Origin of the sequence: Bacillus sp. FMQ74, assembly GCF_001875785.1 — a bacterium.
Lineage (GTDB): Bacteria > Bacillota > Bacilli > Bacillales > Bacillaceae > Bacillus > Bacillus stercoris.
The window spans coordinates 57,672-115,342 of sequence record NZ_MOEO01000009.1; the positions used below are offsets into that span (position 1 = coordinate 57,672).

The window sequence follows — 57,671 nt, forward strand, 5'->3', positions numbered from 1 at the left end:
GTTTCAGATAGGACTGTACTTGTGTATTTTGTGTATTCCAGTCATACAGCCCGAGCAATGAATTCTGCGTGACATCCCATCGATCCGACCAGTTTTTAATTTGTGTGTTTCCGTGTGTCCAGTTTGGAATACTCTTAATCTCATTGGAAATGGCGGCATAGTCACTGGTGGTATGATTGATGACCGCGTCAACAATGACTTTTATGCCATATTCTTCAGCGGCTGCACACATTTCTTTAAATTCTTGTTCAGTGCCTAAGTAACGGTTGCCAATTTGGTACGATGTCGGCTGATAGAGCCAGTACCAGTTCGACATGCTTTTATTTCCTTGGTTCCCTTCCTTTACTTGGTTAATCGGAGACGTCTGAATGGCTGTATATCCTGCATCATGAATGTCCTTCATATTGTGTTTTAACGTATTGAACGACCAATTCCAAGCATGAAGAATGGTACCGCTTTTAATCGATGGCGCTGCCAGTTCATTTGATGTGTTCTGTGATTCAGCATTTGCTGCCGCCGGTCCTGCCAGAACCATATGAAACAGCAACAAAAATCCAGCGAATAACGGCAGTAAAGAGGTTTTGAAACGTTTTACAAACATTCTTGACACTCCTTATTTGATTTTTGAGAAGACTTACTTCGGAGTCAAAAATCCCTCTTACTTTATTCTTCCTCCTTTCAAACTGGTGTGAAGACTGGAGAATTTTGTTAATGCTTACATTTTAAATTATCACAATCACTCTATCAAAACAACTTGGCAGAGTGAATACAAATCAATGTTCCTATAGAAAAAGCTGCGCGAAACTGTGAGCGTTTCACCGCTTTTTAAACAAAAAAAGAAACCATCTATGATCTAAGATGATTTCTTCTTTACCTCTTCTTTTATCGCTCTTCTGTAAGCCAGCTTCACAATCACATATCGAAGCAGAAACAGAACGCCGCCGCAGACGATAAAAAGAAGGATCATTTTCAGCCAAGCGAAGAATGTATGGGGAATCCCCCTGTCGTACATCGTAAGCACCACTACCGCAAAGGCGACCGCAATTGATTCTATTCGCTGCTGCTTCACCCGTTTTTGCAGTTCTTCTTTGGTGTCTATTCTCGGCATGAGCATTCCAGATGCTGCAGCCCTGATGCAGTAATATAAGATAATGATGAACAAAAACACAAGGCTTGCAGCCCATTCTTTAAACGGAAATTCAAACATAATGCCGCGGATAATCACATCAAGCAACGCAAACGCTCCCGCTATCATCCCAATCTCCGACCAGATTTTCTGTTCTTTTTCTTTTACTCTCTTATTTTTCCCATTCACGCCTGAAAGTCTATTACGCAGATTATTCATGACCTTCCTCCCGCACTTTTACGAATGGCTTATGGCTTACATGTTACAATAACAGCCTGCGCTTCTGCAATGAATAACTTAAAAGCCCGCCATACAAGCCGGCGGGCAGCAATTGTTAAAACGGCCCCCAATTGATCATGACGCCGATCACAATAAAAATAAGCCCGATCAAGAACCAAATCAGAGCAAGCGGCACCATAAACCGCAGCCACTTGACGTACGGAATGCCGCTGGCGGCAAGTACCGCCATAAGAACGCCGGATGTCGGGTTGACACAGTTGACGACCCCTTCTCCAAGCATAACCGCCTCCACCGCAACCTGTCTCGTGATTCCCATCAAATCAGCGAGCGGCGCCAGGATTGGAATAAATACAACGGCTTCCCCAGACCCAGAAGAGATGAGAAAATGAAGCAGCGCACTGGCGATATACATGCCGATTGCCCCGGCAATCGGGCTGAATCCGTCCAACAGTGAAGCCAAAGCATTGACGACTGTATCGAGTAACTTTCCATTTTCAAGGATGACGGAAATGCTTCGTGCCATCCCGACAATCAGCGCCCCGTATACAAGACTTTGGCAGCCCGTAATGAAGGTTTTGGCAATATCGTTCGCCGCAAGTCCTCCTATTAAGCCGGCAAGGACAGAAATAAAAATAAATGTCGCAGCCATTTGGGAATCCGACCAGCCAAGCTTCAAAGCGCCGTATAAAAATCCGACCAGTGAGAGTCCCGCCACAGTCAAAATCAGCTTATGGCGAACAGTAAATGACACTGACTGATCCTCTTCTTTACCTGCTTCGCCCATTCCTGCTCCAGGGAACCAATCTGTTCCTAACACACTGGCATCTTTTGATTTTTTTAATTTTCTCGTATACAAATAGATATAAATAATAGAAGACAGCAAAAAGCAAATGTATATCACAACTCGCAGGCCGATTCCTGAAAAAAGAGGGAGCTCCGCAATTGATTGTGATAAACCGAGCGGGGACGGTGATAGTATGGTGGAGTTAAATCCAGCGTAACAGCCGATGTAAATGACAGCGGCTCCCGCGACTGCGTCCCATTTTAAGGATCGTGCCACAATGAGGCCGATGGGGATAAAACCGATAACTGAATTCACGACAATCCCGGTTGTTCCGAGAATGGAGAACAACGCGCCGACAATACAAATGAATAATAATTGCTTGGTGCGGAATTTGCTGATGACATTGTAAATCAGGCCATTGATGGCACCCGTTTTTTCTAAGATGGCAATGGTGCCGCCTGTGAATAAAATCAGAAAGATGATTGGTGCTGATCCGACCATTCCATCCTGAAGAGAAGTAAAAAAGCTGATCAGGCTGACTGGTGACTGTTCAATGGAATGATAGCTTCCCGGAACAGCAGTCGTGACATCCCCCTTTGTCACGCGGTCAAATTCACCTGCCGGCACAATATATGAAGCAATTGCGCAAATAAAAGCAATAATAAATAAGAGGACATAAGCGTCAGGCATTTTAAATGTCATTCGTTTTTTCTTAGGCTGTGTTTCGGCTGCTGGTATACTCATATTTCGATCCATCCCCTCTGTTTGAAAATATTAATTATTCTGAAAAGTAGAAATATGTGCTATATTATATACAGCTTATCTTCCTGTTTCAATATAAATAAAGGAAAGAAGATAAAATTCACTCTGATAGAAGGAGGCAATTCTCACCATGCAAAAGCTTTCAGAAGACATGAAACAAACCATTATGGACATCTTCGAGCATCTGCACGCGAACCCTGAGGTCAGCTGGAAGGAATATGAGACGACTGCATTTCTCAAACAAAAGCTTGAGGAGTTAGGGTGCCGGACTCGCACGTTTTCAGACTGCACCGGGGTTGTCGGTGAAGTTGGATCAGGCTCACCTGTTGTAGCTGTGCGCGCTGATATTGACGCGCTATGGCAGGAAGTTAACGGCACATTTCGCGCCAACCATTCCTGCGGACACGATTCACATATGACAATGGCATTAGGCACGTTAATGCTGCTGAGAAAACAACCTGAGCTTCCGAAGGGCACAATCCGTTTTATCTTTCAGCCGGCTGAGGAAAAAGGCGGCGGTGCCTTGAAAATGATAGAAGAAGGCGTGCTTGATGATGTCGACTATTTGTACGGTGTTCACGTCCGTCCGATTCAGGAAACACAAAACGGCCGCTGCGCCCCGTCTATTCTGCACGGATCAAGCCAGCACATCGAGGGAACGATTATCGGAGAGGAAGCTCATGGTGCCCGCCCGCACCTCGGGAAAAACAGCATTGAAATTGCGGCATTTCTCGTACATAAGCTCGGACTCATTCATATTGACCCGCAAATCCCGCATACTGTCAAAATGACAAAACTTCAAGCCGGCGGAGATAGCTCTAACATCATTCCAGGAAAAGCATCGTTCAGCCTTGATTTACGCGCACAGACGAATGAAGCCATGGAGTCGTTAATTGCCGAAACAGAAAGAGCCTGTGAAGCGGCCGCCGCCGCATTTGGCGCAAAGATCGAGCTGCAAAAAGAGCACAGCCTTCCTGCGGCAACACAAAACAAAGAAGCTGAAACGATCATGGCAGAAGCCATTACGGAAATCATCGGGGCTGAGCAGCTTGATGACCCGCTTGTCACCACCGGCGGCGAGGATTTCCATTTTTACGCCGTGAAGGTGCCGAACCTCAAAACAACGATGCTCGGTCTTGGGTGCGGACTCCAGCCGGGACTCCATCATCCGCACATGACCTTTGACCGAAACGCGATGTTTACCGGCATTCATATTTTAGCGAACGCCGTGCTCAAAACATTTCAGAAGGCAGAATCACTTGCTGCCGCTAACGCTTCTTAACGCAAAAAAAGCAGCCTGACTACAGGCTGCTTTCTTCATTATTTCTTCAAATCTTCAATTGAGTTGACGTTTTTCATATATTGAGGAACAACAAGACCCATTTTCACACCCGTCATACTGGTGCCAATATCGTCATATTTGCCTTTATATTTGGCGGCGTATGCTTTATGGGTATTCGGCAGCCATGCGGAAAGGGATGCATCCGCGCTTCCCGTCGCGATTGCAGTCCACATCGGACCGGCCTCTACCTGAGTAAGCGTCACCTCATAGCCTAAGTCTTCTAAGACTTTGCCGATCACGTTTGTACTTGCAATTTCACTGTCCCACGCCACATAGGCAAGGTTGATTTTGTCCCCCTTCACCTTTTGAACGCCTTTTGTCCATTCGGCAATCTGATCCTTGTGTTTCTTTACATACTCAGCAGCGACTTTGGCAGGTTTCTCGCCTTCTTCCACCTTGATCATGATTTCGCCCATTTCGTCTTGCGTCCATTTAAACTGGCTCAGAAGCTTTGCGGCATTCGGCTGTTCTTTGCTGAAGCCTTTGCGTGTGATCGTATGGATTTCCTCCGCGCTGCCATAAGATTGTTTCGGATCATCGAGATATTTCAGCTTATATCTGGAGAACATCCAGTGCGGTGTCCATCCTGTAATGATAATCGGTTTCTTACGGTCGTATGACTTTTTAAGCGTAGCGGTCATCGCAGCACTTGACGCTGAAATCAATGTCCAGTCATTCAGGTCATAATCCTTCATCGCTTTGTCAGTCAGGGACATAATCCCTGAACCGGGGTCGATCCCGATGATGGTCTTATTCACCTGTTCTGCTGCGGTTGCATTTTCATCGTGTTCTGAACCGCAAGCCGCAAGTGAGAGCGCCAGCATGGCGGAAACGCCGATGCCGATGATTTTCTTAAGCATCAGGCATTCCCCCTGCTTTTCTTCTTCACTTTAATATTTTGAGTAATACGGTCCAGGGTAATGGCAACGATAACGATGGCGATACCGGCCTCTACGCCGACCCCTGTTTTCAGCTGTGTAACGGCGCTGTATACTTCAGAACCAAGTCCTGGTGCACCGACCATTGCGGCGATAACAACCATTGATAACGCGAGCATGATGCTTTGGTTGATTCCAGCCAGAATAGTTTTTGTCGCAAGCGGAAGCTGAACTTTAAACAAACGCTGAGCTGTTGTAGAACCGAACGCCTCAGTCGCCTCAATCAGATCCGCCGGCACTTGTTTAATACCGAGAACAGTCATGCGGATTGTCGGCGGCATCGCGAAAATAACCGATGCAACAACACCCGGCACAACACCGATGTTGAAGAAGAAAATTGCCGGCAATAGATATACGAAAGCAGGCATTGTCTGCATTAAATCAAGAATAGGCGTTACAATACGGCGAACCATTTCTTTCTGGGACGCCCAAATTCCGATCGGAACCCCGACCACAATCGAAATAATCACGGATGTCAGAACAAGCGCCAATGTTTGCAGCATTGGGTCCCAATATCCTAAATAATCGATCACGAGGAAACCAATCAGCGTAAATAACGCAATTCCCCTTGTGCTGATCCACCACGCAAGTGCGGCGAAAATAATCGTTAACAAAATAGATGGGATAAATCCAAGTCCGCTGACAATTCCATTTACAAAAGCAGCCAAACCGTTAGCAATTCCGTCGAAGAATCCGCCAAACGTCATCGTAATCCAGTCAACAAAACGGTCAATGATATCTGCTAAAGGTATTCTAGGGAGTCTATCCATCTTATTTCACCTCCTGTGCAGAAGGATCTTGTGTTTGTTCGTCAGTGCCTTCAGCATTGATATACTCGTTATTGCCGGCAAGTGCGCCAATCAGCGCGCCTCTTACCACAATCCCTTTCATTCTTTGCTTCTCATCCACAACCGCAATTGGAATATTCGCATCGGACACAACGTCAAAAATCTCAGTCAGATACGTATTCTCTGGTACAGTCGTAAATTCTGTATTCAAGATGTCTTGAAGTGACAAATCAGACTCAGCCGCTTTTTTCGCATCAGACGCATAGATAACACCTAACAATTTCTTTTGTTTATCCACTGCATAAATTGAAGAAATTCCAAGGTTTTTCATCAGTGTCAATGCTACGCGAGGCCCTTTATCAATCCGCACTGTTTCAGCGCGTTTCATAATGTGGCCTGCTGTGAGGACTTTAGACAAATCAACATCTTCGACGAATTTCTCAACATATTCGTTAGATGGATTCATCAGGATTTCTTCAGGCGTGCCGATTTGAACGATGTTGCCGTCCTTCATTAGGACAATTCTGTCACCGATCCGCAACGCTTCGTCCAAGTCGTGCGTAATAAAGATAATTGTTTTTCCGACATTATCGTGAAGATCAAGAAGCTCATCCTGCATATCTTTACGAATCAGTGGATCGAGCGCACTGAACGCTTCGTCCATCAGAAGGATGTCCGGATCATTTGTCAACGCGCGGGCAAGGCCGACACGCTGCTGCATCCCGCCGGAAAGCTGGTCAGGATATTGGTGTTCAAATCCTTCAAGGCCGACGAGCTTTAATGACTCAAGCGCTTTTTGCTGCCGCTCTTGTTTGTCTACGCCTTGCAGCTCCAGTCCGTATTCTGTGTTTTCAAGTATCGTTCTGTGCGGAAACAGAGCGAACTTTTGAAAGACCATGCTGATTTTCTTCCGGCGGACTTCCCGGAGCTGGTCTTTTGACATATTTGTTATCATGTCACCATCAATGTAAATACTTCCGGCAGTCGGTTCAATAAGCCGGTTTAACATCCGTACTAAAGTTGATTTACCGCTCCCTGATAGACCCATGATGACAAATATCTCACCATCATATACTTCAAAATCTGCCTGATTAACCCCAACGGTTGATCCGGTCGCTTTTAAGATCTCTTTTTTGGACTTTCCGTTGGCAAGCAATTGAACTGCCTTCTTTGTTTGTTTCCCGAAAATTTTAGAGACTTTCTCGACTTTTATCTTAATTGGTTTCTCATCTACACTCATATTTTCCCTCCATATTAAGCAATCCTAATAACCGTAACATTTATGTAACTTCCCACACAAACAGCATATTCTCTTTTATTCTGTACCATTTCTTTATAAACATCCATGTGACCACATGATCTTATTTATGCTTCTAAATACTCTGTAATCCTCCTATATAATTGTATTTTACGGGTGATTTTTCTCCTATCTAAAGATGAAAACGCTTTTATTGGAATTGAATTCCTCCTGCCTATGATGACTTCCTGCTCCTTTACTGGAAAAATAAGTTGCTTTCCCAGCTTCAATTATGTATTATAGTTTCATGACTATGAAACAATCAGATGATCAAATCAGAGCGCAAATTTTTAAAGCACTGTCTGATGAATCAAGGCTTGCTATTATTCGTACGCTTTATGCCAGCGGAAAAGAACTCAGCTGCGGCGAAGTAGGTGAAAAGTGCAATATTGTCAAAACCACGGCATCTTATCATTTTAAAACGCTGCGTGAAGCGGGATTGACGGCAACCCGGAAAGATTCGCGGACAAAATATGTCAGTCTCCGTGAAGACACATTTCAAACATACCTGCCTGGCTTTTTGGAAACCCTCTAACAAAGGGTTTTCTCTATACATATTTGTTTCATGGTTTCAAAGTTATAAAACAATAGGAGTGACAAAATTTGAATCGTATTTGGCTTTTCTTCAGTGTCATGTTTGTCATTGGCACGGATACCTTTTTGCTTTCCCCGCTTCTCCCCCTTTTACAGGAGCAGTTTCATGTCTCTACTGATTTGTCAGGCTGGATGGTTAGTGCTTATGCACTCGGTTATGCGCTCTTCGCTTTCATTGCGGGCCCAATCTCAGACCGGCTAAACAGAAAAACAGTCATGCTGTGGGGACTTGCGGGCTTCAGCGTATCCACGTTTTTATGCGGCATCGCTCCCTCTTTTGCCGCCATGTGCCTGTTCCGTTTTGCCGCAGGCGTTAGCGCTGCGTTTGTGACGCCTCAAATTTGGGCGTCCATCCCAATCATTGTGAAGCCTTCTCAGATTATAAAAAGCATGGGGATTGCAACAGCAGGATTGGCCGCTTCACAAATGCTCGGACTGCCGATCGGAGGGTTTTTCGCTTCCTTTACATGGCATACGCCATTTTTTGTTTTGTCAGCGTGCTCGATTATTCTTCTATTGATTCTGGCGGTGGTTATGCCTGATATCCGGCCTTCTGAACCATTGGCGCGCCCATCATTAATCAACCCATATCGGGAGCTTTTTTCATTGCCTAAAACATCGGTCATTCTGCTTGCCTATTTTCTCTTTCAAACCGGAAACTTCGCTTCATTCAGCTTTCTAGGCACTTGGCTTGCTGCGGATTATCATTTAACCGTGTCACAAATTGGAGCCGCTATGCTTGTTCTCGGACTGGGAAATATGCTCGGAAGCCTTATCGGCAGCCGGATTTCAGCAAAGCTGGGCATGTTTAAGCCATTGATCGGCGGGATGCTGCTGATGGGCGCTCTCTATTTCGCTCTTCCGTTCTTTCCGAACTTATTTTTAGTCGAAACGAGCTTTTTTCTCACGTTCTTTACAGCTGGCATTATCTTTCCTTTAATGATGGGTATCTCTCAATCCATTTCACCAAACGCGCGAGGAACCATCGCTTCCCTTTCCAATGCCGCTATGTATGCAGGAACCACTGTCGGCACAGGCATTGCAGGTTTTTTATATCAAAGCACACAGCATTTCGGAGCTGTCACAGGATTTACTGCCATACTATTCATGCTGTCAATGGCGCTCTACCAGACAATCAGTAAAACCGGAAAACGCCAATCCGCAGCCCGGGTGCAAATGTAAAAATAGCACCTCTTTCAAGAGGTGCTTTTCCTATTCCAGCTCAGTTTGTTTCGTCTCTTTCCCCATAATCAAAATACAAGCAACCGCGAGTAAGATTGCAATGCAAAAGATTGAGAAGATGACCGAAAACGAAATATGACGGGCTGCGAGAGTTCCAACGAGCAAAGGCCCGAAGATGCCGCCGATCCTTCCAAACGCCGCCGTCGTTCCTGAACCTGTTGCGCGAATCGCAGTCGGATATTGTTCCGGGGTATACGCATACAGCACGCCCCACGCACCGAGATTGAAAAACGATAACAGCATTCCAGCTGTAAGCAGGAGGCCTAAAGAATCAGCCGTTCCAAAGAAATAGGCGCTTCCTGCTGTACCAATCAGGTAAATGACGAGTATCCACTTCCGGCCCGCTTTTTCAATCAGCCATGCGGCAGAGAAATAGCCCGGTAGCTGAGCAAGCGTCATCAGCAGGACATATTCAAAGCTTTGAATCATGCTGAAGCCTTTCAGCAGCATGACACTCGGGAGCCATAGGAACATGCCGTAATAAGAAAACACCACACAGAACCAAACGATCGACAGCATTACGGTCGGCCGTATATACTGTCTTGCCCAGACGCTTTTTACATTCTCCCACACAGATTTCTTTTTGGCAGAAAGCGATTCATATTTTGGTGAATCAGGCAGACTCGTCCGCAGGTATAGCGCATAAAAAGCAGTCAGTGCGGTTAACAGCAGGGCAGCCTGCCAGCCGAAGCTTGGTATCACAAAGTAAGAAATCAGTGCGGCTGCGAGCCAGCCCACGGCCCAAAAGCTCTCCAGAAGCACAATCACTCTGCCTCGCTTTTCAGGCACAACCGCTTCCGAAACGAGTGTCGAAGCGACTGGAAGCTCTCCGCCAAGTCCCATACCGATCACAAAACGAAGGATTAGAAATGCCGATAAGCTCGTCACAAAAGCGGAAATGCCGCTTCCGATGGAAAAGCATAGAAGGGTAATAATAAATACTTTTTTTCGGCCGATTCGATCAGCCAGCAGCCCAAACAAAAACGCACCCGCAGCCATGCCGATGGAATTGACGCTTCCGATCCATTTCATTTCCTCGGGCGACAGATTCCACTCTACATGAAGCGCGGCGATAATAAACGATAATATTCCGACATCCATTGCATCAAACAGCCACCCCAAACCGGCGACGCCCAGCAGTTTACGCTGGGATATAGGCTGTTGTTTTCCCATTGCCAACACCTCTGATATGCAAAATGATTACCGTTTAAGTTTACACCTGTCTTTACACATTGTCATTAACTAAATGATGTAAATGAAAAACCCCGCTTATGTTCCATAAGCGGGGTTCTTATTATTGCTGCAATGCTGCTTTTTTAATATTATCCTGAAGCTGGGCAATACGTCTCGCACCGTCTTCGCGGAGGCGTTTGTTTTCTTCTTCGATTTGTTTTGTTTCCTGCATGCCGCTGACAATGGTGTTCCAAGACGATTCGATCGTTTCGATATCTATGCTCGGTCTGCCGGCCATTCTCGCAATTTCAACACTTTGGCTCGAGATGTTTTCAGCATTTCGTTTCAGCATCTCGTTTGTCCGGCGGTCAAGCTCGCTCATTGAATCAGCCACAAGCTTTTGCCGTTTCACCGTAACAGCCTGAATAATGCCGTTTTTGAAAATCGGAATGGTAATAATAAACGCGGAGTTAATTTTCCCGATTAGCTTTGCATTTCCGCGCTGCAGGAGACGGATTTGTGGTGCGGTTTGAAGAGCCACCATCCGTGCCATATCCAGATCATACACCCGTTCCTCAAGCGCCTGAATGCCGTTGCGCAGTGTATCGAGCTGCATTTGCGCCAGCTGGTTTCCGCTTGCCGCTTTTTCCTCATATGAAGGAAGGATCGACTGCATCTCTTCCAGTTTCATCTGCCCGGCAACGACGTATTTTTCAAGCTCCATATAGTATTTGATATTGTTTTCATACATTTCATCGAGCGTGTAGTTTGTCTTCGTCATTTCATCTTTGTATTTCGAAATCTCAACATGGATTTTTTCAATCTCTCCGCCAAGTGTCTGATACTTTTTAAAGATTTTTTCAATCATGCTGCCGCCGCGTTTGAAAATTTTCGCCATTAATCCCTTAGGCTCATCAAAATCATTTTTGTCGAAGCGGTCCATGATTTTTCCAAGCTGGGTCAGCATTGTGCCAGAGTCTGTCACACTTGTTGTTTTCATCATCCCCAAGATGCGGTCAGAGAACTTGGATATTTCAACGGCCGGCTCCTTGCCGTACTCAAGCAGCTCCATTTGGTTTTTAACGTCAATTTGTTGAGCAAGCCGCTTTACCTCTGGTTCCTGACGGAGCTGAAGACGGATATCGTCAGCTTTTTGCTGGGAAATCTCTTCATTTTTATCGAGAACAAGCGGATTTTGATTTTCTGTTGTCATGCTTTTCTTCTCTCCTTATTTTTGGGTAATGGTTCTGAAGAGCCTTTTCACAAGCGAAGGCTCTTTGTAGTCCTGCTGAAACACCATGTCGTCCAGCCAGTGGATATCATACTGATCCTCTTCAATAAACTGCTCAATATCTTGGTGTCCGGGCGGATTATAAATGATGATATCGATTCCGATTTCATTCAGGAACAGCAGGGCGGCGGCATCCGAACGCGTGAGTCCGCCGCTCATTTCCGTATGATATAAAACGAGTTTCGGAACGGTTTGCGCATAGTCGAACATTTGAATCAATTTCAGCAGATTAGCAGGCAGATTTGTTGTTTGCTTAAACAAATAGATTTGAACATCCTTGACTTGTTCCTGATGCAAAGCCTTAAGCCGAGGGTGCCTGCACATTCTCGAAATCGTTTTGGCAATGGCGGCCTGAACGCCCGCCGGCAGCTGTTTGTACTGCCACACATTGCTTGCCATCAGCTTGTCCGGATCGATGTTTCCTTCGTGGTCAAGTGCATGGCTGTAATGAAATTGATAGTTCGATTTTATTTCCTCTGTAAACGGAAAGCTTCTGACCATTTCTGTTTCCTGATAATCCGCTAGAGTATGAAGCCTGTTCCAATATTCCTTATTGTCTTTCGACACGCCCATAATTTTGGCGAATACATTCGGAATCTCAATGGAGTGTTTATCTGCTTTGAAATTCGGCCGAATAAAGGCGCGCTCTTTCGTGATTAAAAACAGTTCATCATAGGTCGTTTTCAGCGTAATAGACACCGGCGTGTGATCTCTGAACTGCCATGGCTTGTAGAGCATGGACTCCTCGTGATTCAGCACATGTTCAATTTCTTTTGTTGAGCGGTAAGCCACTGTTGATTTACGGTCTGGTTTTTCTTTCGGAAACGGCTGAAGCTCCGAAACATCCGGGAGCTTTTCCGTAAAACTGAGTTCCTGCTTTGGATCGACAAGCGCCAGCTGATCGGTTCCCGCCGGATGGAACAGTAGAACATCACAGCCGACTAGCATCAGATAATATAAGAAATAGAGCTGGCTTTTCGTCGCATCTCCATACCAAACAACCTTTGGCATCTCACGCTCTATATCGGTTTTTTCCAGCCACGGATTCAGGTGATTTAAAGAAAACTTCGAGACATCAAGCAGCACTCTGCGAAAATCAGGATGATTGAGCCCCTTCTCATGACTGTCCGCAAAGGTATGTAAAAGCGTCATCAGCGCTTTTCTTAAATGGCGGTGCATCAAGGGATTTGAGTGCTTCGCAATCAGCTTTTCCCCGTCCAGAAAGGCAACAAAGCGGCTAACTGACAGCCCTTTTTCTTTCTGATTGATGGAATGAATATGCTGAAGCTTTTGAAATGTTTCCGGTTCGATTGTTTTATCAAGCGTTTCACTCAAAATAGTCATGCGGCCATTTACAGACAGCTCATACAGCTCGTTATAGTAGTCCGTCTCATCAATAGGCGTGCCTAATATCTGTCCGGCAAGGCGAGAAAACGAAAGGCCTTGTTCTGTTTCATAGTGATCCCGCTCCGGCAATGGCTGAAACAGCAGGCTTTTCCAATCCCCATCAGCCGGAAGTGCTTTATGAATGATTACTTCTTCTTGTCTCATCATATCCTCCTTTCCGGTTTGTCATTGAACGATATTTCGGTAACAAAAAAGGAAGGACATTGAACCTCCCTCCTTGTTTTGTTTTATTCTTCTTTTGAGGCAGCTGTTTGTTCGCGCACCTGCTTTTGTTTGTTGATGTAGTGAATGATCAATGTCACCGCAAATGCAGCGATAATGATCATGAAGAATACAGAGTGCGGCATTTCGTAATGGAAAGCACTCGCCGCCATTTTGAGCGCGATAATGCCGATTAACACGAATGCTGTGTTTTCCAGCTCAGGAATTTTATCAATCAGAACAAGGAACACTTTTGCAACTGTACGCATCATTAAAATACCAAGCATACCGCCGATCAGAAGCACCCATACTTTTTCAGATACCGCAAACGCGGCCAGGATGCTGTCCACAGAGAAGGCAAGATCCATTAGTTCTACTGAAACGACAGTCGCCCAGAAGATCCCGAACGTGCGGACCATCCAAGAGTTTTTCTTCATGCCGTCCGCTTCTTCTTCTTTTTCGCCTATCCAGAAGTGCTTAATGACGAGCCAAGCCAGGTAAAGTGCGCCAAGCACCTTGATCCACCAGAATTTAATGAGGAGCATACCGAGCCCGATGAAAATAAACCTGAAAATATAAGCTCCAAACAAACCATACGTTAACGCTTTTTTCCGCTGTTTTTCCGGCAGGTGTTTGACCATGACCGCAAGAACAAGCGCGTTATCGGCCGATAAAAGGCCTTCCAGAACAACAAGGGAACCGATCAGACCCCAGGAAACAGGATCAGTCAGAACTTCCCCCCACATTTTCCAATCGAAAAATGAAGCATACGTAGACATGATATGATGTAAAAAGTCCAAGTTTTTTCCTCCTATTAATTTGAAACGGCGACTTCTCTATTTGTCACTCGTTTACACTTGCAAACCGTAGTTTCGGCACAATGCAGCCAGCCCGCCGGAAAAACCGCTGCCGATCGCATTAAATTTCCATTCGCCGCCGTGTCTGTATAGCTCACAAACGACAACAGCTGTTTCTATGGAGAAGTCTTCTCCCAAATCGAAGCGAAGAAGCTCATTCTGCGTTTCTTCATCCACAACGCGGACAAATGCATTGGAAACTTGTCCAAAGTTTTGGCTGCGTGCTTCAGCGTCGTGAATGGTCACTGTGATGCCGATTTTCTCAATGTGAGCAGGGATTTTTGAGAAATCAACGATAATCTGCTCATCATCTCCATCGCCCTCACCCGTGCGGTTGTCACCCGTATGGATGACACCGCCGCTCGGATGTTCAAGGTTATTATAGAAGACGAAATCGAGATCATTCACGCAGTTATCATGCGCATCAACTAAAAAGGCTGAAGCATCCAGGTCAAAATCGTGTCCGCCGGAGTACTTGTTTGTATCCCAGCCTAAGCCGATCACCGCTTTTGTCAGTCCCGGATTTGTTTTCGTTAAATCAATGCGCTGTCCTTTTGATAATTGAATGGCCATACTGCCTCTCTCCTTTCTGCTCTTCGTATTTGTCTTAACCGACTTGCAAACCGTAGTCTGTTGCAATGCGGGCAAGGCCGCCTTGGTAGCCAGAGCCGATTGCGGAGAATTTCCACTCGCCGTTATGTCTGTAAAGCTCCCCTGCAATGATTGCCGTTTCAATAGAGAAATCTTCCGCAAGATCGTAACGGATGAGCTCTTCATTTGTTTCTTCATTTACGATGCGGACGAACGCGTTTGATACTTGTCCAAAGTTTTGGCTGCGCGCCTCTGCTTCGTGAATGGTAATAACAAATGAGATTTTATCAATATTTGCCGGTACAGCGCTGAGATTTACTTTTACATTCTCATCATCGCCTTCGCCAGCACCAGTCAGGTTATCGCCTGAATGAACGACTGAACCGTTGCCGCCTTCAAGCTGGTTGTAGAAAATAAAGTCGTTTGGAGATGCGCATTTGCCTGCAGCGTCTAACAGAAACACACTTGAGTCAAGATCAAAGTCGTGCCCGCCGTCATACTTGTTCGTATCCCATCCTAAACCGACAACAACCTTTGAAAGACCCGGATTTGTTTTTGTTAAATCTACTTTTTGTCCTTTTGCCAATGAAATTGTCATGTTTCATCCACTCCTTTTCTTTTATACGTATCTGCTGATAATATCTTCTAATCTCGTATCATTTGTGCCTTCACCGATCGCCGCAAACTTCCACTCACTGCCGCTGCGGTAGATTTCTGCTGTAATCAGGCTTGTTCTGCCGGCATAATTGTCCCTCAAATTGTACTTGAGCATTTCCTCATGATTAGATTGATCAACTACGCGGATAAACGCATTTTGAATCATGCCGAAATCTTGTTTTCTTCTGACACAATCGTAAATATTCACTACAAATACAAGCTTATCGATGTTTCCAGGCACTTTATCTAAATCTATCATAATTTGCTCGTCATCGCCCGCACCGTCACCCGTCAGGTTGTCGCCTGTATGCTGTACACCGCCGCAGCGGCTTTTCAGGTTTCCGAAATAAATCAGATTTTTCTTATCGGTGAATTTTCCGTTTTCCAACATCAGCACTGAAGCGTCACAGTCGATATTCGGACCGCCTCCGCCAAGCAGTTTGCTGAAGAATCCTCCGCCTGAGGACACTGGGTCCCAGCCGAGACCGACCATCAATTTTGACAGACCGGCTTTTCCTTTTGTTAAATCAATTCGTTGACCTTTTTCTAAAGAAATTGCCACACGATTCACTCCTACTCATCAAAACGTGAAGATAGTCACATTTATTTTTACGCTCACAAGGAAAATAAGCCGTAAATTACTAATATATACGTTTGTTATTATATCAAAGTTTCGTAAAAGTTAAGAATAATTGACGAAAAACCTCGAAAAAAAACTTCCATATTTGATATATGATTTGCAAATGCTATAAAGTGTACTTCTTAAACAAACCATTTGACGTGAGCGAGTCATTTTGCCTATTCTTGTGTCACATTGTAAAAACAGACAGAAAGGAAGCGGCCTTTTGATTCATTTAAGCATACTTGATCAGGCACCTGTTTCTAAAGGAGAAAGCCCTGTGACAACTCTTCAGCATTCGGTTGAGCTTGCTCAATTAAGCGAACAGTGGGGCTATAAGCGTTATTGGTTTGCCGAGCACCACAGCACGAAAGGACTGGCAAGCACAGCGCCAGAAATCATGATTGCCCGCATCGCAGCACAGACAAAAACGATTCGTGTCGGATCAGGCGGCGTGCTCCTGCCCCAATACAGCCCGTTTAAAGTGGCTGAAACCTTTCGCCAGCTTGAGGCCCTGTATCCAAACCGGATTGACCTCGGCGTCGGTCGTTCCCCCGGCGGCACGACAAAAACCCGGCTTGCGCTAACGGACGGGGTGAAAAGAAGCTTAACCGAATTTAACAGACAGCTGCAGGATGTCTCTTATTTTCTCACAGATTCCCTTCCTCCCGACCATCCGTATGCCGGAATCAAAGCGGCACCCCTTATTGACACTGCACCAGAGCTATGGGTGCTCGGCCTTGGTGAAAACAGTGCAAGACGCGCAGCGCACCAGGGGATTGGATATGTATTTGGGCATTTCATTAATCCAGAACGAGGAGAAAATGCGTTCCGTATCTACCAAGAAAGCTTTCGGCCCTCAGCCCATTTCTCAAATCCGGCCGCCCTTTTTACGATTTTTGTCATTTGCGCAAAATCAGATGAAGAGGCAGAAAAACTCGCATTAAGCCAGGATTTATGGCTTCTTCGCGTCGGAAAAGGCTTGGACAGCCGCGTGCCGAGCATCGAGGAAGCGAAAGCGCATCCCTACACTGAGTCCGATAAAAAACTCATAGCAGAAAACAGAAAGCGGATGGTGATCGGTTCTCCAAGCACTGTCAAACAGCAGCTGTTAGACCTCACAGACCGCTATGAAACAAATGAAATCATGGCTCTGTGCAATGTGTTTGATTTTGAAGCGAAAAAAGAATCATATGAGCGCCTTGCTGGATTGTTTCTATAAAAAAAGCAGTTTCCCCTGGGGAAACTGCTTTTTTTGTTATTGGCGCCCTTTTTTGCGCTGAGCTTCTTTTTTGATAAACATCCAAACTCCCTGAACTGCAAATCCGAGCAAAAGCAGAACGATCAATAGCAGGGTAATAGACGGTCCTGGCGGCGTCCCGAGCTGATAGGATGATGTCAGTCCCGCAAATACGCTGAATAACGAAATGAGTATAGCTGTGATGAAGACCATGTTAAAGCCTTTTGCAATTCTAATGGCGAATGCTGCCGGCAATACGAGCAGGGCTGATACAAGAAGGACCCCGATGATCGGAATAATGACTGAAATCGCAAGGCCTGTGACAATACTGAATGACAACGAGAGAACGTTTGTATTGATTCCCGATGTTTTGGCTGTTGCTTCATCAAACGTCAGCAGATAGAGCGGCCTTCTCAATACGATAAAGTAAAGCAGGATCAGCAGTGTGATAATACCGATAATATAGACCTGCTGCTGGTTGACTGTCACAAGCGATCCAAATAGGTATTGATCGATGCTCATATTGGCTGTGCCCTTGGAAAGGCTGATTAAAAACATCGCGAAGGACAAACCAGCTGCCATTAAGATGGCAATGGACACTTCTGAATAAGTCCGATACGCCCGCCGCATATATTCAATTCCGATCGCGCCGATGGTCACGACGACTATGCTCGCTGCGGTAATATTGGTGCTGAGAAAAAAGCCGATGGCAACACCTGACAACGAGATATGTGAAAGTGTGTCAGCCATTAAGGCCTGTCTTCTGAGAACGAGATACACTCCTAGTATCGGAGCCATGATGGCAATCATGCCGCCTGCTAGAAAAGCTCGTCGCATGAATTCCAAGTCAAACATTTCCATCCGCCTTTTTCTCCTCTCTCTAACCGAATCACTTTATCTAAAAATTGCTGTACTTCGTTTTGTTCGTGAGTAACCATCACAACTGTGCGGTTGTGATTTTTCACGAGGTGATGCATAAATTCGTAAAATCCTTTTCTGCTGTCGTAGTCAACAGCTGTTGTCGGTTCGTCCAGCATCAGGAGATCCGGGTTGCTGGCCAGCATTCTGGCGATACAGATTTTCTGCTTTTGTCCGCCTGATAAATCACCGATTTTGCGATGGCGGAGCTCCCACATTTCCACCATTTTCAGTGCTTTTTCTACTTCAAGATGATCTTCTTCATTTAAACGTTTAAACCATTTCCCTTTTGTGTAGCGGCCTGACTGAACAAGCTCCAGCACCGTACTCGGAAAGCCGGCGTTAAATGAAGAAATTTGCTGCGGGACGTACCCTATGGTCAGGCGTTTCCCTTCTGTATTTCTTTTACTGATCGTCACTGTGCCTTCCCACGGTTTCAGCATGCCGAGCATTACCTTTATGAGCGTCGATTTAGAGGCGCCGTTGGGTCCAGTGATGCCGACAAACTCACCGCTTTCAATATCAAGTGATACTTTATCTAAAACAGGCGTATGGGAATAGCCGAATACGATATCTTTCAATGAGACGAGATTCATGTTAATCTTCCTTTCTCACAAAGAAATAGTGTGCACCCCTCCGGCGCACACTATCTTATGATTTAACCAATAGTGAATCTTTCAGGGCATCGAGGTTTTGTTTCATAATGTCGATATACCCTAAACCTTTATCCTGTTCTTCTTTGCTTAAGCCTTCCAGTGTATTCAGCACTTCTGTCTTCGCGCCGATTTCACTGGCGAGCGTATCTGCGACCTTCGAGGATGCAATTTCTTCAAAGTAAATGACTTTTACATTATGTTCTTTGGCATAGGTTTTCAGCTTTGCCAAGCTGGCTGCGCTCGGTTCTTGATCAGGAGAAAGCCCTGCAATCGGAACCTGCGTCAGGCCATATTCTTTTGCCAGATAGCCAAAAGCAGTATGCTGCGTGATAAATTCTTTTTTCTCCGCCTTTTTTGCGGTTGTACGATATAGTTTATCAAGATCCTGCAGTTTTGCAATATATTCTTTACTATTTTTCTCATAGTATTCTTTGTTATCCGGGTCTTGCTTTACGATTTGCGCCGTAATATTTTTAACTTCCTTTTGCGCCAGAACAGGGCTTAGCCATACGTGAGGGTCCATTGCATGACTGTGCTCATGCTCCCCATGATCGTGGTCTTCGTGTTCATCTTCAGAGCCTTCCATTAAATCAATGCCTTTGCTTGCGTTAACGAAAACGGCGTGGCCTTGGCCCATGCTTTTTTCCGCTGACGGAACCCATGTCTCCATGTATTCACTATTATAAACGAACAGATCAGCATCCTGGATGTTGGCAATGTCTTTCGGTGTCGGTTCCCAATCATGCGGTTCAACGGAAGATGGGATTAACAGATCCACATCGCCTTTGTCTTTTACAATTTGTTTGGTGAATTCATACATCGGGTAAAACGTTGTGACAACGTGCAGTTTATCACCCTTTGAATCCGCCGACCCTTTTGTTGAAGAGTTGCCGCATGCTGCAACCAATAAAAAGCACGCTGCAATCACAAACAAACCGCTCCATTTTTTAAACATATCGTATATCCCCTCTTTTTCGGTAGCTTTAAATCAAAATGATAACGATTTTGTAATCCTATATCATAATAAACCGAAGTCATTACGTTTTGCAAGAATAAATTTCATTTTCATTTTATTCTTCCCGCCTGCAGAGCGAATATATGTACTAAAAAAACCCGGCTGAATTCCGGGCTGCTAAATCATTAGGTTGTTTTGTCCAGAAGGTACACCCTGCTTTCATAAGGCTGGAACACCATTTCGTCAGCAAGGTCGCCGTTGTTGTTATAATTGCTGAGAAGCAGAGATGCCTGAGCTTTGCAGCAGTTCTTAGGCCATGGGAAAACAGCCTGCTCTTTTGAAAAATTATTGACTGACAAAAGCTGCTGTTTACCGTTTTCTCTCATATATACAAACAACTGCGGATCATCCGGATGCAAAAGATTATAGCTTCCTTTTATAAGATCAGCGTACCGCTTTCTCAGTCTGATCAGCTTTTTGTAATAGAGTAAGACCGAATCAGGGTCCCTCTGCGCTTCCTCCACATTGATGGAGGTGAAGTTCGGATTGACCTTCAACCATGGCGTGCCGTCAGTAAATCCGGCATTTTTGCCGCTGTTCCACTGCATCGGGGTCCGGGCGTGATCCCGGCTTTTGGCTAAAATCGATCTCATCACATCATTTGGATCATAGCCTTTTTCAAACACCCGTTTATGATACATATTAATCGTTTGGATATCTTTGTAGTCTTCAATCCGGGTGAACGGCGCGTTTGTCATCCCGATTTCTTCTCCCTGATAAATATACGGCGTGCCCTTCATAAAATAAAGTACGGTAGCCAGCATTTTCGCAGATGCTTTGCGGTATTCCCCATCGTCCCCGAACCTGGATACAATCCGGGGCTGGTCGTGATTGCTCCAAAACAATGTATTCCAGCCTTGATGTTCAAGCTTTTTTTGCCATTTTGTCAAAACCGATTTTAAATCAGAAAGCTCAGGGGGCTTCAAATCCCAATGTTCTTTTCCAGGCTGCTGATCAAGCTCCATATGCTGAAAGTGAAAAATCATATTCAGCTCATGCTTATCTGTTCCCGTATATTTTAGGCCTTCTTCCGGTGTGACATTGCCGACCTCTCCGACAGACATGACATCATACTGAGAAAACACCTCATCTGTCATTTCTTTTAAATAGTGATGGATTCGATCGCCATTTGGCTGAAAGGGCTTCGGCTCTGCCTGCTGATTGATATAGTCCTCATACGAAGGAAGATATTCTTTCTTAGAAATGAGATGGAGCTGATCAATGCGCAAGCCGTCGACCCCTTTATCGAGCCAAAACTTCATCATGTCATACACCGCTTGGCGAACTTCGGGGTTTTCCCAGTTTAAATCAGCTTGTTTGACGGCATTCATATGGAGATAATATTCTCCGGTATGCTCCTCGTATTGCCAGACCGGGCAGCCATAGTTTGAGAGCCAGTCTGTCGGCGGGCCGTTCTTTGTGCCGGGACGCCAATAATAATAGCTGCGGTATTTGCTGTCTTTGTCCAGCTCCGCTTCTTTAAACCACGGATGCTCGACCGAGGTGTGATTTAACACAAAGTCCATCACCAGCTTTAATCCCCGCTGATGCACCTGCTCCAGCAGCTCGTGAAAATCGTCCATTGTTCCGTATGAATCCATGATTGCCCTATGGTCTGTCACATCATAGCCGTAATCAACATTCGGAGAAGGATAGATTGGGCAAACCCAAATGACATCTGCCCCGAGCTCCTTTATGTAGTCAAGACGGGAAATGATCCCCCGCAAGTCCCCAATTCCATCTCCATTGCTGTCCTGAAAGCTTCTCGGATAAATTTGGTACACCACCGCATCCTTCCACCAGTCTGTTTTCATCCCGTAATCCCCCTGTATTTGATGATCTATTCAAGCTGAGACGGATAAAGTGTCATTCCGCCGTCGACGAAAAGTGTAGTCCCGGTCACATAGCTTGCTTCCTCAGATACGAGCCAAGCTGCTGCTGCCGCCACCTCTTCCGGTTTTCCGAAGGCTTTCATCGGGATTTTTTTCAATTGTTTTTGCCTGCTCTCTTCCTTTTTTGTATCAACATTTGATTCTGTGGCAATGGTGCCGGGCGCTATCGCATTGACGCGGATTCCCTTATCCGCATAATTGAGCGCCAGCGTTTCCGTCATCATCTTGATGCCGCCTTTGGATGTGGAATACTGAACGTTGACTGGGCGCGGAATCTGCTGGTGAACACTCGAGATATTCAGCACATTGCCTTTGATATTGTTTTTCATCATGTGGTTAAGTGCCGCTTTCGCTCCCATAAAGGTTCCAGTGACATTGACATCAATCACTCTCTGCCAATCTTCAAGACTCATCTCGTGCGGCATGGCTTCCGTGCCGTTAAAGCCGGAGTTGTTCACCATGACATCGAGCGTGCCAAAGTGCTCTAAAGCGGTGTCTAAGAGCGCCTGAATCCCTGCTTCTTTGGACACATCCGCCTCAACCGCGACTGCTTTCCCTCCGTTTTGCTTAATGATGTCCACAGTTTCATCGGCTCCAGATGGATCGCTGTGGTAATTCACGACAACATTCATTTTCTCCTGTCCAAATCGCTCAGCAATGGCTTTCCCGATTCCTTTTGAAGAACCTGTCACAATCGCTGTTTTTCCAGTTAAATCTTTATACATACATGATATCCTCCTCTGATTTCCCATTATGCAGTGGAAAATACCCTGTTTTCTCGAGTTGAAAACAGCAAAAAAAAGCAGAGAACCTGTAGTTCTCTGCTTTTTTCTATTGGAAGCGCTGCTCGGCAAGCTTCTTTTTAATATTCATCAGCCTGCGGTAAAAGAAAGCCGCGGACTCGTAACGTTCCTGCTGATTAAAGCGTTCCGCTGTATCATGCAGCAGATCTTCGGCATCGGCAAGAAGCTGCCGGGATTCCAGCAGGTCAAAGCATGCTGTAAGCACGGTCCGGTCGCCGCTTCCAAGATACAGCTCATGAATGAGGCGGAATTTCGTCAAGTACATGTCATCTTTCCATTCAGCCGCGCTCTTTATCCCGCGGTCATATGTCTCTGCTGCTTTGTCGTATTTTCCTTCTTTACAGTAGATATGAGTCAGTGAAAAAACAGCTTGAACAGCCTGCTGAAAGTTATGCTCCTCAAAAATAGCGGCGGCTGTTTTGAAATAGCCCTCCGCTTCTTTGTAATCGCCCAGACTGTATTTACAGTGGCCGACATTATAATAGGCAGCGGCGATCATATACGCTTCTTCCAGCTGCCTGGCATGATCTAAAGCGCTGCACAAGTGGGTCAGTGCTTTTTCATGATGATACACATCGGTCAAATTTCCGGCGATGATAAATTCACACTGCACGCGGCGGCGACCGTACAGTTCATATTTCGTATAGATATCAAGCGCCTGGCTCGCATAGTTCATGGAAAAATACGTTTGCTTGATATGATAATACACTTCTGCAACCTTAAAAAGAAACTCAGCTTTTTCGATCTCATCCTCGACATACTCGAGCTTTTCCTCGGCATGTTTATAATGGTCAATCGCTAATATGAAATTTTTCTGCTTGAATTCGTACATTCCTCTAAAATAATAAAAGTAGTATTCCAATAAGCCCGTGAGTTTTTGCTGATTGCTTTCAATTTCGTTCAGCATATCAGAGAACGGAGGCTTGGTGTCGCTGTCTTTCACCGGCATCAGCTTATCAAGCATGATTCGATGCCGGAATTCCATCAAAGAAAAATATAAAAGCAAGTCTTGGTTCTCTTCCATATCTTCTAAATCGTATTCAATCTCCTGCTTTAACGCTTCTGCTTGATCTGCTTCAAATGCGCGAATGAGCTTGTACCATTCATTTAGCTTTACTGCTACTTCTTCAGATGGAATCTTTGCTCTCATCGGTCTGCCTCCTTCCTCCTGCTACTATTTATGTTATATTTTATCATAGCTGTCCGCTTTTAGAGAGAGTCAATCACTTAAAAGCGTTAACACTCAGCACATCTTGAGAAAGTGAGAACGATATGAAGTTAGCCGCAAAAACATCTGTTATCTTATGTATTCTATTTTTTCTAAATCTTTGTTTTAGTTATATTCGGCATGAATGGCATTCTCAAAACGCCTTGCAGCACATGCCTGTCCCTTCGGATCTTCATCCGATTGTGAAGCAAAATGCCGATGCACTCAAAGCCGCAGCAGCGAATAAAGGCATTACCGTCGTCATTACTGAAGGATTCAGATCCTTTAAGGAACAAGACGAATTATATAAACAGGGACGTACAAAAAAAGGGAATATTGTCACCTATGCAAGAGGAGGGGAGTCGTATCACAACTATGGTTTAGCTATTGATTTCGCCCTTCAAAAAAAGGATGGCAGGATCATATGGGATATGGAATATGACGGCAATCAAAATGGAAAATCAGATTGGCTGGAGGTTGTCGAGATCGCTAAGACACTCGGTTTTGAATGGGGCGGGGATTGGAAACGATTCAAGGACTACCCCCACTTGGAGATGATTCCTAACTAGACACCCCTCACAGCCTTTTCTTTTTCCTTATGTGCGCATCAATATAGGGAGGGTAAACCGGCTTATAGACAAGTTTGCAGTGCTGTTCACTTCCTGCTGTAAAATCAGGCTGCCATTCCAGCTTCACATCAAAAGCGGCTAAAAACGCTTCTCTCGCTTCTTCAGCGGAAATATCCGGCCTGTGATTTATTGCTTCCAATTGTTCAGGTTCAATATCAGGCGCCATAAAAGCATCAATCAATCCCGTTTCCGGATTGACAATGATACGGGCAGCGCCGAACCGCAGCGGAACTCCTTTATACCAGACAGAAAAATGATTGCGGATTCTCCCTCTTTCATCAATTCGGACGGGATTCAATTTGAAAAACTCGGCTGCTCTCGGATAGAGAGCATACAAAAATTGGAGCGCTATTGTCTGGCATTCTTCTATTGAGCATTGGCGGTTGTTGCGCCGCTCGATAAAAGAAAGCGCTGCTTTTAATTTTCCGGTTCTTTTATCCGTCTTCATTTTGATGGTGTTTTTATTTCTCGTTTCAAAATAGCTTCCTATGCTCAGATCCTTACGCTCCGGCGCAGTGCCCCTGCGCCACGTGCTTCCTATTTGTTCCCCAAAGTCTTTTTCACTGACTTTCTGCATATCAGGGGTAAGACCCAGCAAGGCAAATATATCGACTTCTTCGTTGTTCCGAAGCGGCGGCAATGGCGCCGCGTTTTCTATTCTTTCATCTCCGATATGCTGGTCAGGCACAATTTCGTCTATACCCGCGGGATAGCTGTATCCCGGCAGAATCGGTTCATATACAAGCCTGGGTGCCTGATCGCCATCAATGACATCGTACATCAGCTGAAAAGACATTGTATTTAAGTAATGGGACACAACCTTCTCTTTTGCTACAAATTCTTTTGGAACTTCGGCTTTATGCCCTTCTCCGTAATATAAAAAATGGATGATCTGTCCGCTGCGTGTCACATCAATTAAAAAGCCTGAATTGGGAAGCGGAAGCCCTAATTCCATTTTGGTATACATAAAACGAATGTGCTGCCTCCGTTCTTCCTTGCTTTGAAAATGAAAATTCATAAATGTGCCGGGATGGTTAGCAGCGGCGAACTGAAGAGCCGTCAGCTTCAGCTCGGCGTCTGGAAGTTGTTTGTCTGTCTCGGAGCGGATGGATGTTGAAAAGGTGAGCAAAGCACCATCATTTCCGAGTTCCACTGTAATGTACTTTTCCGGATCTTCAGGGTTCCTCCAGATGAAGTATGCCCGCCCCTTCTTCTTTTGTTTTTGATCATAATCTTCTATCTCAAGCTCAAAATGCGGCGGTACATTCCCGATCTCTTGCGCCTTCTTTTTCAGCTGTTTATTTACCAATGAAGTCATCCTTTCAAAGAGTCTACGACAAAGAGAATCCAGTTTATTATATAAAAGGACCTTTCTTCTTTTAAAGTGAAGAAAGGTCCTTTTCTATTATTATCATTGTTTTTTGATATTCCTCCTGTTACTTTCATCACATATCCCTTTATAAATCTGAGGCAATTGTGTGACTTTTGGCTGTTTTACCATGAACTAAAGACAGGCTCTCCTGTATGGGCTTCGATAAAACGCGGATACACCTGCTTATAAACGAGCCGGTAGCTGTGTCCTTCATCATCCCCGTACTCTCTTTCCCAGCCAAGCTCAACTTTAAAATGCTGCCAAAAGATAGACTTGGCTTTTTCAGCTGAAATGGCCGGAACGGGATCAATGGCTGCCAGCTCATTTGGGTCAATATCCGGACCCATATAAACGGTGATATCCCCTGTCTGGCGGCTGACGCAAATTCTGACCTGCCCAAATCGGAGCGGAACTCCGTGACAATGCGCTTCAAACGTAAAACCAACGACTTCGTTTTCTTCTTCATCCTTTTCGTCGTATCTGATCCTAAAATATTGATCGGCAGTTGGAAATAAAGCAAACAGAAAGCGCAGCGCGATTTTTTCGCACTCTGCCTCACTTACTGTCAACGGCCCTTTTTTCTCCATAAATGACATGACGCCTTCGAGTTTTCCGGTTTCTTTGTTGTAGATAGTTTTCAGCACTTGATGAGTCCGTCCCTTAAACCAGCTGTCCATACTTTTATCCGCCGGCTGATACATAGGATCATTCGGATTCCGCCAAACGATCCCGATTCTCCCATCTTCCAAAACCACTTCCCGTTCTTTGACAAATCCTTTTTCGATTCCAATCATGCTGTCAGGATCAGCCTTTTCGTGAATCTCCTCAAATAAAGGGAGAGGAAAGCTCTCCGGCTCCCTGTAATCATCGTCGTCATCAATTGCTTCTTCAACCAAATCCGCAGGTACGGTAATGGCCCTACATTCAGGCTCATACACCAAATGCGGCTGATCATCTCCGTTTTCGTAAACAGAACGTTGGAGAACCTCAAACAAAAGATCGAACTCCACGTCCTTCTTGATAAAGGCAAGTGCCTCTTCAACATCCGCGACCCGCTTTGGCTTGATGATGCTGCCCGCTTTGCCATAATAGCGGAAGTGAACGATCTCACCTGAAAAGGAAACTTCAGCCATAAATCCGCTCATGGGGAGAGGAAGCCCAGCCTCCATTTGAACATATGAAAATCTCACTTTATCGCCGTATGTACGGTCATTTTCTTCACGAACAAAGGCAGAGAGTGCTCCCGGATGATGGGTCTCGACAAATTGGCGCATGATATCCTCTAGTTTCTCTTCAGACAGCCTTTCTCCGCTTTCAGGCTCCATATCACGGGAAAGGGATTCCAGCTCCCCGTCCGGACCAAGTTCCACGATGATGCCCATATTCTCATCCTGAGGATCTGCCCAACAAAAATAGGCTCTTTTGTCATCACCGCCATAATCTTCAATTTCCAGTTTTAAGTGTGTCGGCACCCTGCCAATTTCCAGTGCTTTTTGTTTTAATTCCATTTTCTTCACAAAGACAGCCCCTTTCATCCTTCTAATGTCCCCTCCAACAGGTTAAAAAGTAATAGTCTAAAATACACAGTTTTCTGAGTTTACCAGTTTTACCAGAACATTTTTCACCAAAAATAGGATGATGAACCTATTCAATATAAAAGCTAATAATCTTAAAATTAATTCCGTTGTAACTTTTTATAGGTCCATTCATGACAAAGGAGGGCGGAGTTTCCAGAAAATCCGGTGAAAACCGTGAGAAAAGAACTGATTTTTTTGGTTATATGATGCTAATCCATTCAAAAAGATCCATTTCTCAAAGACAAAAGACTCCCTTTCCCTAAACCATTTGAGGAGGAAAAATGAATGTTTCAGAAAAAAACGTACGCTGTTTTCCTAATTCTTCTGCTGATGATGTTTACAGCTGCTTGTTCCGGCAGCAAAACAAGCGCGGAGAAAAAAGAATCAGAAACAGAAAAAAGCTCAGATATAGCTCAAGTCAAAATCAAGGATGTCTCTTACACGCTTCCGTCTAAATATGATAAGTCCACTTCAGATGACCAGCTTGTGTTAAAAGTGAATGTCGCTGTGAAAAACACAGGAAAAGACCCGCTGAATGTAGACAGCATGGATTTCACTTTGTATCAAGGTGATACGAAAATGTCTGACACAGATCCTGAAGACTATAGTGAAAAGCTTCAAGGCAGCACGATTAACGCTGACAAATCCGTTGAAGGAAATCTGTTCTTCGTTGTAGATAAAGGCAAACAATACGAGCTTAATTATACGCCGGAGTCTTACGGTGATAAAAAGCCAAAATCAGTTACTTTTAAAATTGACGGAAAAGACAAAAAAATCCTGGCGACGGCAGATAAGCTCCAAGATTCTGCAAAAGCGTTATCGGCTTATATTGATGTCCTTCTTTTCGGCAAAGATAACGCTGATTTTGAAAAAATCACCGGTGCTAACAAAAATGAAATTGTAAATGATTTTAATGAATCAGCCAAAGACGGTTATCTCTCAGCTTCCGGCCTTTCCAGCACATATGCGGACAGCAAAGCGCTTGATAATATCGTAAACGGCATTAAAGAGGGATTAAGCAAAAACTCTTCCATTCAGGCAAAAACGACTTCAATCTCTAAGGACGAAGCCATTGTTGAAGCCACAGTGAAACCTGTAGATGCATCTTCTCTTTCAGACCGTATCGAAGACAAAGTGAAAGACTACTATAGTAAAAACTCTAATGCCAGCTATGAAGAAGCTGTGAAATACGCGCTTCAAGTCTATCCTGAGGAATTCAAAAAGCTTGGACCGGCTTCATCTGAAAAAACGGTTGAAGTGAAAATGAAGAAAAATGACATCGATCAATGGCAGCTTGATATGGACGATTACAGAGCAGCAGAATTAGTCGAAGCATTCATCAAAGAATAAAACACCAAAAGGAAATAGCCTTGACGGCTATTTCCTTTTTTATTTGAAAATGTCGCTGATGAAATTCACTTCATCTTCGGTCAGATCAATGTTTAAGGTTTTCAGGTTATCCTGTAATTGCCCAGGTCGTTTAGCTCCCGGAATAATGGCATCAATCGCCGGTCTCGTTAACAGCCACGCCAAGGCGACATGTGCTGTCTCGGCTTGTTTTTCCTCCGCTACTGCTTTCAGTTTATCTACTTTTTTGAGATTGTGGATAAACGTTTCACCCTGAAATTGCGGTTTATCCTTTCTGAAGTCATCAAAGACTGTGTCTTGCGAGAATTTTCCTGTCAGCAGTCCAGACGCAAGCGGAAAGTAAGGAATAAAGGAAATGCCGTGTTTTTCACAGTATGGAAGAAGCTCCTTCTCGGCATCACGCTGAATGAGAGAGTATTCGGCTTGGAAGACCTCCAAATAGCCGTCAGCATTAAATTCCTGCAATTGCTGATAATCAAGGTTCGATGCGCCGATCGCTTTGATTTTCCCCTCTTCCTTCAGCTCTTTCAAAGTGCCCGCCACTTCAGTGAGAGGCGTTTTTCCATCCGGAAAATGAACATAATACAAATCAATGTAATCAGTTTTCAGCCGCTTCAGGCTCTTTTCCACCTCGCTTCGAAGAAACTCCCGGCTGTTGTCTAATTCAATGCTGCCGTTCACTTCTTTATGAGCCCCTTTGGTGGCAATAATGAGCTCACTCCGCACGCCGCGCTCCTGCACAACTTCGCCGATTAATTCCTCAGAACGCCCTAGTCCGTATATAAAGGCAGTGTCGATAAAGTTCACGCCTCCATCCAATGCCGTGCGCACCAAATCTTTCCCTGTTTCATCATTCAGATTCGGAAATAGATTATGCCCGCCGACCGCATTCGCGCCGAGTCCGATCCGCTTCACCTTCAGCTTCGTTTTGCCAAGTGTACGTGTGTGATCCATTGTTCCTTCTCCTTCGAAACCATTTTTGTTGAAAAATAGTGCAGGTTCACTTTTTGTATTAGATATCCTTTTTCTATTTCCCTTCATTTTTCAGGATATACAAAAAGGAGAAAGTGTATTTCTCCTTTTGCAAAGTTTATTTAGGAAGAACCCATTTGTCTTTCAGGAAGCAGGCTCTGGCCAGTAAAAAGAAAATGGCGATGAGCACGGCGATGGTTCCTGCCGTGGACAAAATGGCAGCCGGGTCAACCATCCCGAATAAAAGCTGTTTGAATAACGCATGCAGGTTTAGAAACGGGATAAGAAAGTACGATAAGTCAAATTGATTCGGTGCCTTGCTGAAGATGAAAAACATCGGAAACATAGGCAGAAAGACGACAAGAGACATATAGCTTTGCGCTTCCTTTACCGAGCTGGAAATGATGCTGATGAAAAGCTCCATCGCAGAGATCAGCAATGCAGAAAGCACGATGATTAAAGCTGAAGCGCCGATTACACTCCACATATGATCTCCCAGCTGGAAGGCCGTTTTTAAATTCTCAGTAAATAACACGGTGGACAAAATTAAAAACATCAAAGCCAATACACCTGAAGCAACGCCAAAAGTAGAAACCGCAAGCCACTTGCCGACCAGCATTTTGTTTCTGCTGACTGGCGTTAACAACAGCGCCTCAATTGATTTCCGGTCCTTTTCCCCGGCCATGATATCAAGAGCAATCGGCATTGCGCCGGAAACAATGGAAGTCAGAATCAGCATGGGCAGAATGGCGGAAAGCATAATAGCGGAAACCCCTTTCTCCTCATCCGCTTCCTTTTGCTGAATCGTAAATGGCTGGATGACCGAGTAATCAATGCGCTTATTTGTTAAACGTTCCTGCACAATTTCATTTTTGTACTGATCTAAGGCAGACTGCACAAGCTGCATGGCATTTGACGACCCTTGATCGACTGAATTGCCGTACACATCAATCTTAAAAGGCGTCATGCTGTTAACATATGAATCGAACTCTTTCGGGACGTTCAGATAGGCATCTGCTTTCCCTTCATCAACCGCTTCTTTAGGCTTAGCAAACGTTTTTACGCTGATCTCGTCAATCGCATTAAGCTTACTTTCCAGTGCGGGCGGCAGAGAATGTCCGACAGCCAATGTGTATTGCTCCTCTTTGTCGGACAGCATGCTTTCATAAAAGAATACAAGTCCAAGCATCATAATCATCGGCACTAAGATTGTGAGTAATATGGTTTTTCTGTCACGCAAAGCATCGATCATTTCTTTTTTATAAATATGGCTCAGCATTTAAGAAATCCCCCTGACAAGCTTAGACATAAAGATGTAATTCAAATCCTCACTGCGCTCGCTCTCGTATAATGATTCAAGCGCTCCCCGGTAAATCACCTCTCCGCTGTGAATCATGATGACACTGTCACAGAGCGCCTGCACTTCCTCCATGATGTGGCTGGAAAAAAGAATGGTTTTCTGTTCTCTTTTCAGCTGCTGGATGAATTCGCGAAAGATATTGCTGGATGTAATATCAAGCCCTGTAGTTGGTTCATCAAATAAAATGATGTCCGGATCATGTATCAGCGCTCTGGCAATGGCGACTTTCTGCCTCATCCCTTTCGAAAACCCGCCCACTCTGCGGTTCATATAATCGCGCATGCCAAACCGTTTCGATAAATCTTCAATTCTTGCTTTGATCTCGTGGCGGTTCAGCCCATACAGCCTGCCGAAGTATTGGAGATTTTCTTTAGCGGTCATCCTGTCGTAAAGCCCGGTTTCTCCTCCGAATAAGACACCGATTCTTTTTTTGACCTCAGCCGGCTGCTTGACCGTGTCAAAGCCGTCTACCGTGATTGCCCCTTGTGACGGTTCAAGCAAGGCAGCAATCATTCTCAGCATCGTCGTTTTGCCCGCACCATTTTCTCCGAGAATGCCGACGACTTCTCCTTTTTGAATTGTTAAGCTTACATCTCGCACCGCTTTGACTACTTTTTTCTTATCCTGAAACCTGCGGCTGCAATCGGTCAGTGTAATCATGTCATAATCTCCCTTTTCTTTATTTCTAATAATGACTATATATGAAATGCTGGATTTGTTGGATAAAGTTGTCGCGAAGAGTTCTTTTTATGTCGCGAAATGGGATAGAATAAAGATGATTCTATGTAACTAGGAGAATGATAATGGTAAAAGTCGGACTTGTCGATGATTATCGAGTAGATTTAGAGAAGCTGGAAGCGATCGTCTCCAGAATGCAAAATGTCGAAATTGTCTTTTCCACCGATTCAGCGGAGGAAGCCTACAGCCGGGTAAAGAATGGAGACATTGATCTGCTGCTTGCTGATATCGAGATGCCTCATATGTCTGGCTACGAGCTTGCTGATTTGATCAGATCCCATTCACTTGATGTGGATGTGATTTTTGTTACCGGTCACAGCGGTTATGCGGTTCACGCCTTTGACCTGAACGTCCACGATTATATTATGAAGCCTTACTATGCTGACCGTCTGACCGCTTCCTTCGACCGTTACTTGAAAAAGAAAACGGAAACAAGTTTGAATGGACGTATATTGATCAAGCAAAAATCTGAAATGCACGTCCTGCAAAAGAAGGATATCATTTTCGCTGAACGGACGGGACGTTCTACAACGATTGTGACAACCACTGAAGAGGTGCAAACGTATCAAACATTAAATGATATTAAAGGCGACCTGCCCGAAAAGGATTTTCTCCGTTCGCATCGTTCCTTTATTATCAACATTCATTACATAAAGCACTTTTCCGCTTATACCAAGCATTCATTCACAGTTTCCTTTGAGGGAACATCTAAAAAAGCGATGATCACCAAGCAACAGCTTGATTATTTTCAAAACTACTATTTTTGAGGAGTTTAGTACGTGATTACCCTTTTTCAATGTCTTTATCTGTTTTTATTTAGTTTCATATGTTATCAGGGGGCTGCTGCCCTTTGGCCCAGTACGGCCGTCTCTTGGCTCGCCGCTGCTTTAGGCGCGGCGGCAGCAGGATTGTACCTATGGAAAACGAAGCGGGTATGGAAACGCTGCTCCTCAGGGCTTTGTGCGTGGATTGCCGTGATTCAAGTAATGTCGGCGGGTATGGTACTGATCGGAACAGACATCAAGCCGGCATTATGTGTAATCGTGATATTTGCAGGGTGTGAAGGGCTTCGTATCGGACAGTCTGCCCTGCAAGCAAGGCTTTCTGATCAAATTGATAAGCTGACACAAGCTGAACAGCACGCCAATCAAATGCTGATCGATGTCAGAAGCCGGAATCATGACACAATGAAACATATCACAGCAATCAAATCAGCTCAGCCCAAGGCGGATACAAAAGCATATATTCAAAACTGGGTGGACCAATACAGTCAATATGACCGTTTTTTAAAGGGAGAGAATGCGTACGTTGCAGGGGTGCTTTATGATTTTCTAGAAAAAGCCCGCGCCTCGAATGTGAGTGTTTCACTTCATATGCATACACCGCTTTCTTCACTTCCGTTCTCAGCTGCTGATCAGGTCAGCTTGGTTGGCAACATATTGGAAAATGCGCTTGACAGCGCGGCGGAGGCCCGAGAAAAAGCAGAAATTAAACTGGAGACTTCGCTGCGAAGCGGGCTTTATGTGCTGATTTGTGAAAACAGCACGCCCGGCATGGATCCAAAAGTGCTCGATAAACTGTATCAATCGTTTGGCCGCTCAACAAAAGGCGGTGCTCATGAAGGCATGGGCACATATATCATAAAAAAACTGGTGAAGAGCGCTTTTGGCAGGCTGGATTTTACCTACCGCCACCCCGTCTTCCGGTTAGAAATCAAAATTCCGTTTCAGAAATAAAAAAACCTTGAAAAGCCGGGCTTTTCAAGGTTTTTTTCATTATGAGGATAACGCTTGAGCAAAACGATCCGCTTCGTCCTGCAGCGTGCTTTCAATTTCTTTGTAACGGCTGGAAATGGTTGATGCGCTGACGCCGTATTTTTTCGCCAGTTTAGCCTGGGAAACGGACGCGCCGTTAAGAGAAATCGCGTTCACATAATATTCAACTGCCGCCGCAAAAGCTTCCGGCTTTCGGATGACAGGTGATTTTTTCTCACAGAATGTTTTCCAGATGTCAATTACAGCCGGAATCAACTCAGCCGGATACTCATCCCCGCTCATGCCTTCTTCGATAGCCGCAGCGGTTTCTTTCTCCAAGTCGTTTGCCCATTCAACAGAGCTTTCCTCCGCTTTCTCTGCTTGCGGCTCTTCATCCTTTTCAGCTAACAGTGCGAACAGAACGTTGTTGAATTCCTGCTTCATGAAGTCCTCCGGCGTTTTGCCGTTCTTCACAGCGGCATCCGCATATTTCTTCACCTTGCTGATCAGCGCTTCCGTTCTCTTCACCGGGAAGATCGTGAACTGCATGAAGAATTCTGCTTTTTCCGCTTCGTGGATTGGATATCCAAGAATCAGGCTTCCCACTGGAGGAAGGTCTTGATTGCTGGCGTCCATTTCCACTTCGAATTGTTTTGCCGTAATCACATCTTCAAAGTGAATGATGCCTTCCTTCAGGTCCTTCAGCAGCAATAAAGCAGGCGTCATGCTGTTCCATGATTCAACGATCTCACGCGTTTTCGGACGAGTGATCGAATCACCTTTTTTCTGCAGGTACTCTTCGAAGATTGTCTTCTCACCAGCAAGCGGGTGGAAGAAGATTCCCCAGATTCCTAAATTAAATACGCTGATGTCTTTCGTCTGTCTGTCCATAGCAGAAAGAAAATCATGCTGGTTGATAAAGCCTGAAATGCTTTCTCTATGTACTGTGAAGGCATACTCCACTAAGTCTTCCTGAATTTGTTTCGCTTCTTTTGCCGCTAGTTCTGCCGGGAAGTCGACAACTTTACTTCCGCAGCATTTTTTATATTTCTTGCCGCTGCCGCACGGGCAAGGGGCATTTCGTTTCACTTTTCCCACAATAAACCCTCCGAATTCTGTTGTAACTTTTCTATTTTAACAAAAATAACTTCTGAGGGCTTGGTTTCGGGCTAAAAAAGAATTTGGTAATGTGATAAGCTGGCTGATTATGCCAATTTACCTATGATATATTCACCAACTTTTGTGATTTAAGGCTTATCACCTATTCCCACTTTAGGCCCTTCTTTTTTACAATCATTAGGTATTTATTTAACATTTTAAGGAGTGTTTCTATTGGAACTAGCTGGTTTTATGCTGCGTGCCTGCGCTCTTGTACTTGACGTGATCATTGCCGCAGCAGTGATTTTGGCAGCCGGATTTACGTTTGGCGATGGGTCCGCCGGTGTCATTATTGTCGCCATATTGATGCTGATTGTGTACCCTTTGCTGATGCCGCTGACAAATTGGAAGGGCACACTGGGCAAAAAAATCATCGGATTGCAAATTGTAAGAGATGAAACACACGAGAAAATTTCTCTCCTACAGGCGATTGTCCGCTACATCATAGCGTGGGTGCACGTGTTCTCCCGCCTGATCTATTTGACTGCCGCATTTACGAAGAAAAAACAAACCGTTCATGATATGGCTGCGAAAACCATTGTGCTGAAAGCAGAATAACCTTGAAGAATAGCATTCTTCAAGGTTTTGTTTTTCATTAGTTCGTATTCTGGCCCCCGCCGTTCAGCCCTTCTTTGATCAGGCTGTTGACTTGGCTGTTCATCAATAAACCGATGTGTCCCACGCCATGAATTTGAACGTTTTTGGCACCATCTAATCTTGATAAGTAATTCATGACAATCATATCGGCACTGCTGTAAATAGATGTGTATAAAATCTTTTGATTGGGATCTGTTCCCGGAAGCGCCTTGCCTGTCGTCAAACGGTTCGCGCCGCCAAGCGTCACGACGTTTTCAACTTTATTTCCGCCGTCCAGATTTTTTATGTAGTAAAGTGTGTTCGCGCCCCCCATGCTGTGAGCGACAATATCCACTTTTTTCGCACCCGTTTCATCTAAAACCTTTTGCACAAATCGTGATAATACCGGGCCATTGTTATAATTCGTACCTGTCTTGTCCCAAAAATCAACCGCATACAGCTTGTCCCGTGACCAGCCTTGAGATACGAGATAGCTCTTAATTCCCGCAAAATTGAATGATGCCCCTCCAATACCGTGAACCATAACGACTGGGTTATGTTCAGCGGCTTTTGCTGACGGCTGCAACGCAAACAGCGATGTAACAGCCAGCATCAAAATTGTTACAACTGCAATGACCTTACTTTTTACAAATTTCATAGTATCCTCCTTTTTTGTAACAAATTCTTCAAATATATTACGTTACCAAATTAATTAAGTAAAGGGTAATTTTGGCTTATTTTAAAGAAATTTTAAGATTCAGAGGTCATTTTTGGTCCTAAAAAGCAAAAAAAGAAGGCTTATTCGCCTTCTTTTCTTCAATACTTATTGAAATAAGCTTGGATCTTTTGAGGATCGTTTGTTTTGGTAAGCGCAAGGATCAGCAATATCCGTGCTTTTTGGGGGTTTAAAGAGTTCGATGCCAGGAGGTCCTTTTCCTCATAGTCTTGGTTTGGCGTCACGACACCATTTCCCGTACGGCTTGAACGCACTACAGTGACGCCTTTTTTGACTGCGCTGCCCGCTCCTTTTTCGGCTGCGTCAGATAAAGACCCGTTCCCAGAACCGGCAAAAACAATCCCTTTTGCTCCGGCTTTTACAGCTGCGTCAAACAGGTAGCTTCCATCATTTTGGTATCCATAGATAATGTCTACTTGCGGCAGCTCATCAAGATTAGAAACCGAAAAATCCGTATCCTTCGTATGCTTACGGCTAATCTCATTATTAAAATAGATATCATCAGCAATCGTTCCGACAAAGCCCATTTCATCTGATTTAAATGTATCTGTTGTGGTAGTGTTTGTTTTGGTGACATAGCGGGCTGAGGCAATCCGGTCGTTAAGAACGACGAGCGCACCTTTTCCTTTTGCCTCAGGTGTGCCTGCCACTTTCACTGCATTGTACAGATTAGACGGCCCGTCAGCGCTAATCGCTGTGGATGGCCTCATCGAACCGACGACAACAACCGGTTTATCGCTTTTCACAGTGAGGTTCAAAAAATAAGCTGTTTCTTCCAACGTGTCAGTTCCATGGGTCACGACGATTCCGTCTACATCATCTGAAGCGAGCAAGTGGTTGATGCGTTTCGCCAGCTTCAGCAATATTTTATTATCAATGTTTGTGCTGCCGACGTTGACAATCTGCTCGCCGCTGACGTTCGCGATATCCTTCATTTCCGGGACTGCCTCGATCAGTGATTCTACGCCGACAACACCTGCTTTATATTCAGTTGTTGAGGTTTTGGATTGATCGGCTCCTGCAATCGTGCCTCCTGTCGCTAAAATTTTAACGTTTGGCAGGTCCTTTTTGTCAGAGGCGGACGCCGAAGAGACTTTTTGTGTCTTTGTTTTTTCTTTCGGAGGTTCTTTTGTTTCAGGAGAATGCGAACATCCGGCAAAAACAAACAGTAGTGCTGTAAAAAGTACAAGCAGTCGTTGTTTTTTCATCTCTTTCTCTCCTTACATCCTTATGATGATTAATCATTGAATATTTTATCTATTCAGTCAAAAGGCCAGTCAGCTTTTCTCTCACTTTTTTTGTTGTAATATACTTCTTTTTTTGTCTTTTCATACAATGAATTTCTCTTGACAATTGATGAATGAATCAAGATAATAGACCAGTCACTATATTTTTGATTGCAATTCAGTAAGGTGGGAATGTTATGAGTTATGGAGATTCCCGTGAGAAAATCCTTTCGGCAGCTACCCGGCTTTTTCAGCTGCAAGGGTATTACGGCACGGGGCTGAACCAGATTATAAAGGAAAGCGGCGCGCCTAAAGGCTCTCTTTACTACCACTTTCCCGGCGGTAAAGAACAGCTTGCGATCGAAGCCGTGAATGAGATGAAAGAGTATATCCGTCAGAAAATCGCTGACTGTATGGAAGCCTACACCGATCCAGCGGAAGGCATTCAAGCCTTTTTGAAGGAGCTCTCCTGCCAGTTTTCATGTACGGAAGACATTGAAGGCTTGCCTGTGGGCTTGCTAGCGGCTGAGACGTCATTGAAAAGCGAACCGTTGCGTGAAGCCTGCCATGAAGCCTACAAAGAATGGGCCTCTGTATATGAGGAAAAACTGCGGCAGGCTGGCTGCAGCGAGAGTCATGCAAAAGAAGCCAGCACTGTAGTTAACGCGATGATTGAAGGCGGCATTCTTTTATCTTTGACGGCAAAAAACAGTACGCCGCTCCTTCATATCTCCAGCTGCATTCCTGACTTGCTGAAGAGATAAAAAACGACATCCTACATGCAGTTGATAGAGAGGGGAAATGATTTTGGAAACAACAGCTAAAGCATCTCAGCAATACAAAGTGATGCCGATTATGATTTCCTTGCTGTTGGCCGGTTTTATCGGCATGTTCAGTGAAACAGCGCTGAATATTGCGTTAACCGACCTTATGAAGGAATTGAACATTACAGCGGCAACCGTCCAATGGTTAACGACGGGCTACCTGCTTGTACTCGGTATCCTGGTTCCTGTTTCAGGACTGCTGTTGCAGTGGTTCACTACTAGACAGCTTTTTACCGTGTCACTTATCTTTTCAATTTTAGGGACGTTGATCGCGGCGCTTGCGCCAAGCTTCCCGTTTTTATTAGCGGCAAGGATCGTTCAGGCACTTGGAACCGGTCTTTTACTGCCGCTGATGTTTAACACAATCTTGGTGATTTTCCCGCCTCATAAACGGGGCGCCGCAATGGGAACGATCGGGCTTGTCATTATGTTCGCGCCCGCCATCGGGCCAACTTTCTCAGGATTGGTTCTGGAGCATCTCAACTGGCACTGGATTTTCTGGATCTCTCTTCCGTTCCTTGTGCTGGCGCTTATTTTCGGTATCGCATATATGCAGAATGTATCTGAAACGACAAAGCCTAAAATCGATGTATTGTCTATCATCCTGTCGACGATTGGCTTCGGCGGCATTGTGTTCGGATTCAGCAACGCGGGTGAAGGCTCCGGAGGATGGTCCAGCCCGACCGTTATCGTGTCGCTGATTGTCGGCGTTGTCGGCCTTATCCTATTTTCAATCCGCCAGCTGACAATGAGGCAGCCGATGATGAACCTCCGTGCGTTCAAATACCCAATGTTTATTTTGGGTGTGATCATGGTGTTCATTTGCATGATGGTCATTCTGTCATCTATGCTGCTTCTGCCGATGTACCTGCAAGGCGGCTTAGTCCTGACGGCATTTGCATCTGGTCTTGTTCTCTTGCCAGGAGGTATTTTAAATGGATTTATGTCCCCAGTTACAGGCCGTTTGTTCGACAAATACGGGCCGAAATGGCTTGTCATTCCTGGATTTGTGATTGTCACTGTTGTTCTTTGGTTCTTCTCAAATGTCACAACCACTTCAACGGCTGTGCTGATTATCATCCTACACACCTGCTTGATGATCGGGATTTCTATGATCATGATGCCTGCGCAGACAAATGGTTTAAACCAGCTGCCGCGTGAGTTTTATCCTGACGGCACCGCCATTATGAACACACTTCAGCAAATGGCGGGCGCTATCGGCACAGCGGTTGCGGTCAGCATTATGGCTGCAGGCCAGCATGATTATATGAGCACAGTTAAAAACCCTGCCGATCCGGCAGTCATCCCGCAAGCGTTGACAGCGGGTGTGCAGCACGCGTTTGTGTTTGCAATGATTGTTGCCATTATCGGTTTAATTGGCGCTTTCTTTATGAAGCGCGTTAAGGTAGATCATTAATATGAAAAGCCCCTGACCTAGTGTTCAGGGGCTTTTTTTATGTTAACTTATAGATCATTTTCGCCGCGATTTCATCAATCGCGTGCCGCATTTCCTCCTTCGTATTATAAAAGTGGGGAGCAAGACGGATGACTTCGCCCCGCGGCGCGCAAATCACTTTTTTCTTCTTCAGCAATTCCGCCGTTTCCGATGCCCGCTCATCCCGGATCGCAACCATGCCCGGCTGAACCCCGCCTTGTGCCGACGCCAGTTGCAGGCCTTTTGCAGCTGCATATTGACATGCATCGGCACAGATCGTTTTTACATGATTCCGGATATGAGAAACCCCGATATGATTCAACAGCGACAAAGCCGCTGCAGCTGCATATATGCTGATAAAAGCTGGGGTGCCTGTTTGAAAACGGCGCGTGCCTTTTGCATAAGCCGCATCAAATCCGTTCTCACGGCCAAACCAGGCTGATCCTTTCGGCTTCAGTGCGTCTGCCAGCTCCTTTCTCACATAAAGAAACGCCACGCCCGGTATGCCGAGCAAATACTTCCGGGTGCCTGCCGCCAGCATATCTACACCCCACTCCTTCACATCAATGGGAATGTGTCCCGCTGATTGATAAGCATCCACAAATAACAAAGAGCCTTTTCTCTGAGAAATCTCGGCGATCGCTTTTATATCCTGAACATAGCCGTCACGATAATGAACGTGAGGAACACACGTCAGCACTGTTTCTTCTGAAATATGTGTTTCATACTGTTCGAGCGGCATCACACCGTCTATTGATGGAATGACAGATACGTGATTGTCGCATTGTGCCTGCCAGACATGAGACACTGCCGGAAAATCCATCTCCGTATACACAACATGTTTCTTTCTAAAAACAGATAAGGCCGATGCTACAGAAACCAGCGCATCAGAAACTGACGCCACAATCGCCACTTCATCCGGTTCAGCCCCGATTAGCTTAGCAAACTCGTTTCTCGCACTCTCTGTTTTTTCGATCGCTTCTTTCCAATTCGTCCCCCTATGCAGCAGGCTGTCATGATAATCCTGGATCGCCCTTGATACAGGCTCTGCCAACGCGCTCTGAGAACAGCTGGCAAGCATTGTATGTGTCTGCAAGGTTGGAAATAACTGGCGATACTGCTCCGGCAAATGTTCCATTATGATTCACTCCTTTACATTATTTTGATGAAAAACCCATAAATAAACAATAGAATAAAAGAAAAGGAGTTGAGAAGATGAGAAAAAAAGTGCTGATCACGGGCTTTGACCCTTTTGACAAAGAAACCGTCAATCCATCATGGGAAGCGGCGAAACGTCTTCATGGCTTCAAGACGGATGAGGCAATCATTACAGCGGAACAAATTCCAACCGTCTTTAGAACCGCTCTGGACACTCTGCGCCAAGCCATTCAAAAACATCAGCCAGAAATCGTGATTTGTGTCGGCCAAGCTGGAGGACGAATGCAGGTCACACCGGAACGAGTGGCGATCAACCTTGCAGATGCGCGGATCCCCGATAACGAAGGACAGCAGCCAATTGATGAGGAGATTTCTCCAGATGGGCCCGCCGCTTACTGGACAGGACTTCCCGTGAAACGAATGACTGCTAAGATGAAGGAACACGGCATTCCAGCTGCGGTTTCCTACACAGCGGGGACCTTTGTATGCAACTATTTGTTCTACGGGTTAATGGATCACATTAGCCGGACAGCTCCACACATTCGCGGCGGGTTTATTCATATTCCTTACATTCCGCAGCAAACAATCGACAAAACAGCGCCGAGCCTCAGCCTCGACACGATTATCCGGGCATTGAGAATCGCCGCTGTTACGGCCGCACAATATGATGAGGATTTGAAGTCACCGGGCGGTACGCTGCACTAAGCGGCCGCCGCTGTTACGGCCGCACAATATGATGAGGATTTGAAGTCACCGGGCGGTACGCTGCACTAAGCGGCCGCCGCCGTTTCGTCCCTCAGCCTCTTTTTGTAGACAAACGCCGATAGGGTGACACTCACTTCAAACAGGACAAGAAGCGGGATCATCACGAGAAAATCAGAAATAAAATCAGGCGGTGTAATCAATATGGACACGACAATCAGCAGAAAATAGGACAGCTTTCTCGCTTTGGCCAGTCTGTAAGGATTTAAGATGCCCAGCCTTGTTAAAAACATCACCACCAAGGGCATCTCAAACAAGAAGCCGAACGGCAGGCTCAAATTCACCATAAACCTAAAGTAGCGGTCAGCCGTAAACATCGTTTCAAAGTGGCCGGAGGATAAATGAGTCAAAAAGCTGAGCACGATCGGAAACAAGACAAAGTATCCGAAGGAGATGCCCGCCAAAAACAACGCAAATAAACCTGGTATGTACATGAGCGTCACCTTGCGCTCCGTTTTCGTCAGCGCCGGTGCAACGAAACGCCACAGCTGGTACGCGGCAACAGGGATAGAAGCCGCAATGGCACAAATGCCGGAAAGCATCATATACACCCAGAGGATTTCGCTCGGCCCAAGCACAGCCAGCTTTCCATCCAAATCCCTGATCAGCCAGTCATAAATGTCCTGTACGAACAAAAAAGCCGTGACGAGAAATAGAAAAAATGCCGCGAGGGTGACAATAATCCGGCGGCGAAGCTCTTCTAAATGCCCGATCAGATGGGTTTCTTTTTTATCCATTCAAAAAAGCCCTCCCTTTCATAAAAAAGAGGCAGACCCGGTGTCTGCCTCATCAGCACTCAGCCCGCGTTTTTGTCCTGCTTTACCGCTGTCAGCTCAGCTGATTTTTCTTCTTTTTCATCACCAGACACAAGTGATTTTGTGGCACTTTTAAATTCCAGCAGTGTCCGTCCGGCGGCTCGTCCGATTTCCGGCAGCTTGGAAGGGCCAAAAATAATGAGGGCGATGACGAAGATCAGAATCAAGCCCGGTATTCCAATGTTTGAAAACATAATTTTCACTCCTTAATTCGTGATTTTTGCCCGCTTCTTAATCATTTGTTTTTCGTGGGCTTTGTTGTGCGCAAAGAAACGATCCTCTTCGACCTCATCGGATTGCTTCACCCCGCCTTGGATCGTTGTGGATGACACCTTTCTCAACCCGGTTTGGTCTTTCTGGTAAACGAATGAAGCCCTTGTTGAAATGGCTGCGCCCGGCTCGGTCACAAACGGCATCACCCGATAATCGGCTTTCCACTGGTGAGGTGTCACTGTACAGCGGACATATCCGCGATAGTCGTTAAAGAACTTGATGTGCGGATTTTCTTTTAAAATTTGGTCTGTATCCGCCCGCTTATCCGCTCCGTTCCCTCCTGAAGTAATCGAGGTTCCGACAAATTCGGCTCCGAATATTTTTGAACTTGTCTTCTCGAAATCGACATGCAAATTCGATGCCCAGCTTGCGTGTACATCACCTGTCAGGACGACAACATTATTTAGATTTTTGCTTTTAATGAAATTGATAACCCGTTCGCGCTGAGCCGGGTAGCCGTCCCACGAATCCATGCTGTAGATCGGGCTTGCGCTTGTCCCGAAATTCCATTTTGCAAAGAAAATCTGCTGCGCCAGCACATTCCAGTGGGCTGTCGAGCTGCTCAAATTGTTGAAGAGCCACTGCTCCTGTTCTTTTCCTAGCAGGGTCCGATTTGGATTTCGCGATTCATCAGAAGGCGGCTTATTGCCGTCGTTATTGGCTTGGTCGTCCCTGTACTGGCGGGTATCAAGCACATTGAAGGACGCCAGGTTTCCGTACGTAAAGTGCCGGTACAGCTGCATATCCGGGCCATTCGGCAAAGAGGAAATGCGGAGCGGCATATGTTCATAGTATGCCTGATATGCTGCCGCGCGGCGGAGCACGAAGGCTTCAACCGACTGTCCTTTTTCCGGTATTTTATTGGCATAGTTGTTTTCAACTTCATGGTCATCCCAGGTTACAACCCAAGGGAAAGCCGCATGTGCAGCTTTCAGATTGGCGTCAGAACGGTATTGAGCGTGACGGTTCCGATAGTCTTGCAGCGTATAGATTTCCGCGCTGTTGTGCGTGCGGACATTTCCTGTTTTTGACACATACTCATTTGGACCGTATTCATATATGTAATCACCGAGATGGAAGACAAGATCAAGCTTTTCCTTTGCCATATGCTTGTAGGCCGTATAATATCCGTGCTCATATTGCTGGCAGGAAGCAAATGCAAAGGTCATTTGCGGCACATTGGCGCCAGGGGCAGGCAGTGTTTTTGTTTTTCCGACAGGGCTTAGTTCGTGTCCGGTTTTGAAACGGTAATAGTACACTTTGTTCGGCTCAAGCCCGTCCGCTTCCACGTGAACGGAATGGGCCAGACTCGGTTTAGCCATTTCAGTGCCTTTTCTTACGATTTTACGGAAATGCTCATCCTTTGCGACCTCCCATTTGACAGGGACTGCTTGCTTCGGCATCCCCCCGCCGTTCAGCGGATCTGGTGCCAGGCGTGTCCAAAGCACGACACTGTCAGAAAGCGGATCACCTGACGCTACCCCTAATGTAAACGGATAGCTTGAGAATTTAGGCGCAGCATTTACTTCAAAGGCCCCAACCGACTGGGCAATGGTTAATCCAAGAGAAAGTCCTGCAATCTTCCCCGCTCCTTGAATAAATTTGCGGCGGTCAAACGTATTGTTTTGAAAGCTTTCCTCTTTCAGTTTCTGTACCCATTCATCAAAACGACTGTCGTATGCCATTCAAGATCCCCTCTCTTCTCATTGATCGTCTCCATTATAGGAAATCATTGTTAAACGACTGTGAAGAAGTGTGAACCGATTGTAAGCGCTGAACATCAAAAACAGGTCTTCCCTCATAAGCCTGCCGCTGAAACATGCCGAAAGCTGGCTGAATGACGCGTTTCCTGCATATCCTGTCGTTTGCAAGCCGCCCATTCGGCCTATTTTTCTTCACATGATCTTAAAAAAACAAAAACACCGAGCCATTTCGCAGAATGACTCAGTGCCTTATCAGTTATTTCGAAAACAATCTGCTGAAAAAGCCCTTCTTTTTCGGCTTTTCAGCAGGGGGCTCTTGATCTCTTACAATTCCTTTTTCCTTCGCTTCTTTCAGCCAAAATGGAAATTCAGCAAGCAGAGCATCATAGAGCTCATCATCAGAAATACGGTCAATCTCTTCGATATGGAGGAAGTTCGTGTTATCAACGACACGCCCTTCTAACGTATCCAGTTTATTGAGAAAATCAAAGTTTCCGTTTCCGATGCCGACAAACTGCCAGAACACCGGTTTATCAGTAGAAGCTTCAATAATCGGTTTGATTGACTTTTTACAGCCCCCGTCATTGATAAAAACAATGAAAGAAGGATACGAGCTCGGTTCCTCCGCAACATATTTGCGCAGCACGTCCTTCATGACTGGCGGCTCATCATTTCTGCCGAATTTATGCAAGCGGTCATTATTTAAAATTTCACGCTCCACATAGCCCGAAAAATCCTTTTCTGAAACTGGCTTTAATCGGGAATATTCATTATCATACACCCATACATCCAGCAAACCGTTATCATCAAACTGATCAGCCACTGCCAAAATCCGCTCCACCACATTTTGAACCGTCCCGTTTTTGTAGAGCGTTCTCATCGAGCCCGTAATATCAAGAACCAGTCCGACACGAGCCATCACCTTCGTTAATTGCTTTTTCTCCAGTACGATCTTTACACTTTTCTTTTGCAGGTCGATGGTTGCCATTCTGTCATCTCCGTCAGTTCTTTTTTCTCCGATTATCTCACAGGAATATTTTCCATTTCATTTCTTTTCAAAGAAAAACACCGTTCAATTTGAACGGTGTCCTGTCTCTAAAATGTGTTATATACATTTTCACACGTCTCCGCCGTCGGCTGATAAAAGCAGTGTGACTTAAATCTGGCCACAAACGGCTGGTTATACCACTGGGCGGGACAGTCCCCCTCCGGCCTGAAATACCATAAACTAAATTTTGCAGGCCAGCGCCTTTCACCATTAATCGACCGGCGTGCAAGAGCACGCTCGCTATCCCGTGCTCTTTGATAAAAATATCCATGAGTCACAGCCTCAAACGCGTGTGGTTGAAACACCATCTGCCTAATGGTGCGGAGGCCTTTAAAGTCCGAGCAATTCGCCCGCAGCCGATTAATTCCAACGTTGCCGACAAGCAGCATCCCCTGCTTGCCTTCGCCTTCCGCTTCCGCTCTGAGCAGCCTTGCCATCAAATCGACATCCGCACTCGTTGCTCTCACGACCGCCATCACGTCACCTCCCCTTGATCTCTTTTCATCATATTTCATTACTTCAGAAGTGATGACGGAGGGACAGGTGAAGTTTTTAAATTAATTCATCTAAAAGCACCAAACATTTTGTTTCCTAAAAAGAAAAATGGCTGGTTGGCCGTCAAGGCATCGTCTGGTGCGAGACGGACTCTGCAATTTCCGCTGACGAAGCAGCCGGAGACTCAATTCCTGATCCATCCCCCTTAATAAATGTATGGGGCTTTTGCACCCGCTCCGAAAAGCATAAACATCAGCAGCACTGTGATCTCCGCCTATATATGGATCCGAAAAAACTCAAAATAAGGTTTAAGTTTTTACATTTGAGGAATTATACATAACAAATCAACTGACAAAAGGAGGAATTGTAATGACACATGTGAAAGCGCTCGCGATTAAAGGTATTATGACGATTATTGTGTTGTATCTGGTGCTTGGTCTGGGCTTTGGTTTCACGTTTGGAGATACGCTTTTAATGACGATAGTGTTAGGGGTTATTTCTTATTTGCTTGGGGATCTGTATGTATTGCCGAGATGGAATAATATGATTGCAACTTTGGCTGACTTTGGCTTGGCCTTTCTCGTTATCTGGCTGATGGGCATGCCGCTTTCTCTGGGGATGACTGGCGGTGAAGTTGCGTTGGCGGCTTTATTCGGCGCGATCGTCATGGCAATCGGTGAATATTGCTTCCATTTCTATATGATGAGCAAAGAGATTGGCAAGAAGCATTATCTTGAAACAAGAACAGACTCATAATAGAAAGGCCGGTGCTGACAGCATCGGCCTTTTGTGAATAGCGGGCGCCTTATTTCAAGCATCCTGTTTGTCTACATTCATGATCGCCATGCAGGAAAAGATGATACCGAGGGCCGCCAGAAATAATGGGATATACACAACAGATGAAATCGAGAAGCCCGGACTTGTTTGACTAGTGAGCGTTACAATCACTACAGAGGAAATGATGGTTGCCGGAACGGAGTGCTTACGCATCCCAAAAAAGATGGGCACTAAACTCGTTCCAGCGGCGCCAAAAGTGAAAACCGCCATTTTTACCGCCTGCTGAGAAATGATTTCCGAAGTTAACTCTCCCGGTATGAAATGGTAGATCGAGTTCAGCCCAAAGAAAACTGCTGCTATGAGTATATTCGAAGGTACAAAAAAGAAGGCAGGCATCGCCACCCTCTTTTTTGATAACCATATAAGGGCTCATACATAGGCGGATTCATCCCGATTCTCCCGCATTCAGGCGAGAGTTGTTCACTATTGAATTCGTGTCACTCGGAATCTAATGAATGCCATGCTGTAACCCCTTCGTTTCCTATGCGTTAATTGTATTTTACAGCATATTCTCTAATCGCTATAAAAAAATGAATCAAGTCACTGGAGCAGGATTGAACAAGCACAAATCATTATGAAGGCCCCAACGGTCAGCCCACGTTTGTTTGCGGCCGCTTGCCACATCCAAAATCGTCCTGAAGATTTCCCAGCCTACATCTTCGATACTGGCCTCTCCTGTCGCGATTCGGCCGGCATTGATATCGATTAAATCCGCCCAATGCTCTGATAATGAATGCCGCGTCGATACTTTCAGCACCGGTGCAGCCGCCAAGCCGTACGGTGTTCCCCTCCCTGTCGTAAACACCTGCAGATTCATACCCGCAGCCAGCTGCAGGGTTCCGCACACAAAATCGCTTGCCGGTGTGGCTGCGAACAGCAGGCCTTTTTGCTCTGCCCTTTCACCTGGGCCGAGCACGCCGGAGATGGGGCTAGTGCCTGATTTCGCCACTGAGCCTAATGCTTTCTCCACCACATTTGATAATCCGCCTTTTTTATTGCCTGGTGACGGGTTCGCGCTTCGATCTGCGTCTCCCCGCCGAAGATAGCTGTCATACCACTTCATCTCTTTGATCAGCGATTGTCCGACCTCTTCACTGACAGCCCGCGGCGTTAATAAATGAATGGCATCACGTACCTCTGTCACTTCAGAAAACAAAACCGTCGCACCTGCGCGAACCAATAAATCAGCCGCATACCCCACGGCAGGGTTCGCCGTCACGCCGGAAAACGCATCACTGCCGCCGCATTGCAGGCCGATAACCAGATCTGAAACAGGGCATGTCACACGGGTTCTGCTGTTCAGCCTGATTAACCGCTCCTCCGCCATTTCCAAAATGGATTGGATCATCGCCGCAAAACCTTGATGATCCTGGAGCGATAGAATGTCATCATCATTCTCAGAGGCAATTCTTGCCGGAAGGAGCTTTTCACATCCCAATCCAATTACCATCACTTCTCCGCCGAAGTTCGGATGCTTCGCGAGATTTTGAATCGTGCGGATCGGAATGACGGCGTCGGGCGCATTGATCGCCACGCCGCATCCGTATTGATGATGCAGCGGTACAACGTCATCGACGTTTGGATATTTCGGCAGCAGCTCTTCTTTGATCCGTTTGACCGCATAATCCAAAACGCCAACGACACATTGAACACTTGTGGTGATACCGAGGATATTTTTTGTCCCCGCACTGCCGTCCGCATTCCGGTAGCCTTCAAATGTATATCCTTCAAGAGGGGGCAGCGGCTTCGTCACTCTGTTTGCGAGAGGAAGATCGTCTAACGCCGGAGGATCGGGCATTCTCACGAGGGCTTCCCGTACCCAGCTCCCGCGTTTGATCGTCTCATCAGCAAATCCGATCACCTCTCCGTAACGCACGATCTCATCCCCTTGATTGAGATCGGTTAAGGCCACCTTATGGCCTTGAGGAACATCCTCTTCAAGGACGAGTCCACATGAAAAAACAGTGCCCTTTGGCAGTCCTCCATCATTTACAATAATTGCCGTGTTATCTGTGTCGTTAACTTTGATGTAAAGAGGCGCCTGGTTTTGCCTGAGGTTCATCGCCATATGAAAATCACTCCTCATATCTTAGTAAGCGTTTTCTTAATTGGTTTTAAAAAAACCGCAGCTCCTACGTTTCAACTGCGGTTATCTCACCATTATTTTCCATCAAGTCCTTTTAGAATTTTGTCACGGACAAATTTCAGATGCTCATACATGTGGTAATGCGCTTTGTAAGGATCTCTTTTGGCAAGGGCGTCGTAGATTTTTTTGTGATATTCGACCGTTATATCTCTCTCCCTGTACGGAATTTGGCTGTCAATTTTCGCATGGGTGATTAAGAGGGATTGAATCATCCCCTCTACAACGGGATTATTTGCACTTAACGCTATAATTCGATGGAATTCTTTATCCGCTTCACCATAAAGATTGTCAGTGCTGTTGGCAATATCGTCGATTGTCTTCTGCAAACGCTGAAGCTCATCCTCATTGATTTTTTCCGCAGCAATCGTCACGAGTCCGAGTTCTAACGCCATCCGCGCTTCAATGATTGCCGGAAGATTATCAGTCGCCAAGGCAAGCATGACGGAAAATGGCTGCATGCCGATTTTATCGTTGAAATATGTGCCTCCGCGGGTTTTTCTCGTAATGACGCCCAGCGTTTCAAGTGAACTGAGCGCCTCCCGAAGCACCGGCCTGCTGACATGCAAAATGTCCATCAGTTCCATTTCTGTCGGCAATTTGTCTCCGGCCCTCAACTGTCCGCTCGATAATAAATGGACAATCCGTTCGATGACCTGTTTGGCTAATGTTTTCCGATTGACTGTATCGACTTTCAAATCCTCTAAACCTTCGTACACGAACAACTCTCCCTTCAGTTGTTCAATTGTAAGACAAAATAGCCGATATGACAATATTTACAATAAAACTTATCGCACAAGGCACGGGCGCTTCCGGTCAAATTCCCAGTTGTTGATCAGGAACTGCATAGGGATCGCGTCATTCCGTGCGCCTACATTCATTTTCCGATAGATCTCGTGCGCTTTTTCCACTTGTTCCATATCAATGTCGACGCCTAGCCCAGGTTTATCCGGGACCTTGACACAGCCAGCGGTAATCTCAAAAGGCTGTTTCGTTAATCGCTGCCCGTCCTGCCAGATCCAATGGGTATCGATCGCCGTGATTCGACCCGGAGCTGCCGCAGCCACATGGGTAAACATCGCAAGGGAAATATCAAAGTGGTTGTTGGAGTGCGAGCCCCATGTCAAACCCCAATCATGGCACATTTGCGCAACCCGCACGGAGCCCTGCATCGTCCAAAAATGAGGATCAGCCAGCGGAATATCCACCGCGTGAAGCTGAATCGCGTGACCCATTTCCCGCCAGTCGGTCGCAATCATATTTGTCGCAGTCGGAAGCCCTGTCGCGCGGCGGAATTCAGCCATCACTTCACGAGCGGAGTAGCCGTTCTCATCCCCGCACGGATCTTCCGCGTACGCGAGCACATCTTGCTTTCCTTTGCATAATGCAATAGCTTCCTCTAATGACCACGCCCCGTTCGGATCAAGAGTGATTCTTGCCTCAGGAAAACGTTTCGATAATGCGGTAACAGCCTCGATTTCTTCTTCTCCCCGCAGCACCCCGCCTTTGAGTTTGAAATCCTGAAAGCCATAGCGCTCCTGCGCGGATTCGGCAAGACGCACAATAGCCTCCGGCGTCAGCGCTTCCTCATGACGCAGACGGAACCACGCACAATCTGTCTGCTCATCGCTTTGATACGGCAAGGCCGTCCGCTTTCGGTCACCGATGTAAAAAAGGTAACCAAGCATTTTCACTTCATCGCGCTGCTTCCCTTCGCCAAGCAAAGCTGCGACAGGTTCCTGAAGAAACTTTCCAAGTAAATCCAACAAAGCCGCTTCCAATGCGGTGACGGCGTGCACAGTGGTGCGCAAATCAAAGGTCTGGATTCCGCGTCCTCCCCTGTCCTGATCGCCAAACTGCTTTCTGACCCTTTGCAATATCGCCTGGTACGCACCAATGGATGTTCCGACAACAAGCGGCTCTGCCAGCTCCAGTGTGCGGCGAATACGCTCTCCGCCTGGCACCTCGCCGACTCCCTGATTTCCGCTGCTGTCTGTTAAGATTACGATATTCCGGGTAAAAAACGGGCTGTGCGCTCCGCTTAGATTCAGCAGCATGCTGTCATGTCCCGCAACCGGAATCACCTTCATTTCTGAAATTGAAGGAATATTCGATCTTTTTTCTTTTTGAACCTGCTCTTGTATGGATGAACCCATGCTTTTTCCTCCTTTTTATAAAGCGCTTTCATAAATATTAAACAGGCAATGATTGATCGGGGTCTTGTTCTTGTTTCTTTAACACGACCCGTTTGATCGGGCCGACCAGCAGCAAATAGCTGAGGATCGCAACAATCGCGTTAGCGCCGACAAACACGAGCGCGCCATTAAATGATCCTGTAGCATTGACGATGTAACCGATAATAATCGGCGTTGTAATCGAGGCAATATTTCCGAAGGTGTTGAACAAACCGCCGCTTAATCCTGCACACTCTTTCGGAGACGTGTCCGACACGACAGCCCAGCCCAGTGCGCCGAAGCCTTTGCCAAAAAACGCGAGCGACATAATAACAACGACGAGCCACGCTGAATCTGTATAGTTGCAGACAATCATACTGCAAGACAGCAGCATGCCGGCAATGATTGGCACTTTTCTAGCAAAGGTCAGTGAACGGCCTTTTTTGAGTAAGATGTCTGACACGATACCCCCAAGCACGCCGCCGGCAAATCCGCACAGCGCCGGCAGGGAGGCGACAAACCCAGCTTCTAGAATAGACATGCCGCGGGCCTGAACCAAATATACCGGAAACCATGTGAGAAAGAAATAAGTGAGAGTCGTAATGCAATATTGCGCGATGTACACGCCAATCAGCATGCGGTTCGTTAACAGCTGTTTGATATACGGCCATTTCGATTCTGTTTCTTGTTTGCTTTTACTGTCATCCATGGAAATCAGTCCGCCGCCCTGTTCGATGTACGCAAGCTCAGCTTCGTTAACCTTTGGGTGTTTTTTCGGTTCATACACCGTTTTTAGCCAGATGACAGCCAGAAGAATCCCCGCAGCACCCATGACAACGAAGACGGAATGCCAGCCGAAAGAGTGGGTGAGCCAGCCCATTAAAGGAGAAAAAATGACGATTGCGAAATATTGTGCTGAATTAAAAAAGGCTGAAGCTGTCCCGCGCTCGGAACTTGGAAACCATGAGGCAACAACTCTGCCGTTTCCGGGAAATGAAGGCGCTTCTGATAAGCCTACCAGAAAACGCAGTGCAAACAGCAGGATAATCGCTGTGCCGGCTGAGAAAAAGCCAATCGCCCCTTGCAGCAGCGTAAAAAATGACCAGAAAAAGATGCTTAACGCAATGACTGTCTTTGAACCAAAACGGTCCAGCAGCCAGCCGCCCGGAAGCTGCCCGATGACATAGGCCCAGCCAAAGGCAGAAAAGACATATCCCATGGCGACCGAGTCCAATCCCAAATCATGCTGGACAGAATCTCCGGTGATGGAAAGCGTTGCTCGATCCGCGTAGTTAATAGAGGTCACAAGAAACAGCATAAACACGATGAACCAGCGTACAGACGTTTTATTGCCCGCCGGTGTAACACTCGCAAAGTCTTTTTTCATAGTATCTTCTCCTTTTCAAAGTAGAGAATCATATGCTGGCTGTGATAAAGCTGGGAAAGAGACGTAAGCCTCTTTCCAGCACCATTACGGCTTCACAAAAACGGTTTTGATCGCTGTGAAAAAGTCCTTCGCTGCCTCCCCCTGTTCACGGGAGTGGGAGCTCGACTGCTTCATGCCGCCAAAAGGCGCCTGCAGCTCAACACCTGCGCTTTCTGCATTAACACGAACCAGCCCGGCGTCGATTTCATCAATGAAAGAAAGCATTTTGCCGATGTTTTCCGTGAAGATGGATGCACTTAAACCGAACTTCACATCATTGGCGATGTCCAACGCCTCCTTCATCGAATCAACCTTGATTAAGGCAATCACCGGACCGAAAATTTCCTCCTGGGCAATCGTCATCTCAGATGTCACATTGTCAAAGATGGCGGGCTGAACATAATAGCCGTTTTGATATTTTCCGTTCTCCAGCTTTTCTCCTCCAATTAAAAGGGAAGCGCCCTCCCGCTTGCCTTTCTCAATGTATGACAGGCAGTTATCAAGCTGATTCTTGCTGGCGATCGGTCCCATCCAGACATCCTCTTTTAAGCTGTCTCCGATTGTAATATCCTTTGTGCGCTGGAGAAGGTTTTCTTTCAAACGCTCATAAATTCCGCTTTGCACGATGACACGGCTTGTCGCGGTGCATTTCTGTCCGGTTGAACGGAAGGCCCCCGTAATAATAGCTTCAGCCGCAGCTTCAAGGTCAGCGTCATCAGCTACGATGACAGGATTTTTGCCGCCCATTTCAAGCTGATATTTAGCTCCTCTCGCTAAAGCGGCTTGCCCGATGATTTTTCCGACTTGATTTGAACCGGTAAACGTAACGGCATTTACACCGTCATGCTCAGCAAGCCCCTGCCCGACAACAGAGCCCGGGCCTGTCACCAAATTAATGACCCCTGCCGGCAGCCCCGCTTCCTCAAAGCAGGCAATGATCTTCGCGCATGTCACAGCTGTTTCTGTCGCTGGTTTGATGACAACGGTATTGCCGTATACCAATGCCGGCGCCATTTTCCAAATCGGAATCGCCACCGGGAAATTCCACGGAGAAATCACACCGACCACACCGAGCGGAACACGGGTGGTGAACATGAGCGCGTCTTTGTCAGTAGACGGAATGACGTCACCTGTTTTGCGCATGCCCTCTCCGGCGTAATAGCGCAGAATGGCAATCCCCCGGGCTGTTTCTCCCTTCGCTTCCGGCAGTGTTTTGCCCATTTCACGCGTTGCACAGGCGGCGATTTCCTCCAAGTGCCGCTCCATGATATCCGCTGTTTTGTATAAGTATTGGCCCCGCTCGGCACCCGTCAGCTTTCTCCAAGCCGTTTTGGCTTTATTGGCGGCGGCGACGGCACGTTCCACATCCTCAGCTGTTGAATTCTGTACATAACCGACAATATCATTCACATCGGCAGGGTTTTCGATCTTGACCATATCGCCTGATTGAGACTGAACCCACTCCCCGTTAATAAAGTTGAGATACGTGTTTTGTTCCGTGATCACAGACATGCCCATTGCCCCTTTCGTGTTTTTTCTGGTCAAACCGTCGCGGCTTTTTTCGGAAAACGGTCAGCCGCCTGCTTCAAAATCGCTTCCAATTGCTGATAATGATCTTTTTCAACCGGGCCGACAGGCGGTCTGGCTGTATTTCTTACATTCAGCCCCATAATCTCCATCCCCGCTTTAATCAAGGATACAGCGTAGCCTTTTCGTTGTTTGCGAATGTCGTTGATTGGGAGAATCACATGCTGATAGATTTCCTTCACCAGCTCGGCATTTCCGTTTTTCAATGCATCATAGAACATTCGCGAAATATGCGGGATATAATTTGAAATCGCTGAAGAGTAAGAGTGGAACCCGATCGGCAGGTAAGCCGGCATCGTCACTTCAGCCATCGGCATTCCATTGAGCCATCCTAAGCGGTCGCCGATCGTATAGACGAGGTTAATATTTAAATCCATATTCCCTACCCCGTCTTTGACACCGACAAGCTGTTCACATTCGGTCAAGCGTTTGATCTGTTCTACAGCGAGAATGGCGTTATCACGCTGATAGAGAATCGCATTCAAGTCAGTGCTTTCAATAATCGTTTTCGCATACTGATACAGTCCCTCCTGTTCGCCATGCACCAAATACGGGGGCAGGATCAAGTAGCCGTCGGCGCCTTTTTTCTCCGACAGCTGCGCCCATTCAAGCGCTGTGCTGAGGTTGCCGCCCACCCCCGTGTAAACCGGCACCTTTCCCCCGGCTGCCGAGACTGCGACTTCCACCATTTGCTCATATTCCTTCTGGCTGAGAGATTGAAATTCACCAGACCCGCAAGCGATAAATATCGCTTCCAAGCCCTCTTTCAGTAAAAACTCAATGTTTTGAAAAAGAGCTTCTTCCTCCAGTTTTCCTTGTGTGTTAAAAGGAGCAACCGGAAAACCTAAAATTCCAGCGGGTGCTTTTCTGATACGGCTCATCAACATAACCTCCTGTTATTTGTGTATACAGCCCCTAACTGAAAGCGCTTTATAAATCTTTCTTTCACATCCGCTCCTTCCCATATTTCCTTTTGTTTAATTGTAAGACAAATAAACAATAAGTCAATATCTTTATTTTCTGATATTTTATAAATAAACAGTAAACCGCTGTCCCGCCGGGATTCTGCGCAGCAAAAAAACAGCCGGATCAGCCGGCTGTTTGGTTTATATCCTTCTTTGTTTCATCGTCTCGTGCAAAAGCTTCGCTTCCAAAAAAAACACGTGGATGAATTTTTTCATATTTATTCTAGCAGGGGCGAGAGGTTTTGCATCCTTGGATTGGAGTTCTTTCATTTTCTGGCTGACTACCGGAAAATCAAAAAATTTTGACGCATAGGTTTCAAACTTTGGATTCGAAAAATCAGTTGTCCCCAGTGATGCGAAATGGTGCAGCGAATGGATAATCGCTCTGCGGATACGCTGCTCTGAGGCTTTCATTTCTCGATTGACCTCCGTCTGAGAGGCCCCTGTCCCCAGCTTCCGTTCCGCTACTTGGGTAAATATTTGTTTTAGCGAAGGGCTTTGTTTTTCGTGTGGCTCGGATTGCTCGTATTCTGCTAAATACTGCAGGACCGCCATGAGATCCTGCGCGCCGCCTTCTCCCATCATGCCCAGCTCGGACAACAGAAATGCTCCCGCCTCTTTTAAACCGCTGTCACTCTTCTGCTGGGGACGCGCTTTCCGATCAGTCCGATTGACAAGCCGACTTAGAGAATGCTGAATGGCTCCAATCGAGTGTTCAAGCTCAATCCGCTCCTTCACCTTTTGGAGAACCGTAACAATTTCAATGCGGTTAATCGGCTTATGAATAAAATATTCGATGCCGAGCGAGTACGCTTCTCCGACCATTTCCTTCGCCTCCACTTGAGAGATCATTACGATTTTGCCGGAGTACGTATGCTGGATCTCACGAATTGTCTCAATGCCGTCTCTTCCGGGCATTAACAGATCGATTAATAAAATATCAATCTGTTTGAACTGCAGCATATGCCCTTCCACTTGGCTTCCGTCGTCTGCTTCACCAGCAGCTTCCCCAAGATCCTCGTCCTCAATGATCTGCCTTAAAATCGACCGCACCGCACGGTCATCATCAGCGATAAAAAAACGCATAGCTTTCGGTTCACCCTTTCTGAATCAAATGCCGGACAGGCAGCCTGATGGCAAACACCACTCCCCGCTGCTGATTATCAAACGTAATATCCCCATCTAGTTCAGTCACCATTTCCTTCACATAGGAAAGTCCGATTCCCGTAGAAGGCGTGCCGAATTCGTCATATTTTGAAGTAAAGCCCGGGTCGAACACAATCTCCCCTATTTTTTCAGATATACCGGGACCATTGTCTTCCACCTGAAATTCTACCATACTCTCATTTAGCTTACGGAGCCTCAGGCTGATCCTTCCCTCTTCATCCATAGCCTCTACCGCATTTGCCGTTAGATTATTAATGATCGAAAGCACAATAAATACGTGATATTCGTCATGCTCTCCCTCTATGGAGCAGTAAAAATCAATCTGCTTTCCCAGTGCTTCAGCGTACTTTTCATTCATTCGAATCACGAGCTGCAGCAAATCAGAGGCCCTCATATAATCTCTCAAACTCTCATTCGAAATCAGTTTTGAAAGCCCAGCGAATATCCGTTGGTTGTCCTTTTTCACTTCATGAATCTCCCCGGCCAGTCTCAGGATTCTGCCGCTGAGCTGATGATCCTTGCCCTTCATTTCCCGATAGAGCTGATACGAATCGTTTGTCACTTTCTCTGTCGTTTTCAAAGTCTTTTTTAGATGCACCGTTTCTTCATATAAATTAGAAACGATCATCAGCATGTGCTCATGCTGATGCCTTGTCTGTTTTTCTCTCGATTGTGTTTCATACAGCTTCAGCACACTATAAAAGCTCATTACGATAAATGTGTGAGAAATCGCAATCACCGCAATGTCAGTGATTTTCTCAGGCGTGACAACCGTATGAAAAATGAGAAATTGCACAGTCAGCTCGACACAATCTGACACAACTTCAATCATAAACCCGATGAAACCGAGCATAATCGGCCGTTCACGGAAACGATTGGCCTTTAGTATGTAAAACAGGCAGGCGTAAGTCATATAAAAGAAAAAGCCAGACGCTTGGTCATACAGAATCGGAGTCAATCCGTTGTGTCCTCCGCCCCATAATTCCAGAAAGACGCGAAAGATAAAAACAGCCGCTCCAGTCAGAAAACCCGGCAGCACAGCGGGCACATGCCGCAACAACGATAAAAAGAAGAAAAAAACCGGTGCGCCAAAACTGACCCGGAATTCTTCATTGAGGGGATAAAATTTCAGTTCACCGGCCAGCGGCACCGTAATCAGCATGAGAGCCAGTATATAACCGTCTTTTTCGATAAAACGTTCCAGTTTTATGATGATCACATCCTCGCTTTTTATTTTGGAGAAACGGGAGAAAACCTGCAAATTGCTTTTGACCCAGAAAATCAGGTTTTTATAAATCTTACTGCTTATTTTCAAAATGTTTTTGTCGTATTTTGTATGATTCTGTAGTCGCCATTATAAAGTAAATATACCATCCGCTTTTTATGAAAGCGTTTAACGCCCCTTCAGCCTTCGCTTTGATAAACCTCAGTCCTTAAAGAAGAAAATCAGTGAGGAGGAATTCGATGAAAGAATTGATAAAAGAGACTCTGAAAGAAATAAACCCGGCGTCACAGCTGCATCATTGGGTTGAGCATTATCGCCCCTTTGCCGCCAATGGACAAAGTGCAAACTATATCCCCGCCTTAGGAAAAGTCAATGACTCACAGCTCGGCATTTGTATATTGGAGCCTGACGGAACGATGATACATGCCGGCGATTGGAACGTCCCTTTTACCCTGCAAAGCATTTCCAAAGTGATCAGCTTTATCGCCGCCTGCATGAGCCGCGGCATTCCCTATGTGCTGGACCGCG

Annotated in this window: 56 protein-coding genes and 3 pseudogenes (2 of these 59 cut by a window edge); 16 read left to right on the forward strand and 43 right to left on the reverse strand. The window is 45.8% G+C overall.

Annotated elements, in window-relative coordinates; all coding sequences use genetic code 11:
* The 3 genes and pseudogenes from amyE to BLL41_RS16670 form a co-directional block, all read right to left on the reverse strand.
* On the reverse strand, window positions 1-601 hold the 5' end (the start) of the coding sequence (amyE, locus tag BLL41_RS16655; protein ID WP_071578705.1) for an alpha-amylase. It extends 1,379 nt beyond the left edge of the window; only the first 601 of its 1,980 coding nucleotides appear in the window; it begins with the start codon at window positions 599-601; its stop codon lies beyond the left edge, outside the window.
* A 143-nt stretch (window positions 602-744) separates the two neighbouring features.
* Window positions 745-1,345 (reverse strand): annotated as a pseudogene (locus tag BLL41_RS16660) (DUF6773 family protein).
* A 115-nt stretch (window positions 1,346-1,460) separates the two neighbouring features.
* Window positions 1,461-2,894, reverse strand: coding sequence for a YfcC family protein (locus BLL41_RS16670; protein ID WP_071578708.1), 1,434 nt, complete (start codon window positions 2,892-2,894; stop codon window positions 1,461-1,463).
* 148 nt (window positions 2,895-3,042) lie between these two features.
* Between BLL41_RS16670 and BLL41_RS16675 the strand changes: the two genes are divergently transcribed.
* Complete coding sequence (locus BLL41_RS16675; RefSeq protein WP_071578709.1) at window positions 3,043-4,194, forward strand: M20 peptidase aminoacylase family protein; 1,152 nt, start codon at window positions 3,043-3,045, stop codon at window positions 4,192-4,194.
* 38 nt (window positions 4,195-4,232) lie between these two features.
* Here the strand turns inward: BLL41_RS16675 and opuAC are convergent, their stop codons facing one another.
* From opuAC to opuAA, 3 genes are read right to left on the reverse strand one after another with little or no spacing between them, the layout of a single operon-like run.
* Window positions 4,233-5,114, reverse strand: coding sequence for a glycine/proline betaine ABC transporter substrate-binding protein OpuAC (gene opuAC, locus BLL41_RS16680; RefSeq protein WP_071578710.1), 882 nt, complete (start codon window positions 5,112-5,114; stop codon window positions 4,233-4,235).
* Window positions 5,114-5,962, reverse strand: coding sequence for a glycine/proline betaine ABC transporter permease subunit OpuAB (gene opuAB / locus BLL41_RS16685; protein ID WP_071578711.1), 849 nt, complete (start codon window positions 5,960-5,962; stop codon window positions 5,114-5,116). Before opuAB ends, opuAC begins: the two co-directional genes overlap by 1 nt.
* A gap of 1 nt (window position 5,963) precedes the next feature.
* Window positions 5,964-7,220: a glycine/proline betaine ABC transporter ATP-binding protein OpuAA gene (opuAA, locus tag BLL41_RS16690; protein WP_071578712.1), complete on the reverse strand. Its 1,257-nt coding sequence runs from the start codon at window positions 7,218-7,220 to the stop codon at window positions 5,964-5,966.
* A gap of 289 nt (window positions 7,221-7,509) precedes the next feature.
* Here opuAA and BLL41_RS16695 point away from each other — a divergent pair, with 289 nt between their 5' ends.
* Window positions 7,510-7,812, forward strand: a complete 303-nt coding sequence (locus BLL41_RS16695) for an ArsR/SmtB family transcription factor (RefSeq protein WP_083428059.1) — start codon at window positions 7,510-7,512, stop codon at window positions 7,810-7,812.
* A gap of 68 nt (window positions 7,813-7,880) precedes the next feature.
* Complete coding sequence (locus BLL41_RS16700) at window positions 7,881-9,053, forward strand: MFS transporter (protein WP_071578713.1); 1,173 nt, start codon at window positions 7,881-7,883, stop codon at window positions 9,051-9,053.
* A 30-nt stretch (window positions 9,054-9,083) separates the two neighbouring features.
* On the opposite strand, the gene niaP is transcribed toward BLL41_RS16700, so the two are convergent.
* From niaP to BLL41_RS16735, 7 genes are all read right to left on the reverse strand, one after another.
* Window positions 9,084-10,286, reverse strand: coding sequence for a niacin permease NiaP (niaP, locus tag BLL41_RS16705; protein ID WP_014662681.1), 1,203 nt, complete (start codon window positions 10,284-10,286; stop codon window positions 9,084-9,086).
* Window positions 10,287-10,407: 121 nt separating this feature from the next.
* A complete protein-coding gene (locus BLL41_RS16710; protein WP_003234715.1) occupies window positions 10,408-11,499 on the reverse strand; it encodes a toxic anion resistance protein in 1,092 nt (363 codons plus the stop codon).
* 15 nt (window positions 11,500-11,514) lie between these two features.
* Window positions 11,515-13,128 (reverse strand): YceG family protein, encoded by a 1,614-nt coding sequence (locus tag BLL41_RS16715; protein WP_071578714.1) that lies wholly within the window; start codon window positions 13,126-13,128, stop codon window positions 11,515-11,517.
* Between the two features lie 83 nt (window positions 13,129-13,211).
* Window positions 13,212-13,985: a TerC family protein gene (locus BLL41_RS16720; protein WP_071578715.1), complete on the reverse strand. Its 774-nt coding sequence runs from the start codon at window positions 13,983-13,985 to the stop codon at window positions 13,212-13,214.
* A 51-nt stretch (window positions 13,986-14,036) separates the two neighbouring features.
* The gene (locus BLL41_RS16725; protein WP_003241242.1) at window positions 14,037-14,615 is read right to left on the reverse strand and encodes a TerD family protein; all 579 of its coding nucleotides are present in this window, start codon (window positions 14,613-14,615) and stop codon (window positions 14,037-14,039) included.
* Between the two features lie 34 nt (window positions 14,616-14,649).
* A complete protein-coding gene (locus tag BLL41_RS16730) occupies window positions 14,650-15,231 on the reverse strand; it encodes a TerD family protein (protein WP_014475718.1) in 582 nt (193 codons plus the stop codon).
* Between the two features lie 21 nt (window positions 15,232-15,252).
* Window positions 15,253-15,852, reverse strand: a complete 600-nt coding sequence (locus BLL41_RS16735; RefSeq protein ID WP_003234725.1) for a TerD family protein — start codon at window positions 15,850-15,852, stop codon at window positions 15,253-15,255.
* 283 nt (window positions 15,853-16,135) lie between these two features.
* On the opposite strand from BLL41_RS16735, the gene BLL41_RS16740 reads away from it, so the two are divergent.
* On the forward strand, window positions 16,136-17,131 hold the full coding sequence (locus BLL41_RS16740; protein ID WP_071578716.1) for an LLM class flavin-dependent oxidoreductase: 996 nt from the start codon (window positions 16,136-16,138) through the stop codon (window positions 17,129-17,131).
* Window positions 17,132-17,167: 36 nt separating this feature from the next.
* On the opposite strand, the gene znuB is transcribed toward BLL41_RS16740, so the two are convergent.
* The 6 genes from znuB to rapJ all read right to left on the reverse strand — a co-directional run bounded on the left by znuB (window position 17,168) and on the right by rapJ (window position 23,583).
* Window positions 17,168-18,010, reverse strand: a complete 843-nt coding sequence (znuB, locus tag BLL41_RS16745) for a zinc ABC transporter permease ZnuB (RefSeq protein ID WP_014662674.1) — start codon at window positions 18,008-18,010, stop codon at window positions 17,168-17,170.
* Window positions 17,968-18,663 (reverse strand): zinc ABC transporter ATP-binding protein ZnuC, encoded by a 696-nt coding sequence (gene znuC, locus BLL41_RS16750; RefSeq protein ID WP_014475714.1) that lies wholly within the window; start codon window positions 18,661-18,663, stop codon window positions 17,968-17,970. The genes znuB and znuC overlap by 43 nt, the downstream gene beginning before the upstream one ends.
* Window positions 18,664-18,718: 55 nt before the next feature.
* Window positions 18,719-19,678 (reverse strand): metal ABC transporter substrate-binding protein, encoded by a 960-nt coding sequence (locus BLL41_RS16755; RefSeq protein WP_069839790.1) that lies wholly within the window; start codon window positions 19,676-19,678, stop codon window positions 18,719-18,721.
* Window positions 19,679-19,863: 185 nt separating this feature from the next.
* Window positions 19,864-21,552 (reverse strand): glycoside hydrolase family 13 protein, encoded by a 1,689-nt coding sequence (locus tag BLL41_RS16760; protein WP_071578717.1) that lies wholly within the window; start codon window positions 21,550-21,552, stop codon window positions 19,864-19,866.
* A gap of 26 nt (window positions 21,553-21,578) precedes the next feature.
* On the reverse strand, window positions 21,579-22,355 hold the full coding sequence (locus tag BLL41_RS16765; protein ID WP_071578718.1) for an SDR family oxidoreductase: 777 nt from the start codon (window positions 22,353-22,355) through the stop codon (window positions 21,579-21,581).
* 106 nt (window positions 22,356-22,461) lie between these two features.
* Entirely contained in the window at window positions 22,462-23,583 is a 1,122-nt protein-coding gene (gene rapJ, locus BLL41_RS16770) for a response regulator aspartate phosphatase RapJ (protein ID WP_071578719.1), read from the reverse strand.
* A 122-nt stretch (window positions 23,584-23,705) separates the two neighbouring features.
* Here rapJ and cwlK point away from each other — a divergent pair, with 122 nt between their 5' ends.
* Window positions 23,706-24,209, forward strand: a complete 504-nt coding sequence (gene cwlK / locus BLL41_RS16775; protein WP_071578720.1) for a peptidoglycan L-alanyl-D-glutamate endopeptidase CwlK — start codon at window positions 23,706-23,708, stop codon at window positions 24,207-24,209.
* 7 nt (window positions 24,210-24,216) lie between these two features.
* Here the strand turns inward: cwlK and BLL41_RS16780 are convergent, their stop codons facing one another.
* Window positions 24,217-25,578 (reverse strand): YcdB/YcdC domain-containing protein, encoded by a 1,362-nt coding sequence (locus tag BLL41_RS16780; RefSeq protein ID WP_071578721.1) that lies wholly within the window; start codon window positions 25,576-25,578, stop codon window positions 24,217-24,219.
* Between the two features lie 185 nt (window positions 25,579-25,763).
* Window positions 25,764-27,176 carry a YcdB/YcdC domain-containing protein gene (locus BLL41_RS16785; protein ID WP_071578722.1) on the reverse strand — a complete coding sequence of 471 codons (1,413 nt, stop codon included), beginning with the start codon at window positions 27,174-27,176 and terminating at the stop codon, window positions 25,764-25,766.
* 173 nt (window positions 27,177-27,349) lie between these two features.
* Between BLL41_RS16785 and BLL41_RS22670 the strand changes: the two genes are divergently transcribed.
* Window positions 27,350-27,481 (forward strand): hypothetical protein, encoded by a 132-nt coding sequence (locus BLL41_RS22670; protein WP_141770211.1) that lies wholly within the window; start codon window positions 27,350-27,352, stop codon window positions 27,479-27,481.
* 22 nt (window positions 27,482-27,503) lie between these two features.
* On the forward strand, window positions 27,504-28,568 hold the full coding sequence (locus BLL41_RS16790; RefSeq protein ID WP_069839784.1) for a DUF4352 domain-containing protein: 1,065 nt from the start codon (window positions 27,504-27,506) through the stop codon (window positions 28,566-28,568).
* A 39-nt stretch (window positions 28,569-28,607) separates the two neighbouring features.
* Here the strand turns inward: BLL41_RS16790 and BLL41_RS16795 are convergent, their stop codons facing one another.
* The 3 genes from BLL41_RS16795 to natA all read right to left on the reverse strand — a co-directional run bounded on the left by BLL41_RS16795 (window position 28,608) and on the right by natA (window position 31,578).
* On the reverse strand, window positions 28,608-29,540 hold the full coding sequence (locus BLL41_RS16795) for an aldo/keto reductase (RefSeq protein ID WP_071578723.1): 933 nt from the start codon (window positions 29,538-29,540) through the stop codon (window positions 28,608-28,610).
* 136 nt (window positions 29,541-29,676) lie between these two features.
* Entirely contained in the window at window positions 29,677-30,837 is a 1,161-nt protein-coding gene (gene natB, locus BLL41_RS16800) for a sodium ABC transporter permease NatB (RefSeq protein ID WP_071578724.1), read from the reverse strand.
* A complete protein-coding gene (gene natA / locus BLL41_RS16805) occupies window positions 30,838-31,578 on the reverse strand; it encodes a sodium ABC transporter ATP-binding protein NatA (RefSeq protein ID WP_014662662.1) in 741 nt (246 codons plus the stop codon).
* A gap of 143 nt (window positions 31,579-31,721) precedes the next feature.
* Between natA and natR the strand changes: the two genes are divergently transcribed.
* On the forward strand, window positions 31,722-32,423 hold the full coding sequence (gene natR / locus BLL41_RS16810; RefSeq protein WP_071578725.1) for a two-component system response regulator NatR: 702 nt from the start codon (window positions 31,722-31,724) through the stop codon (window positions 32,421-32,423).
* A gap of 12 nt (window positions 32,424-32,435) precedes the next feature.
* Entirely contained in the window at window positions 32,436-33,392 is a 957-nt protein-coding gene (gene natK, locus BLL41_RS16815) for a two-component system sensor histidine kinase NatK (protein WP_071578726.1), read from the forward strand.
* Between the two features lie 39 nt (window positions 33,393-33,431).
* On the opposite strand, the gene BLL41_RS16820 is transcribed toward natK, so the two are convergent.
* Window positions 33,432-34,508, reverse strand: coding sequence for a helix-turn-helix domain-containing protein (locus BLL41_RS16820; protein WP_071578727.1), 1,077 nt, complete (start codon window positions 34,506-34,508; stop codon window positions 33,432-33,434).
* Between the two features lie 234 nt (window positions 34,509-34,742).
* Here BLL41_RS16820 and BLL41_RS16825 point away from each other — a divergent pair, with 234 nt between their 5' ends.
* Entirely contained in the window at window positions 34,743-35,126 is a 384-nt protein-coding gene (locus BLL41_RS16825; protein ID WP_071578728.1) for an RDD family protein, read from the forward strand.
* A 37-nt stretch (window positions 35,127-35,163) separates the two neighbouring features.
* On the opposite strand, the gene estA is transcribed toward BLL41_RS16825, so the two are convergent.
* Both estA and ansZ read right to left on the reverse strand, forming a co-directional pair.
* Entirely contained in the window at window positions 35,164-35,802 is a 639-nt protein-coding gene (gene estA / locus BLL41_RS16830) for a lipase EstA (protein ID WP_071578729.1), read from the reverse strand.
* Window positions 35,803-35,960: 158 nt separating this feature from the next.
* Window positions 35,961-37,088, reverse strand: a complete 1,128-nt coding sequence (gene ansZ, locus BLL41_RS16835) for an asparaginase AnsZ (RefSeq protein WP_071578730.1) — start codon at window positions 37,086-37,088, stop codon at window positions 35,961-35,963.
* A gap of 215 nt (window positions 37,089-37,303) precedes the next feature.
* On the opposite strand from ansZ, the gene lmrA reads away from it, so the two are divergent.
* Both lmrA and lmr(B) read left to right on the forward strand, forming a co-directional pair.
* Window positions 37,304-37,870, forward strand: coding sequence for a transcriptional regulator LmrA (gene lmrA, locus BLL41_RS16840; RefSeq protein ID WP_014662655.1), 567 nt, complete (start codon window positions 37,304-37,306; stop codon window positions 37,868-37,870).
* A gap of 37 nt (window positions 37,871-37,907) precedes the next feature.
* The gene (gene lmr(B) / locus BLL41_RS16845; RefSeq protein WP_071578731.1) at window positions 37,908-39,347 is read left to right on the forward strand and encodes a lincomycin efflux MFS transporter Lmr(B); all 1,440 of its coding nucleotides are present in this window, start codon (window positions 37,908-37,910) and stop codon (window positions 39,345-39,347) included.
* A 37-nt stretch (window positions 39,348-39,384) separates the two neighbouring features.
* Here lmr(B) and BLL41_RS16850 read toward each other — a convergent pair whose 3' ends face one another.
* On the reverse strand, window positions 39,385-40,503 hold the full coding sequence (locus tag BLL41_RS16850) for an aminotransferase class V-fold PLP-dependent enzyme (protein ID WP_071578732.1): 1,119 nt from the start codon (window positions 40,501-40,503) through the stop codon (window positions 39,385-39,387).
* 77 nt (window positions 40,504-40,580) lie between these two features.
* On the opposite strand from BLL41_RS16850, the gene pcp reads away from it, so the two are divergent.
* Window positions 40,581-41,228: a pyroglutamyl-peptidase I gene (pcp, locus tag BLL41_RS16855; RefSeq protein ID WP_071578733.1), complete on the forward strand. Its 648-nt coding sequence runs from the start codon at window positions 40,581-40,583 to the stop codon at window positions 41,226-41,228.
* 65 nt (window positions 41,229-41,293) lie between these two features.
* Here the strand turns inward: pcp and tatC are convergent, their stop codons facing one another.
* The 6 genes from tatC to cwlJ form a co-directional block, all read right to left on the reverse strand.
* Window positions 41,294-42,022: a twin-arginine translocase subunit TatC gene (gene tatC / locus BLL41_RS16860; RefSeq protein WP_071578734.1), complete on the reverse strand. Its 729-nt coding sequence runs from the start codon at window positions 42,020-42,022 to the stop codon at window positions 41,294-41,296.
* A gap of 59 nt (window positions 42,023-42,081) precedes the next feature.
* On the reverse strand, window positions 42,082-42,294 hold the full coding sequence (gene tatAD, locus BLL41_RS16865) for a sec-independent protein translocase protein TatAD (protein WP_003223835.1): 213 nt from the start codon (window positions 42,292-42,294) through the stop codon (window positions 42,082-42,084).
* Between the two features lie 12 nt (window positions 42,295-42,306).
* Window positions 42,307-44,058 (reverse strand): alkaline phosphatase PhoD, encoded by a 1,752-nt coding sequence (phoD, locus tag BLL41_RS16870; protein ID WP_040084278.1) that lies wholly within the window; start codon window positions 44,056-44,058, stop codon window positions 42,307-42,309.
* Between the two features lie 18 nt (window positions 44,059-44,076).
* Window positions 44,077-44,253 (reverse strand): hypothetical protein, encoded by a 177-nt coding sequence (locus BLL41_RS16875; RefSeq protein WP_071578735.1) that lies wholly within the window; start codon window positions 44,251-44,253, stop codon window positions 44,077-44,079.
* Window positions 44,254-44,332: 79 nt separating this feature from the next.
* Window positions 44,333-45,064: a vWA domain-containing protein gene (locus BLL41_RS16880; protein ID WP_071578736.1), complete on the reverse strand. Its 732-nt coding sequence runs from the start codon at window positions 45,062-45,064 to the stop codon at window positions 44,333-44,335.
* 107 nt (window positions 45,065-45,171) lie between these two features.
* On the reverse strand, window positions 45,172-45,600 hold the full coding sequence (gene cwlJ / locus BLL41_RS16885; RefSeq protein WP_014475689.1) for a cell wall hydrolase CwlJ: 429 nt from the start codon (window positions 45,598-45,600) through the stop codon (window positions 45,172-45,174).
* A 388-nt stretch (window positions 45,601-45,988) separates the two neighbouring features.
* Between cwlJ and BLL41_RS16890 the strand changes: the two genes are divergently transcribed.
* Both BLL41_RS16890 and BLL41_RS23145 read left to right on the forward strand, forming a co-directional pair.
* Window positions 45,989-46,375, forward strand: a complete 387-nt coding sequence (locus BLL41_RS16890; protein ID WP_014478718.1) for a YndM family protein — start codon at window positions 45,989-45,991, stop codon at window positions 46,373-46,375.
* Window positions 46,347-46,409 (forward strand): annotated as a pseudogene (locus BLL41_RS23145) (hypothetical protein); the annotation flags it as partial. The gene BLL41_RS16890 and the pseudogene BLL41_RS23145, both read left to right, overlap by 29 nt.
* Window positions 46,410-46,429: 20 nt before the next feature.
* Here BLL41_RS23145 and BLL41_RS16895 read toward each other — a convergent pair.
* The 9 genes and pseudogenes from BLL41_RS16895 to glnK all read right to left on the reverse strand — a co-directional run.
* Window positions 46,430-46,768 (reverse strand): annotated as a pseudogene (locus tag BLL41_RS16895) (ABC transporter permease); the annotation flags it as partial.
* 223 nt (window positions 46,769-46,991) lie between these two features.
* The gene (garD, locus tag BLL41_RS16900) at window positions 46,992-48,524 is read right to left on the reverse strand and encodes a galactarate dehydratase (RefSeq protein WP_071578737.1); all 1,533 of its coding nucleotides are present in this window, start codon (window positions 48,522-48,524) and stop codon (window positions 46,992-46,994) included.
* Between the two features lie 92 nt (window positions 48,525-48,616).
* A complete protein-coding gene (locus BLL41_RS16905; protein ID WP_071578738.1) occupies window positions 48,617-49,318 on the reverse strand; it encodes a FadR/GntR family transcriptional regulator in 702 nt (233 codons plus the stop codon).
* Between the two features lie 69 nt (window positions 49,319-49,387).
* A complete protein-coding gene (gene gudD / locus BLL41_RS16910) occupies window positions 49,388-50,755 on the reverse strand; it encodes a glucarate dehydratase (RefSeq protein ID WP_071578739.1) in 1,368 nt (455 codons plus the stop codon).
* Window positions 50,756-50,792: 37 nt separating this feature from the next.
* Complete coding sequence (gudP, locus tag BLL41_RS16915; RefSeq protein ID WP_071578740.1) at window positions 50,793-52,160, reverse strand: glucarate transporter GudP; 1,368 nt, start codon at window positions 52,158-52,160, stop codon at window positions 50,793-50,795.
* 84 nt (window positions 52,161-52,244) lie between these two features.
* Window positions 52,245-53,711, reverse strand: a complete 1,467-nt coding sequence (gene gucD, locus BLL41_RS16920) for an alpha-ketoglutaric semialdehyde dehydrogenase GucD (RefSeq protein WP_071578741.1) — start codon at window positions 53,709-53,711, stop codon at window positions 52,245-52,247.
* A gap of 29 nt (window positions 53,712-53,740) precedes the next feature.
* Window positions 53,741-54,667 carry a 5-dehydro-4-deoxyglucarate dehydratase gene (gene kdgD, locus BLL41_RS16925; protein ID WP_071578742.1) on the reverse strand — a complete coding sequence of 309 codons (927 nt, stop codon included), beginning with the start codon at window positions 54,665-54,667 and terminating at the stop codon, window positions 53,741-53,743.
* Window positions 54,668-54,892: 225 nt separating this feature from the next.
* A complete protein-coding gene (gene glnL, locus BLL41_RS16930; protein ID WP_014662630.1) occupies window positions 54,893-55,837 on the reverse strand; it encodes a glutamine utilization two-component system response regulator GlnL in 945 nt (314 codons plus the stop codon).
* Between the two features lie 10 nt (window positions 55,838-55,847).
* Window positions 55,848-57,080 (reverse strand): two-component system sensor histidine kinase GlnK, encoded by a 1,233-nt coding sequence (gene glnK, locus BLL41_RS16935; RefSeq protein ID WP_083428063.1) that lies wholly within the window; start codon window positions 57,078-57,080, stop codon window positions 55,848-55,850.
* Between the two features lie 302 nt (window positions 57,081-57,382).
* Here glnK and BLL41_RS16940 point away from each other — a divergent pair, with 302 nt between their 5' ends.
* Window positions 57,383-57,671, forward strand: the beginning of a protein-coding gene (locus BLL41_RS16940; RefSeq protein ID WP_071578743.1) for a glutaminase. It continues 695 nt past the right edge of the window; 289 of the gene's 984 nt are visible here — the first part of the coding sequence; its start codon is at window positions 57,383-57,385; its stop codon lies off the right edge, out of view.

What these genes read in the sequence shown, in the direction of transcription:
- BLL41_RS16670 (WP_071578708.1), bottom strand. Translation starts at nt 2,894, where the DNA reads ATGAGTATACCAGCAGCCGAAACACAGCCTAAGAAAAAACGAATGACA.
- BLL41_RS16675 (WP_071578709.1), top strand. Translation starts at nt 3,043, where the DNA reads ATGCAAAAGCTTTCAGAAGACATGAAACAAACCATTATGGACATCTTC.
- opuAC (WP_071578710.1), bottom strand. Translation starts at nt 5,114, where the DNA reads ATGCTTAAGAAAATCATCGGCATCGGCGTTTCCGCCATGCTGGCGCTC.
- opuAB (WP_071578711.1), bottom strand. Translation starts at nt 5,962, where the DNA reads ATGGATAGACTCCCTAGAATACCTTTAGCAGATATCATTGACCGTTTT.
- opuAA (WP_071578712.1), bottom strand. Translation starts at nt 7,220, where the DNA reads ATGAGTGTAGATGAGAAACCAATTAAGATAAAAGTCGAGAAAGTCTCT.
- BLL41_RS16695 (WP_083428059.1), top strand. Translation starts at nt 7,510, where the DNA reads ATGTATTATAGTTTCATGACTATGAAACAATCAGATGATCAAATCAGA.
- niaP (WP_014662681.1), bottom strand. Translation starts at nt 10,286, where the DNA reads ATGGGAAAACAACAGCCTATATCCCAGCGTAAACTGCTGGGCGTCGCC.
- BLL41_RS16710 (WP_003234715.1), bottom strand. Translation starts at nt 11,499, where the DNA reads ATGACAACAGAAAATCAAAATCCGCTTGTTCTCGATAAAAATGAAGAG.
- BLL41_RS16715 (WP_071578714.1), bottom strand. Translation starts at nt 13,128, where the DNA reads ATGAGACAAGAAGAAGTAATCATTCATAAAGCACTTCCGGCTGATGGG.
- BLL41_RS16725 (WP_003241242.1), bottom strand. Translation starts at nt 14,615, where the DNA reads ATGGCCATTCAATTATCAAAAGGACAGCGCATTGATTTAACGAAAACA.
- BLL41_RS16730 (WP_014475718.1), bottom strand. Translation starts at nt 15,231, where the DNA reads ATGACAATTTCATTGGCAAAAGGACAAAAAGTAGATTTAACAAAAACA.
- znuB (WP_014662674.1), bottom strand. Translation starts at nt 18,010, where the DNA reads ATGGAAATGTTTGACTTGGAATTCATGCGACGAGCTTTTCTAGCAGGC.
- znuC (WP_014475714.1), bottom strand. Translation starts at nt 18,663, where the DNA reads ATGAATCTCGTCTCATTGAAAGATATCGTATTCGGCTATTCCCATACG.
- BLL41_RS16755 (WP_069839790.1), bottom strand. Translation starts at nt 19,678, where the DNA reads ATGTTTAAAAAATGGAGCGGTTTGTTTGTGATTGCAGCGTGCTTTTTA.
- BLL41_RS16760 (WP_071578717.1), bottom strand. Translation starts at nt 21,552, where the DNA reads ATGAAAACAGACTGGTGGAAGGATGCGGTGGTGTACCAAATTTATCCG.
- BLL41_RS16765 (WP_071578718.1), bottom strand. Translation starts at nt 22,355, where the DNA reads ATGTATAAAGATTTAACTGGAAAAACAGCGATTGTGACAGGTTCTTCA.
- rapJ (WP_071578719.1), bottom strand. Translation starts at nt 23,583, where the DNA reads ATGAGAGCAAAGATTCCATCTGAAGAAGTAGCAGTAAAGCTAAATGAA.
- cwlK (WP_071578720.1), top strand. Translation starts at nt 23,706, where the DNA reads ATGAAGTTAGCCGCAAAAACATCTGTTATCTTATGTATTCTATTTTTT.
- BLL41_RS16785 (WP_071578722.1), bottom strand. Translation starts at nt 27,176, where the DNA reads ATGAAAGGGGCTGTCTTTGTGAAGAAAATGGAATTAAAACAAAAAGCA.
- BLL41_RS22670 (WP_141770211.1), top strand. Translation starts at nt 27,350, where the DNA reads ATGACAAAGGAGGGCGGAGTTTCCAGAAAATCCGGTGAAAACCGTGAG.
- BLL41_RS16790 (WP_069839784.1), top strand. Translation starts at nt 27,504, where the DNA reads ATGTTTCAGAAAAAAACGTACGCTGTTTTCCTAATTCTTCTGCTGATG.
- BLL41_RS16795 (WP_071578723.1), bottom strand. Translation starts at nt 29,540, where the DNA reads ATGGATCACACACGTACACTTGGCAAAACGAAGCTGAAGGTGAAGCGG.
- natB (WP_071578724.1), bottom strand. Translation starts at nt 30,837, where the DNA reads ATGCTGAGCCATATTTATAAAAAAGAAATGATCGATGCTTTGCGTGAC.
- natA (WP_014662662.1), bottom strand. Translation starts at nt 31,578, where the DNA reads ATGATTACACTGACCGATTGCAGCCGCAGGTTTCAGGATAAGAAAAAA.
- natR (WP_071578725.1), top strand. Translation starts at nt 31,722, where the DNA reads ATGGTAAAAGTCGGACTTGTCGATGATTATCGAGTAGATTTAGAGAAG.
- estA (WP_071578729.1), bottom strand. Translation starts at nt 35,802, where the DNA reads ATGAAATTTGTAAAAAGTAAGGTCATTGCAGTTGTAACAATTTTGATG.
- ansZ (WP_071578730.1), bottom strand. Translation starts at nt 37,088, where the DNA reads ATGAAAAAACAACGACTGCTTGTACTTTTTACAGCACTACTGTTTGTT.
- lmrA (WP_014662655.1), top strand. Translation starts at nt 37,304, where the DNA reads ATGAGTTATGGAGATTCCCGTGAGAAAATCCTTTCGGCAGCTACCCGG.
- BLL41_RS16850 (WP_071578732.1), bottom strand. Translation starts at nt 40,503, where the DNA reads ATGGAACATTTGCCGGAGCAGTATCGCCAGTTATTTCCAACCTTGCAG.
- pcp (WP_071578733.1), top strand. Translation starts at nt 40,581, where the DNA reads ATGAGAAAAAAAGTGCTGATCACGGGCTTTGACCCTTTTGACAAAGAA.
- tatC (WP_071578734.1), bottom strand. Translation starts at nt 42,022, where the DNA reads ATGGATAAAAAAGAAACCCATCTGATCGGGCATTTAGAAGAGCTTCGC.
- tatAD (WP_003223835.1), bottom strand. Translation starts at nt 42,294, where the DNA reads ATGTTTTCAAACATTGGAATACCGGGCTTGATTCTGATCTTCGTCATC.
- phoD (WP_040084278.1), bottom strand. Translation starts at nt 44,058, where the DNA reads ATGGCATACGACAGTCGTTTTGATGAATGGGTACAGAAACTGAAAGAG.
- BLL41_RS16875 (WP_071578735.1), bottom strand. Translation starts at nt 44,253, where the DNA reads ATGGGCGGCTTGCAAACGACAGGATATGCAGGAAACGCGTCATTCAGC.
- BLL41_RS16880 (WP_071578736.1), bottom strand. Translation starts at nt 45,064, where the DNA reads ATGGCAACCATCGACCTGCAAAAGAAAAGTGTAAAGATCGTACTGGAG.
- cwlJ (WP_014475689.1), bottom strand. Translation starts at nt 45,600, where the DNA reads ATGGCGGTCGTGAGAGCAACGAGTGCGGATGTCGATTTGATGGCAAGG.
- BLL41_RS16890 (WP_014478718.1), top strand. Translation starts at nt 45,989, where the DNA reads ATGACACATGTGAAAGCGCTCGCGATTAAAGGTATTATGACGATTATT.
- garD (WP_071578737.1), bottom strand. Translation starts at nt 48,524, where the DNA reads ATGGCGATGAACCTCAGGCAAAACCAGGCGCCTCTTTACATCAAAGTT.
- gudD (WP_071578739.1), bottom strand. Translation starts at nt 50,755, where the DNA reads ATGGGTTCATCCATACAAGAGCAGGTTCAAAAAGAAAAAAGATCGAAT.
- gudP (WP_071578740.1), bottom strand. Translation starts at nt 52,160, where the DNA reads ATGAAAAAAGACTTTGCGAGTGTTACACCGGCGGGCAATAAAACGTCT.
- gucD (WP_071578741.1), bottom strand. Translation starts at nt 53,711, where the DNA reads ATGTCTGTGATCACGGAACAAAACACGTATCTCAACTTTATTAACGGG.
- kdgD (WP_071578742.1), bottom strand. Translation starts at nt 54,667, where the DNA reads ATGAGCCGTATCAGAAAAGCACCCGCTGGAATTTTAGGTTTTCCGGTT.
- glnL (WP_014662630.1), bottom strand. Translation starts at nt 55,837, where the DNA reads ATGCGTTTTTTTATCGCTGATGATGACCGTGCGGTGCGGTCGATTTTA.
- glnK (WP_083428063.1), bottom strand. Translation starts at nt 57,080, where the DNA reads ATGCTGATTACGGTGCCGCTGGCCGGTGAACTGAAATTTTATCCCCTC.